This is a genomic window from Streptomyces tyrfis, from assembly GCF_037034285.1.
GTDB lineage: Bacteria > Actinomycetota > Actinomycetes > Streptomycetales > Streptomycetaceae > Streptomyces.
In genome coordinates, this window is the sequence record NZ_JBAGJZ010000032.1 from 1 (window position 1) to 56,570 (window position 56,570).

Consider the following 56,570-nt stretch of genomic DNA (forward strand, 5'->3'; position numbering starts at 1 on the left):
AACTCGGCCCCCGCCGCGAGCCGGTGCAACGCCTCGCTCTGACGCGCGTCGTCCACAGCCCACGCACGCAACTCGGCCGGCGCGTCGAGAACGGACAACGGCACACGCTGTAATCCATACGGAGGAATCCACGGCACCCCCGGATCAGGATCCAACCCGTTCGCCAACCGCTCCGCCTGACCCCGAAGCCACCGCAACGCCAACCGAGGAGACCCCACCGGCACCCCACCAAGACACAGAGCCGACCGACCATCACCCGCATACGCCTCCACCAGGATCAACCCCGTCACAGCAGCTCACCCCGACTACGACGATTGGCACGGCCCAACTCGGCACGCAGACGCTCTATCGGACCGGCGAGCCGGACACAGGACGGGTCCGCCTCCCACTCGGCCCCACCACCGACCGGCCGCAACGACCAGTACGGACCGGCCACCCCACGGAACTCCCCCACGCGGTCGCCCTGCGAGATGTCCACCATGAGCGTGCCCGGCTCCGGGCTCACTGTGCACCCCCGCGCCTGGAATCACGCTGCTTCGGCTCCCCTGCGGGGCGGCGCGCGGAAGTCGAGCAGGAGCACGGTGACGCGGGCCACAGACCGGCAGCGGCATCCAGGAGTGCTCGTCGGCGGGCACGATCAGCGGGGCTTCGTCGGATCATGCAGTGACGTTAGAACCGTCGCAATGACGCTGTCTGTGGTACTTCGCCCATCCGTTCTCCAGAAGTGCCCCGGTTATACAGTTAGTTGCAGCGTTCGAGCCATGCGGCGCATCTCCGGCGTCAATGTTCGGCGTCCCGATACCACCGTTCGGAGCACGTCTCGGGCGGGGCTCTGGTTCGGGAACCACTCGGGCGACTCGGCCTGCACTTCGGACAGCTTCCCGAACGCCTCTGTGAACTGGCCGAGACGGGCATACGCGCTCGCCACGTCGAGCCCATGACGAGCGCGGACGCTGGCGGAGGGAACCACAGCGGACCTCTGTGGCTTCGGCAGTGGAGCCGCCAGGCGCAACGCGCGGTCCGGCTTGTCCCGGACCAACGCGTCCTCCACGTACTTCATACGCACGGAGATGGGCCCGAACGTACGCATCTGCTCGTGCCCTGGCCGAGTCTCCCTGCCGACGGCCGTAGCTGCGCTGGCCGCCAGCTTCAGGGCATCCGAGGCCGCTCCGGGCTGGTTGTTCCTGATCGCTGCGGCGGAGACGTTCAGCAGCGACAGCCCCCAGGCCGACAGCTCGGCGGCGGTGGCCCGGCTCATGCGCGGCTCCAACTCGTCCGCCCAATGTGTGGCCGTACGCAAGGCTTCATCGAGCCGGCCCTGCCTCATGAGAAGCCAGCACAACGTGTTGACGGTTGCCGCGGACTCCATACGGTCCGCGGCGTCGTCGAGTGCTCGGCGAACAACCAGTTCGGCGATGTCGAACTGCCGAGTATGAGTCAGGGCCCCGGCCGCCAGTTGCAGCACGCGGACGCGGACGCCTCTTCCGTCGGTGTCGAGCGTGTCCGCGTCGCGGAGCAGAGGGGGAAGAACTGTCGCCAGTTCGGCGAAGCGGTGGGCCCGGTAGAGCGGGACGGCGTCAGCGAGCACCGACGCGACTCCGTGCGGGGTCGCCGGTTCGCGCGCTTCCAGCGCTGGGGGCCGCATCAGTTCGGCCCGGACCGGTGCCCATAGTTCAGGCGTCCCGGACACGGGGCCTTGCTCTCGGGGTTCGACAACCAGAGCCATGGTCGGCAGCCGAAGGGCGCGCGCCAATGCGTGGAGAGTCTCCATGCGCGCCCCGTCGCGCTCCCCCTGTTCGAGCTTCCGAATCGTAGAGACCGAAACCCCGGAATATTCGGCCAACTCCCTTTGGGTAAGCCCGCTTAGCTTGCGGGCTTGCTTGACTTTCTTCCCCGCATCAGTCATGCGACCAGAGTACGGCCGGCGGCAGCTGTCCGTCATAGAGAGCGAACACGGCGAAAGCCTCGCCACGCCCCGGTCCGGGAGCCACGACGGGACGGACCAAGATGGCGGAGGCGGGACCCACCAGGGCGGCAGGGGCGAGGGCCGACGGGCCGAGGGCCGAGGGCCGGCGGGACTCCGATGGGGTGAAAGGAACCGCAACCGCCCCGGTACGCCCGCCCCGGCGGGGGCGGGGCTGCTTGGATGCCCGGGTCCCGCCTCGCGCACTCCCCCGACACGGAAAAGGACACCGCCATGCCCGAGCACGCCCGTCCCGCAAGGGTCCTCGCCGCCGCCGTCCTGGCCATGGGCGGCCTCGCCGCAGCCGGTCAGGCACCGGTCTCCGCCGCGCCCACCCCCAACCAGGACCTGATCAACAAGATGGACGGCAGCCGCCTGGCGCTGCTCAACGACAGCACCGCCGACGGCGCCACCGCCATCACCCTGCGCGACCCCGCGTGGAAGTACAGCACCGAGCGGTGGGAGGTGGACCTCTCCGCCTGGCAGGCGGACGCCCCCCACACCTACACCGCGACGCTGCGGAACGAGGCGGCGGACAAGTGCCTCCAGCCGAGCGCCGCGACGCCGCAGCGGGGCACCACGGTCGTCGTCCGGACCTGCGACGGCTCGCGGCTCCAGAAGTGGAGCCTGTACGCGGAGCGGGTCGGCGACAGCTACACGGGCTGGTGGATGTACCGCCCGATGGTGGACAAGAACCTCGCGCTCAGCCTGAACAGGTACAACGACGGCAGCTGGGACAGCCTCTACCTGAACATCGCCCAGCCCAGCTCCGACCGGCTGTGGCGCAGGGCCGCCGACGACACCCCGCTGGCCAACGGCTGATCGTCCGCACGTCCCCTCCGTGGGTCCACGGCGCTCCGGCCGACGCCCGCGCCGACGCCCGACGCCCGGCGCGCGAGCCACCGCGTTCGTGCCGTCCCGGCTCCTATACTCCGCGCCATGTCGAAGACCAGCTGGGCCGAACTCCCTGACGACGTACGCGCGATGGTCCGGGAACGGGTCGGCCGCGTCGACCGGGTCGAGCCGGTCGGGCAGGGCTTCAGCAGTCCGTTCGCGGCCGTGCTGGACACCGCCCGAGGCCGGTTCTTCGTCAAGGGGGTGCGCCGGGATCATCCGTTGGCGTGGACACAGGCGCGGGAGGCGGCGGTGAACCCGTACGTCGTCCCGGTCGGGCCGAGGCTGCGGTGGCGCGTCACCGCCGACGGGTGGGACCTGCTCGGCTTCGCGTATGTCGCCGGGCGCGGGGCGGACTATGCCCCGGGCTCCGCCGACCTCCCGCTCGTCGTCGACGCCATGACCGCTCTGGGCCGGATCACCTGCCCCGGCGTCGAACTGGAGGCGGCCGAGGAGCGGTTCGGTTCCCGGCTCGACGACCCCGCGGACGCGGCGCTGCTCGCCGGCACGGCGTTGCTGCACACGGACTGGTTCCACACCAATGTGCACATCGACGACGGGGACGGCGGCCGGGACGGAGGCGACGGGGAGGGCGGCCGGGGCGACGGACGCGGGGCGCGGGTCCATGTCGTCGACTGGGCGTGGGCCACCCGGGGCGCCGCCTGGGTCGACCCGGCGTGCTGGGTGGTCTGGCTCGGCTTCGCGGGGCATGGCCCGTACGAGGCCGAGCAGTGGGCCGCCAAGGTCCCGGCCTGGTCCGCCGCGTCCGCCCACGAGCTGGATGTCGCCGCCGTCGCCCTCCGGCGCTACTGGCGCTCCACCGAGGAGGAGCACCCCAACGACTGGACGCGTCGTCTGCGGGGCGCGGCGGACCGCTGGGCGGCGGACCGGCTGGACGGCCGCCGACCCCCGCCCGCGAAACGCCGCGCGGCAGCCCTCAGTCCCCCGAAATGGCTCGCGTGAAGCCGTAGTTGGAGGCGGTGAGCCCGCCGTCCACCCGGAGGGTGGTGCCCGTGATCCAGGCCGCGTCGCGGGAGGCGAGAAAGGCGACGGCGGACGCGATGTCCTCCGGCTCGCCGACCCGGCCGAGCGGGTAGAGGCCGCTCACCCGGGCCAGTTCGGCGTCCTGGCCCGCCCAGGCGTCCGTGCGCACCGTGCCGGGGGCGACCAGGTTGACGCGCACGCCGCGCGGTCCCGCGTGGCCCGCGAGGGTGCGGGTCAGGCTGGCCAGGCCCGCCTTGGCGGCGCTGTAGCCGTGGCCGCCGAAGTCCTGTTCGCCGTTCACCGAGCCGATGTTGACGATCGCGCCCCGCCCGGAGGCCACCAGGTGCGGGAGGGCGGCGCGGGCGCAGCGGTACGGGCCGGTGAGCGTGATGTCCAGGTCGCGCTGCCAGGACTCGTCCGGCTGGTCCTCGAAGAGCGGGGCGTCCTCCGCGCACGCGTACGCGTTGTTCACCAGCACGTCCAGGGAGCCGAACGCGGCGACCGCGTGCGCCACGGCGGCCTCGACCGCCGCCCGGTCGGCCACGTCGCAGGGCAGCGCCTCGGCCGTCGCGCCCGTGGCCCGTATCGCGGCGGCGGTGTGCTCGGCGCGGTCGCCGTCCAGGTCGGTGACCAGCACCCGGGCTCCCTCCGAGGCCAGTCGGCGGGCCGTGGCGGCGCCGATGCCCTGGCCGGCCCCGGTGATGAGCGCGCCGTATCCCTCGAACCGTGAACTGCATCCGGACGTACGGGAGTCAGGGGAGGCGGGGGTCCCGGTGACGGCGGGGGAAGCCGGGGATGCAGAGGACGCGGGGGAAGCGGGGGAAGCCGGGGAAGCCGGGGATGCGGAAGTCATGGCGCCGACCGTACTGCCCGTACCAGGGCCTGGGCACGGGGATCGGCGGTGACTCCCTTCTGCAGACCGTTCGTCACATAGCCCAGGGCGATGCCGGATTCGGGGTCGGCGAAGCCGAGCGAGCCGCCGCGGCCGGGGTGGCCGAAGGAGCCGGGCGCGAGGAGCGGGGCGGCCGGGCCGTGGAGCATGTAGCCGAGTCCGAAACGGGTGTTGACGACCAGGACCCGGTCCGGCCCGGCCGACTCCTCGGTGCGGGCGAGGGTGAGCGTGGCGGGCGCGAACAGCCGGTGGCCGTCGACCGGGCCGATCATCGCGGCGTAGCAGCGGGCGAGGGCGCGGGCGGTGGCGATGCCGTTGGAGGCGGGGAGTTCGGCCGCCCGGTATGCGGGGTCGTTCTCGTCGGGCAGCGGGTCGATGGCCCCGAAGGCGCGGCGGGTGAGGGAGAGCGGGTCGCGGTACGCCTCGGCCACGGACCGCTTGGGGCGCAGCCGCAGGCCGCCGCCCGGACCGGCCGGGGTCTCGACGGGGCCGATCCGGCCCACCCGGTGCGCCTCGTCGGCCGGGAGGCCGAACCAGAAGTCCAGGCCGAGCGGGCGGGCGATCTCCTCGGCGATCCAGCGGCCGACGGTGCGCCCGGTGACCCGGCGCACGAGTTCGCCGATGAGGAAGCTGTACGTCTGGGCGTGGTAGCCGTGGTCGGCGCCGGGCTCCCACTGGGGGCACTGGGCGGCGACGGCCCGCGCCCCGGAGACCCCGTCGGTCGCCTCGGAGGGGGTCAGCGGGCAGTCGAGGGCGGGGATGCCGGCCCGGTGGGCGAGGAGGTGGCGGACCAGGACGCGTTCCTTGCCGCCCGCCTTGAACTCCGGCCAGTAGGTGCCGACCGGGGCGTCGAGGTCGAGCTGTCCGCGCTGGTGCAGCATCAGCGGGACGGCGGAGGCGATGCCCTTGCCCGCCGAGCGGACGATCTGGACGGTGTCCACGGCCCACGGTTCGGCGCCGTCGACGTCCCGGGTGCCGGCCCACAGGTCGACGACCTTGCGGCCGTCCCGGTAGACGGTGACCGCCGCCCCGCGCTCACCGCGCTGCTCGAAGTTGCGGACGAAGGCGTCCCGGACCGCTTCGAATCCGGCCGCCACCGTGCCGCGTACGTCCACGCCTGCTGCTGCGTTCCCGCTCATCCCTCCATGGTGCCTCCCCCGGCGGGGTGAAAGGGTGGCGGGTCACCGGATGTTCACGGCCCGCCGCGACGGCGCTCAGCGTGCCGTGGCGTCCACGGTGACGGAGCGCGGGTCGAAGCCGAAGGGCAGCTCCAGGCGGTGGGCGCGCATCAGCTCCTCGTCGCAGAGCAGGTCCTGGGTGCGGTCGTCGGCGGCGATGACGCCCTCGCTGAGGATCACCGCGCGGGGGCAGAGCTCCAGGGCGTACGGCAGGTCGTGCGTGACCATGAGCACGGTGACGTCCAGGGACCGCAGGATGTCGGCGAGTTCGCGCCGCGAGGCCGGGTCCAGGTTGGACGACGGCTCGTCCAGGACGAGGATCTCCGGCCGCATGGCGAGGACGGTGGCGACGGCGACGCGGCGGCGCTGGCCGAAGGAGAGGTGGTGCGGCGGCCGGTCCGCGTACGCCTCCATGCCGACCCGTTTCAGGGCCTCGACGACGCGTTCCTCCAGTTCGGCGCCGCGCAGCCCGGAGGCGGCGGGCCCGAACGCCACGTCCTCGCGGACGGTGGGCATGAAGAGCTGGTCGTCGGGGTCCTGGAAGACGATGCCGACGCGGCGGCGGATCTCGGCCAGGTTGCGCTTCTCCACCGGGAGTCCGGCGACGCGGACGGCGCCCGCCCCGGCGTCGAGGATGCCGTTGAGGTGGAGGACCAGGGTGGTCTTGCCGGCTCCGTTCGGGCCCAGCAGCGCGACGCGCTCGCCCCGGCCGACGGTGAGATTCACCCCGAAGAGTGCCTGGTGGCCGTCGGGATAGGCGTACGCGAGGCCGCTGACCTCCAGCGAGGGCGCGGGAGCGGCGGACGTGGACGTGGGTGTGCTCATACGGTCCATCCCAGCAGGCAGACGACAAGGGCGAGGACGGGGAGGGCGGCGGCGTACGCCCACTGCGCGCGCGAGGCCGTCGCCTCGTCGATGACCGGCATGGAACCGGCGTAGCCACGGCTGACCATGGCGAGGTGGACGCGCTCGCCGCGCTCGTACGAGCGGATGAAGAGCGCGCCGGCCGTCTTGGCGAGGACCCCCCAGTGGCGTATCCCGCGCGCCTCGAAGCCGCGCGAGCGGCGGGCGATCGACATCCGGCGCATCTCGTCGGTGATCACATCGCCGTAGCGGATCATGAAGGAGGCGATCTGGACGAGCAGCGACGGCAGTCTGAGCCGCTGGAGCCCGAGCAGCAGCGCGCGCAGTTCGGTGGTGGAGGCCAGCAGCACGGAGGCGGCGACGCCGAGAGTGCCCTTGGCGAGGACGTTCCAGGCGCCCCAGAGGCCGGGGACGCTGACGGCGAGACCGAGCACCCGGGTCTGCTCGCCGGGCACCACGAACGGCATCAGCAGCGCGAACGCGACGAACGGCACCTCGATGAGCAGCCGCTTGAGCAGGAACCCGGCGGGGATGCGGGCCACCGCCGCGACGCCGCCGAGCAGCACGGCGTACAGGGCGAACGCCCACACCGCCTCGCGGGGCGTGGAGACGACGACCACGACGAAGCTGAGGGCGGCGGCGAGCTTGCAGTGCGGCGGCAGCGCGTGGACCGGCGAGCGGCCGTCGCGGTAGAGCCGGTGGGCGTGGCCCGCGCCCATGTCAGACGGTCTCCCCGGCGCGCGCGGCGCCGGCGGACGCGTCCGGGGTACGGCGGCGGCGGATCACGTAGAACACCCCGCTGCCCACCACGACCGTGGCGCCGACGCCGATCACCCCGGCGAGGCCGCCGGAGAGCCGGGCGTCGGAGACGTCCTTGACGCCGTAGTCGGCGAGCGGGGAGTCCTTGGCCGCGTGCTCCTCGGTCTTCTTGTCGATGCCCTGGTCGGCGGCGACCTTCTCCAGTCCGTCGGGGGAAGAGGAGGCGTAGTAGGAGACGAAGCCCGCCAGGACCAGGGCGGTGACCAGGCCGGCGGCCCAGAAGCCGCGCGTGGAGCGGGCGGCGACCGGGGCGACGGGCTGCCGGGCCGGGGCGTCGACGAGTGCGCCGTCGACCCGGAGCTTGAGCGGCGCGGTCAGGCCGCGGGCCCCGTGGACCAGGTCCGGGCGGACCGCGAGGACGGCCCCGACGGTCAGCGCGGTGATCACGGCCTCGCCGATGCCGATCAGGACGTGGACGCCGACCATGGCGGTGAGGACCTTGCCGATCGGGATGTCCGTGGTGCCGCCGATCCAGTAGATCAGCGTGAAGACGCAGGCCGCGGCGGGGACGGAGAGCAGCGCGGCGACGAAGGACGCGGCGGTGGTGGAGCGGCGGGACTTCGGCAGCACCCCGGTCAGCCCGCGGAAGACGGCGTACGCGACGGCGGTGGTGGTGATGCCCATGTCGAGCACGTTCACGCCCAGCGCGGTGAGGCCGCCGTCCGCGAACAGGACGCCCTGCATGAGCAGGACGACGGAGACGCAGAGCACCCCCGTGTACGGCCCGACGAGTATCGCGGCGAGCGCCCCGCCCAGCAGATGGCCGCTGGTCCCGGCCGCGACCGGGAAGTTCAGCATCTGCACCGCGAAGATGAACGCGGCGACGAGACCGGCCAGCGGCGCGGTGCGCTCATCCAGTTCCCGCCGTGTGCCCCGCAGGCTGACGGCGATCGCGCCCGCGGCGACGACTCCGGCCACGGCGGAGACGGGCGGGTCGATGAATCCGTCGGGTACGTGCATGGGGGCTCGCTTCCTGCGCGCCCGCGTCGTCTCTCGGGCCGGGTGGCCGCGGGCGCGGGTGTCACGGACGGGGGTGTCGTGAACCGCTCAATGATAGGACCTTGTTGCAAACGCTTCGCAAGAGCGGATACGTCACATGTTCCGGCGACGCGGAACGCGGCAGGGCGGGGGCGCGGCCGGCCGCACCGGTTCGCCGTACCGCGGGACACACCCGGTCCGGCGAACCGACCGGACCCCCGGACCAGGAAATATGCGACATTTGATGTCAGGGAGAGAACAGGGGAGAGAGACACACGCGAGGAGTCCCACCATGCCCCCCGTGATCCAAGAACAGGCCGAGGCCTGGCTGGTCAATGACACCCCGGACCTCCCGGCGGTACCGGTCGACCTGGTGTACGACGCCGACGCCGACCCCCGTAACGTCCATCTCGCCTTCCCGGGCGGGATCGACTGGGCGTTCGGCCGCGATCTGCTGGAGCGCGGACTGACCCGTCCCGCCGAACGCGGCGGCATCCGGGTGTGGCCGTGCGGACGGACGCAGCTGGTCGTGGAACGCCACACGGCGGAGGGCGTGGAGGTCGTGCAGTTCGACAACGCGCCGCTGATCCGTTTTCTGCACCGCACGGAGGACGAGAACACCGACGACGAGGGCGTCGGCACCCACGCACCCGCCTGACACGCGCCCGGTGGACGCCCGACGCCGCCTGACGCGCGCCTGACACGCCTGACACGCCTGACACGCCTGCCACCCGGCGACGGGCAGGCGCCGTCCCTATGTACGCACGACGTGTGCGCACGACATGTACGCACGACGTGTGCGCACGACGAAGCCCCCGCGCCGCTCGCACGGGGGCTTCGTCCTCGCCCCGGCACCCCGTCCCCACGGGTGACCGGTGCGTTCCGGGGCCACGCGCCGCTCAGGCGTGGCCCCGGGGTCTCGGCAGCCCGGCGGCCCGGCGGCACGGCCGGGCCCGGTGCGTGCCAGGTCCGATGGGTGCCGGGCCGGGCCCGATGGTTGCCGGGCCGACGGGTGCCGGGCCTGGTGCCGACCGGGCCCGGCACGGACCTCAGACGCGGCTCAGCTCGCGCTCTCCCTCGGCGTCGCCGCGACCGGGCGTACCGGAACCGGCGGAACCGGCCCCCGCTCCGGGCGTCTCGCCGAGCTGCTCCCGCAGCCCCTCGCCCTCGACGTCCACGTTCGGCAGCAGACGGTCCAGCCAGCGCGGCAGCCACCAGGCGCGGTGGCCGAGCAGGGCCAGGACCGCGGGCACGATCGCCATCCGGACCACGAACGCGTCGAAGAGGACGGCGACGGCGAGCGAGAAGCCGATCATCTTGACCATCTGCTCGCTGGAGCCGATGAAGCCCGCGAAGACGGCCATCATGATCACGGCCGCGGCCGTGACGACCCTGGCCCCGTGCCGGAAACCGGTGACGATCGCCTGGCCCGGCTTCTCGCCGTGCACGTAGGCCTCCCGCATCCGGGTGACGAGGAAGACCTCGTAGTCCATCGCGAGACCGAAGACCACGCCCACCATGAAGATCGGCATCATCGACATGACCGGGCCGGTCTGCTCCACGCCGAAGAGCGAGCCGAGCCAGCCCCACTGGAAGACCGCGACGACCGCGCCCAGGGCGGCGACCACCGAGAGCAGGAAGCCGAGCGCCGCCTTCAGCGGCACCAGCACCGAGCGGAACACCACCATCAGCAGCAGGAAGGCCAGACCGACCACCAGCGCCAGGTACGGCAGCAGCGCGTCGTTCATCTTCTGCGAGAAGTCGATGTTCATCGCCGTGGAGCCGGTGACCAGGACCTTGGCGCCCGTGCCGGCCTGGATCTCCTTGCCTGCGTCGCGGATCGCGTGGACCACGTCCTCCGTGGCCGTGGAGCTGGGCCGGTCCTTCGGGATGACCGTGATCATCGCGGTGTCGCCGGCCTTGTTGAACTGGGCCGGGGTCACGGCGGCGACGCCCCGCACACCGGAGATCTCATCGGTGACCTGCTTGACCGCGGTCTTGCCGTCGGAGCTGCGCGCGGTGTCGACGACGACCACCAGCGGCCCGTTGAAGCCGGGGCCGAAGCCGTCGGAGAGCAGGTCGTAGGCGCGCCGCTGGGTAGTGCTGGTCGGCTGGGAGCCGTCGTCGGGCAGGCCCATCTCCAGGGACGCGGCCGGCACGGCGACGGCGCCGAGGCCGATGACCCCGGCCAGCAGCACCCACACCGGCTTGCGCAGCACGAACCGCGCCCAGCGGGTGCCCATGTTCGGCCGGTCCTCGGACCCGTTCGGCGCGGCGGACCCGTTCGGCGCGGCGGACTCGCCCGCCTTGCGGGTCCGGCGGCCCAGGACCCGCTTGCCCGCGAAGCCCATCACCGCGGGGACCAGAGTGAGGGCCACCAGGACCGCGATCGCGACCGTGCCGGCCGCGGCGATGCCCATCTTCGTCAGGATCGGGATGTTCACGACGGCGAGGCCGACCAGCGCGATGACCACGGTGAGCCCCGCGAAGACCACCGCCGAGCCGGCCGTGCCGACGGCCCGGCCCGCCGCCTCCTCGCGCTCCCGGCCCTCGGCCAGCTCGACGCGGTAGCGGGAGACGATGAACAGCGCGTAGTCGATGCCGACGGCGAGGCCGATCATCATCGCCAGGGTGGAGGTGGTGGAGCCGAGGTCGAGCGTGTTCGCCAGCGCCGTGATCGTGGAGACACCGATGCCGACCCCGATCAGGGCGGTGAGCAGCGGCAGCCCGGCCGCGACCAGCGAGCCGAAGGTGATCACCAGCACCACCGCGGCGATCGCCACGCCGATGATCTCGGTGGCCCCCGTCTCAGGCATCGCCATGAGCGCGTCACCGCCGATCTCCACGGTCAGCCCGCTCTTCTGCGCCGCGTGGCCCGCGTCCTTCAGGGCGTCCCGGGTCGCGTCGGTCAGCTCCATGCCGCTGACCTTGTACGACACCGCGATGTACGCCGTGGAGCCGTTCTCGCTGACGGCGCCGACGGTGTAGGGGTCGGCGACCGAGGCGACCTGGTCCGAGCCGGACTTCAGGCTGCCGACGGCCTTCTCGACCTGGGCCTTGTTCGCCGGGTCGGTCATCTTCCCGCCGTCGGGGGCCTTGAAGACCACCCGGGCGGTCGCGCCGTTGGCGTTGGTTCCGGGGAAGCGCTGTTCCAGCAGGTCGAAGGCGCGCTGCGCCTCCGTGCCGGGGATGGAGAAGGAACTGGAGGCGGCGGTGGACGCGGAGGCCGCGCCGAACCCGGCGAGCGCCAGCAGCGCCACCCACACCAGGGCGACATAGCGGCGGCGCCGGAAGGCGAACCGTCCGAGCTTGTAGAGGAATGTGGCCACGGGGGCGTACTCCCGGTCAGGTCGTGTGGTGGAAAAGGGCGTGGGGAACCAGCCCGACGACGAGAGCGGCGCGTGTCAGGTGGGGCTTGGGTGCTACGGGGAGGACGGGGCCGTACGAGGGGGACGCGACCGTGCGGATGCGGGGCGGGTGACGGACGGAACGGGTGGAACAGGCGGAACGGGCCGGTCAGACTCCGAGAGCGGGGAGGATCACGGAGTCGACGTAGTCGTCGACGTAGGCGGGGTCGACGGGGCGGTCCTCGACCAGCCACCGGGTCGTGTACGCGCCGATGAGCATGTGCGGCACGTATTTCAGCGCCGGGTGGTCCGGTGCCACCTCGCCCCGGTCCACGGCTCTGCGCAGCATCGTCTCCAGGCCGGTCATCTCCGGCTCGATCAGCAGCTCGCGCAGGGCCTGGAGCAGATCGGGGCTGCCGTGGGCGGCATGGGCCAGACCCCGCATCAGCGCGGAGTCCTTCTCCATCTGACAGGTGTCGACGAGGTTCAGCGCGGCGTGGAAGTCGCCGCGCAGCGACCCGGTGTCGACCTCGGCGAGGGCCACCGGCTTGCCGTGCCGCAGGGCCCTGACGACCAGCTCGGGCTTGCTCCCCCACTGGCGGTAGAGGGTGGCCTTGCTGGAACGCGTACGGGCGGCGACGGCGTCCATGGTCAGGGCGTCGTAACCGACCTCGCGGAGCAGGTCGAGCACGGCGGCGTACAGCTCGCCCTCACGCTCGGGCGTGAGCCGGGTGCGTGCCATGTGCCGACCCCTTACAACAATCGAACGAAACTGTTTCGTACACATACACGCTAACGCACCCGGTGAACGAAACCGTGTCGTTTCGCTTGTGTTCCGCACCACAGCGCGCGGCCCGCACCACAGCGCGCGCCCCGCGCCGCAAAGGTCGGTCCGCGCCGCAGCGAACGCCCCGCACCGCCGGAGGACAGCGCGCCGCACGGCAGCGGACGGCCCCCGTACGACAGCGAACGCCCCGCCCCGCGCGCCCGCCCCCCGCGCGCCCCTCGACGCGCCCGTCCGCCGTCACGAGTTGCCGCCGCCCGCCCCCGCGGAAAGCATGGAGAGGTGAGTGACGACGTCGCGTATCTCCGTTTCCCCCACCTCCACGACGATCTGATCTGCTTCGCGGCCGAGGACGACCTCTGGGTCGCACCCCTCGCCGCCGAGGGGCAGCGGCCCGGCCGGGCGTGGCGGCTGACCGTCGACCGCACCCGGGTCGGCCATCCGCGCTTCTCCCCCGACGGGACCCGCATCGCGTACACGAGCTGGCGCAGCCTCGACCCCGAGATCCACCTCGTCCCGGTGGAGGGCGGACCGGCCCGCCGGCTCACCTACTGGGGCTCGACGGACGCCCGGGTCTGCGGGTGGACCCCCGATCCGGGCGACGACGCGCACATCCTCGCGGTCTCCTCGCACAACCAGCCCCTGTCGCACCTGTCCTGGGCCTACGCCCTCCCCACGGACGGCAGCCCGGGCGGCAAGCTGCCCTGGGGCCCGGTCTCCGACATCGCGGTCGCCGAGACCGACGGCGAGCGCCGCACCCTCCTGCTCACCGGCACGCCCCCGCACGAGCCGGCCTCCTGGAAGCGGTACCGGGGCGGCGCCACGGGCCGGCTGTGGCTGCACGGCAAGCGGCTGCTCGCGGACATCGGCGGCCATCTCGACTCGCCCATGTTCGTCGCCGGGCGGATCGCGTTCCTCTCCGACCACGAGGGCGTCGGCAATCTGTACTCCTGCCGCCCCGACGGCACCGATCTGCGCCGCCACACCGACCACGACGCCTTCTACGCCCGGCACGCCTCCAGCGACGGGCGCCGGGTGGTGTACCAGTGCGCGGGCGACGTGTGGCTGGTGGACGACCTGTCGCCGCACGCCGTCCCCCGCAGGCTGGAGGTGCGCCTCGGCGGCCCACGCGCCGGGCGCCGCACGTACCAGGTGCCGACCGCCAGCAACATCGACTCGCTGTCCGTGGACGAGACCGGCCGGGCCAGCGCCGTCGCGGTACGCGGCAGCCTGTACTGGCTCACCCACCGCGACGGCCCCGCCCGCACCATCGCGGACACCCCCGGCGTCCGGGTCCGGCTGCCCGAGATGCTCGGCAGCGGCGGCCAGGTCGCCTACGTCACGGACGCGGAGGGCGAGGACGCGATCGAGATCGCCTACCTGCCGCGCGCCAGCGGCGACCACCCGCCGCGCCGGCTGGCCTCCGGACGGATCGGCCGGGTCCACGAGCTCGTCGCGGACCCGGACGGCGAACGCCTGGCGATCGCGACGCACGACGGGCGGCTGCTGCTCCTGGACACCGACGAGGAGACCGCCACCGGCGAACCGACCGAGCTGATCCGCTCCATCAACGGCCCCGTCCGCGACCTGGCGTTCTCCCCGGACGGCGCCTGGCTGACCTGGTCGCACCCCGGGATCGGGCGCTCGCTGCGCCAGATCAAGCTGGCCCGCATCCTGGGCGCCGGCGCCCCGGTGATCGTGGACGTCACCAACGGCCGCTTCGAGGACGAGAATCCCGTCTTCACCGGCGACGGCCGCTATCTCGCGTTCCTCTCCTGGCGCGGCTTCGACCCGGTGTACGACGTGCACACCGGCGACCTGTCGTTCCCGCTGGGCTGCCGCCCGTACCTGGTGCCGCTGTCCTCCGCCACGCCCTCCCCCTTCGCCCTCTCCCCCGAGGGCCGCCCGGCGGCGGGCGGGCTCGACCCGGTCGACGACGTCCAGGTGGCGGTGACGGGCGAGGGGCCGTCGACGGTCAGCGTCGAGTTCGAGGGGCTGGAGAGCCGGGTGACGCCGTTCCCGGTCTCCGCGTCGAAGTACTCGGGGCTGCGCCCGGTGAGCGGCGGCGGGCTGGTCTGGCTGCGCTGGCCGATCTCGGGCGCGCTCGGCGAGACCTTCGCCAACCCGGCCGACATGTCGGGCCGCCCCACCCTGGAGCACTTCAACATCTCCAAGGCCCGCAGGACCGAACTCGTCGGCCATCTCGACTGGTTCCAGGTCAGCGGCGACGCCACCCGGCTGGTCGTGATGGACGAGGGCGAGCTGCGCGCCGTGCCCGCCACCGAGATCGCGGACAGCGACACCACCGTCTACCTCGACCTGCGCCGCATCCTGCACGAGGCCGACCCGGCGGCCGAGTGGCGGCAGGCGTACGCGGAGGCCGGGCGCATCGTCCGCGCGTACTTCTGGGACCCGGGCATGTCCGGGATCGACTGGGACGGCGTCCTCGACCAGTACCGGCCGCTGATCGAACGGGTCGCCTCCCCCGACGAGTTCGCGGATCTGCTGCGGGAGGTCCTGGGCGAGCTGGGCACCTCGCACGCGTATGTGTCACCGGCCCGCCGCAACGAGGGCCCCCCGCACTACCAGCGGGCCATCGGTCTGCTCGGCGCCAACCTGGTGTGCCGGGACGGCGACTGGACGATCCGGCGCATCCTGCCCGGCGACTCCTCCGACTCCAAGGCCCGTTCCCCGCTGGCCGGCACGGGCATCCGGGCGGGCGCGGTCCTCACCCATGTCGACGGTCGCGCGGTCGACCCGGTCGCGGGCCCGTACCCGCTGCTGGCGGCGGCGGGCGGCACCACCGTCGAGCTCACCTTCCGCCCGCCCGTCCCCCACCACCGCCCTTCCGACGAAGGCCCTTCGGGCTCCTCGGTCCCGAAGGGCGGCGGGGGCCGCCCCCGCCGCGTCGCGGTCGTCCCGCTGGTCGACGAACGCCCCCTGCGCTACCAGGACTGGGTCGCCAAACGCCGTGAAGTCGTAAGGGAGTTGAGCGGCGGCAAGTGCGGCTACCTGCACATCCCGGACATGGGCGGCTCCGGCTGGGCCCAGTTCAACCGGGATCTGCGCATGGAGATGTCCCGCCCGGCGCTGATCGTGGACGTACGCGGCAACGCGGGCGGCAACATCAGCGAGCTGGTGGTGGAGAAGCTGACCCGGACCATCCTCGGCTGGGACCTCACCCGCGACGCCCAGCCCATCAGTTACGCCTCCAACGCCCCGCGCGGCCCGGTGGTGGCCCTGGCCGACGAGGCGACGTCCTCCGACGGCGACATGATCACCGCCGCGTTCCGGCTGCTGAAGCTGGGTCCGGTGGTGGGCCAGCGGACCTGGGGCGGGGTGGTCGGCATGACCGGCCGCCACCGGCTGGGCGACGGCACGGTGATCACGGTCCCGATGAACGCCGCCTGGTTCGACACCTACGGCTGGTCGATCGAGAACTACGGCGTCGAACCGGACGTGGAGGCCCTGCGCACCCCGCTGGACTGGGCCGAGGGACGGTACGCGGTGCTCGACGACGCCGTACGGGTGGCCCTGGAGCTGCTGGCCGCCCACCCGGCGGCGACCCCGCCGACGTACGACACGGTCCCGGACCGCCGCCGCCCGCCGCTGCCCCCACGATGATCCCCGGGCCCGGGCCCCGGGCCGTTCGAAGGAAGCAGGCCCGGCCCTGCGGCCGGACGACCGGACGGTCCTACGGCCGGGCGACCGGGCAGCCGGGCAACCGGGCAACCGGGCAGCCGGGCAGCCGAACGGCCGGAGGTCCCTACAGGCCCGACGGCCCTGCGCCCCTGCGGCCGGACGTCCCTGCGTACCTGCGTCCCGACGGCCCTGCGTCCCGACGTCCCTGCGGCCGGACGTCCCTACGGCCGCCCCGTCGCCCGTCCCCGGTCCGGCGGGCAGGCGCCGCGGCGGCGCAGGGTGAGCCAGGTGCGCCCCGCCGACTTGGCGGGCTCCTCGGTGGCGCGCAGCTCGACCAGGCCGGGGAACCGCTCGCGCAGCGCCGCCTCCAGCCGCGAATGGAGGGTGAACCCGGCGGCCGGGCAGTGCGTGCAGGCGCCCGCCATCCGCACCTCCACGCGCCGGTCGTGGGCGGACACGATGGTCACCTCGCCGCCGTGGGAGCGGATGTAGTCGCCGATGGCCCCGTCCAGGACGTCCCGCAGCGCGGCGCGCAGCACGTCGTCCTCGCTGACCTCGGCGGCCGGCCGCCACCGCCGGGGCTGCCGCAGGGCGGCGCCGAGCGCGTCCCGCACTCGGGCCCCGGACCCGGACCAGCTTCGGCCGTCGGCCAGCCGGATCACCACGGCCCGCGTCTCCGCCTCGATGGCGGCGACGTCCCCGGAGCGGAGCATCTCCCCCAGCTCGTCCGGGGCCTCGGCGATCCGTCCGACGACCGGCAGGGTGCCGGCGGGGACGACCCAGCGGACGGTCTGCGGGTCGTCCGTGGCCTCGGGGTGCATGGGAACGGTCTCGGGGTGCTCGGGAACGGCCCCGCGGTGCCCGGGGACGGCCTCGGGACGCACGGCGCTCACGCCAGCCGCTCCACGAGGACATGCGTGAGGAACGCCATCGTCCAGGCCAGCACGAACATGTAGCCGAAGGCGATCGCGGGCCATCGCCACGAGCCGGTCTCCCGGCGCATGACCCCGATGGTCGACATGCACTGGAGCGCGTAGAGGAAGAAGACCAGCAGGGCGGCCGTCGTGGCCGGGGTGAAGAGCTTCTGCCCCTGGCGCGGCCCGTCGGTGTAGGTCATCTGCGTCAGGGCCTCGGCCGGCTGGTCGGGGTTCTGGGCGGCGGCGACCTGGCCGAGGGTGGCGACGAACACCTCGCGGGCGGACAGCGATCCCAGCACGCCGATGTTGATCCGCCAGTCGAAGCCGAGGGGCTCGAAGACGGGCTCGATGGCCTGCCCGATCCGGGCGGCGTAGCTGTGGTCGACCTCGTAGGCCGAGACCGCGGTCCGGTCGGCCGGGTCGACCCCGGCGGAGCGCAGCTGGGCGTCGCTGTGCATGGGCAGGCTGAGCAGCAGCCACAGCACGACGGTGACGAGCAGGATGACCCGGCCGACCTTGTGCAGGAAGCCCTTGCACGCGCTCCAGACGGAGTCGGCGACCGCCCGCGGGCGCGGCAGCCGGTAGGAGGGCATCTCCATGTAGAACGGCAGCGCCGGCCCGCCCCGGCTGCTGAACCGTTTGAAGACCCAGGCGGTCGCCATGGCGGAGAGCGCGCCGACGAGGTACAGGGCGAACATGACGACGCCCTGGGCGCCGAAGGGGCCGACCCGGGCGTCGGGGCTCACCAGCAGGCCGGTCAGCAGCACGTACACCGTCAGGCGCGCCGAGCAGGTCATCAGCGGCGCGCCCATCATGGTCGCGAAGCGGTCCCGGGCCGACGGGAGGGAGCGGGTGGCCATGATGCCCGGGACGGCGCAGGCGAGGGAGGAGAGCAGCGCGACGAACGCCCGGCCCTCCAGCCCGGCCTTGGCCATGAGCCGGTCCATCAGGAACGCCGCGCGGGAGAGGTAGCCGCTGCCCTCCAGCAACGAGATCATGAGGAACAGCAGGGCGATCTGCGGCAGGAAGACCAGGACGCTGCCCACGCCGCCGATCAGGGCGTTGCCGAGGAAGCCGGAGAGCAACTGGTTCGAGACGTGCTCGGCGACCAGCGTGCCGAGCCGGTCGAAGAGGCTCTGCACCGCGTCCTGCAACGGTGTCGCGGCGGTGAAGATGACCTGGAAGAACGCGAACATGGTCGCGAAGAAGACGAGCGTGCCCCACAGCGGGTGCAGCAGCACGGCGTCGATGCGCCGCGTGCGGTGATCGACCTCGGGCACCTCGTAGCCCGCGCTGCGCAGCAGCGACTCCACCCAGGCCCGTCGCTGCGAGGGGTCGGTGGGCGGCGGGACGACCGGCCGCTCCCACGCGGCCCGGTCGAGCAGCGTGGCCCGCAGCTGCTCCAGGTCGTTGCGCGACCCGCTCGTCACCGCGACGACCGGCACGCCCAGCGCGCGCCGGAGGGCGGGGACGTCGAGGGTGCCGCCGCGCCGGGTCAGCTCGTCGCGGAAGGTGAGCACCACGCAGATCGGCAGGCCGGTCCGCATGACCTGGGCCAGCAGCCCGAGGGAGCGGCGCAGCGTCGTCGCGTCGATCGTGACGAGGATGCCGTCGGGCGTGCCGATGTCCGGGTGGTCCGGGTCGAGGGCGTCCGCGACGACCTGTTCGTCCGGGCTGATCGGGTCGAGGCTGTAGGTGCCGGGCAGGTCCTCGATGACCACCTCGTCCTCGCCGACCCGCGCCACCCCCTCGTAGCGGGCGACGGTCACGCCGGGGTAGTTGCCGGTCTTGGTCCGCAGGCCGGTGAGGGCGTTGAAGAGCGTGCTCTTGCCCGAGTTCGGGCTGCCGACCAGGGCCAGGCGGGCCCCGCCGGCGACCGTCCGGGTCTCCTCCGGACCGCAGTGCGCGCTCACGCGGTGCGCCGCACGCGGATGCCCGCGGTCTGCGCCTTGCGCAGCGCCACCTCGTACTCCGCGACCCGCAGGACGACGGGGTCGCCCAGCGGCGCCTTCCGCAGCACGGCGACCTCGGCGCCGGGGGCGAACCCCAGGTCGAACAGCCGTCGCGCGGTGCTCGGCTCGACCGACTCGTCGATGCCGGTCACCTCGCCGCTCATCCCCGGGCGCAGCTCGGCCAGGCACGTGTCCCGCCCGGACTCCGCCGTCGGGGACGGGTCGTCCTTCCGGCGCGCGCCCGACCGCGCCGAGACCATCGACGCCATCGACATCCTCACCACCGCGACCACCTGAGCACCTGAGCGCCTCTTAGGAAAGGCAAACCTCTTTATCCGGATAACAGGAATATAGACCTCGCCCCTGTGCCCCCCGCCCCGCCCCCACCCCGCCCCTCGATGTCCCTCGACGTCCCTCGGCGCCCCCGCCCGAGCGGGCTCCCGGGGGACTCCCAGGCGAGCTCCCGGTGTCCCCCGCATCTCCACGCCCTCGCGAGTGACCTGCCTCACGTGCTGTCACAGCGAACCGCGCCGCGGTGTCTTGATGCCGAAAACCCGGCAACGAAGGAGACACCGTGACCGAGAACACCGAGGTGGTCGTGATCGGCGGAGGGTACGCCGGCCTCACCGCGGCCAACCGCCTGGCCCGCCACGACCACGTGACCGTGACCCTGATCAACCCCCGCCCCGTCTTCGTCGAGCGCATCCGTCTGCACCAGCTGGTGGGCGGGACCCATGACGCGGTCGTCGACTACGGGAAGGTCCTGGCCGGGAACGTCCGGCTGGTGGTCGGCGACGTGGCCCGGATCGACGCGGCGGGGCGCGGCGTCGCCCTGACGACCGGCGACACGGTCGGCTACGACTACCTGGTCTACGCGGTGGGCAGCGGCAGCGCCGAACCGGACGTGCCCGGCGCGGCGGAGTTCGCCCACCCGATCGCCGGCCTGGAGGAGGCGCGGCGGCTGCGGCCGGTCGTCGAGGCCGCGTCGGCCGCGGCCCCGGTGACGGTGGTCGGGGCCGGGCCGACCGGCATCGAGACCGCCGCCGAACTGGCGGAGGGCGGCCGTGCCGTGACCCTGGTCTGCGGCGAGGTGCTCGGCCCGTATCTGCACCCCCGGGGCCGTCGCTCGGTCGCCGGGACCCTCGCCGGACTCGGCGTGACCGTGCTCGAAGGGCCCGGCGCGCGGGTGGCGGCCGTGACCCGTGACACCGTACGGCTCGACGACGGCCGCGAACTCCCGAGCGCGGTGACCGTCTGGGCCACCGGGTTCGGCGTGCCGGACCTGGCCGCCCGCAGCGGCCTGAGCACCGACGCGGTGGGCCGCCTGCGCACGGACCGGACGCTGACCAGTGTGGACGACCCGCGCATCGTCGCGGCCGGGGACGCGGCGGCGCCGGAGGGCCTGCCGTTCCGGATGAGCTGCCAGGCCGCGGGCCAGCTGGGCTCGCGCGCCGCCCGCACGGTGCTCAGCCGGATCGCCGGCGAGCGGCCGGCCCCGCTCGACCTGCGGTTCGTCGGTCAGTGCATCAGCCTGGGCCGCCGCGCGGGAATCTTCCAGTTCGCCTCCAAGGACGACACCGCGAAAGGCTTCCACGTCGGCGGACGCCCCGGCGCGATGCTCAAGGAGCTGGTCTGCGTGTCCACCGTGAAACAACTGGCGTACGAGGCCCGCAGGGCCGGTACGCGCCCCCGGCCGGCCCGCCCCGAGCGCGACGAGAACCCGGCCCGCGCCGAACACCCGGCCTGACCCGGCCGCCGAAGACGTGACACCGCGCGCCGCACGCTGAACGCCACGCGCCGCACACCACGCACCACGCGCTGAACACCACACACTGAACGCCACACGCTGAACGCCACACGCCGAACGCCAGACGCCGAACGCCAGACGCCGAACGTCCAACGCCGAACGTCCAACGCCGAACGCCAGGCGCCGAACGTCCAACGCCGAACGCCGAACGCCGGGAAGAGAGAAGTCCCTTGACCCACGACGACCACCACGCCGCAGACCCGGCGACCGAGGCCTTCGTCGCCCACCGCAACCTGCTCTTCACCGTCGCCTACGAGATGCTCGGCTCGGCGGCCGACGCGGAGGACGTCCTCCAGGAGACCTGGCTGAGGTGGGCGGAGGTGGACCCGGGACACGTGCTCGACCAGCGCGCCTACCTGGTCCGGATCACCACCCGGCAGTCGCTCAACCGGCTGCGCACGCTGACCCGCCGCAAGGAGGCGTACGTCGGCCCCTGGCTGCCCGAACCGGTTCTCACCGCGCCGGACGTGGCCGAGGACGTGGAGCTCGCCGAGAGCGTGTCGATGGCGCTGATGCTCGTCCTCGAAACGCTGTCGCCGACGGAACGCGCCGTCTTCGTCCTGCGCGAGGTCTTCGCCGTCGACTACGACGAGATCGCGGCGGCCGTAGACAAGACCTCTGCGGCGGTCCGCCAGATCGCGCACCGCGCCCGTCGGCACGTCGACGCCCGCCGCCCCCGCGCGGCGGTCTCGGCGAGCCAGACCCGGGCGGCGCTGGAATCGTTCCGGCGCGCGCTCGAAACCGGGGACCTCCAGGGCCTCCTCGACGTGCTCGCCCCCGACGTCGTCCTCCTCAGCGACGGCGGCGGCGTCAAGCAGGCCGCGCGGCGGCCGGTCACCGGCGCGGACAAGGTGGCCCGCTTCGTCATCGGCGGCTCCGGCAAGGCCACCGGCGCGATCACCGGTGACCCCACCCTGGTCAACGGCAGCCCGGCGCTGCTCCTGCGCGTGGGCGGCGAGATCGACGGCGTCCTGGCGCTGCGGGTCGAGGACGCCCGCATCACCGGCCTCTATTACGTCCGCAACCCGGAGAAACTGACCCGCGTCGAGTCCGAGACCCCTCTCACCCTGCGCTGACCACCCCCGACGGCACACTCCCCGTTCCCACCGACCCCTCCGGCTCCACCGACCCCGCCGACCCCGCTGTTCCCGCCGAACCCACCGAACTCGCCGAACTTGCCGTTCCCGCCGGCCCCGCCGTTCCCAGCGGATCGACGGGTTCCGGCAGTTCACCCGCCGGTCTCCCCCACCCGGCGGGCACGGGCAGTTCACACCAGACCGTCTTGCCGCGCCTCCCCTGGTCCACGCCCCACCGCGACGCCAGTGCCCCGATGAGCGCCAGTCCCCGGCCCGCCTCGTCGTCGTCCGACGCGGCCCGGGGCGCGGGCCACATCCCCGGTTCGGGATCGCTCAGCTCGACGCGGACCCGGCCGGGGTCCGCACCGCTGACGCACAGCGTGACCGGCGTGCCCTCCCCGAGGTGCACGATCACATTGGACAGCAACTCGCTGACGCAGAGCAGCAGATCGAGCGCGTCCGCCTGGCCGCACCAGTCGCGCAGTATCTGCCGCACCTGCGGCACGGCCTTCGGCACGGCGATCAGTTCCACCGTGAACGGCACCGCGCTCACGCCTCGGCCGCCCTGCGCAGGACGTCGGCCAGCCGACGCGCGGTCGCCGCATTGCAGTTGCCGAGCACGACCAACTGCGGCCGCCCCGCGCCCCCGGCGAGGGTCACCGGGTCGACGCCGAGCGACGGCAACGTGATCCCGTGCGTCGCGAGCGCCTCCCGGAGCGCCTCGACGTCCGCGCCGACGTCGGGGCCGCTCGCCTCGCCCGGAGGCGTGCCATGCGTGTTGTCCATGAGGAGCCGTACACCTTTCGTTGCGTTGCGTGACGAACCTCTCACACGCTGCCGCACCGGCCCCCGCCGTGGAAGGGTTTCCCGCTCCACAACCGCGGTGTGTAATGCGACCCACCGGTGCAGCTCGGGCCCACTTCACCGAAAGGCACCTCGACGCGGCCCCGCGCGATCCGTCGCACACGCGTCAGCGGCGCATCCCCAGCGCGGCGCGGACCAGCGCGCGCCCCCGGGCAGCCGTACAAGCACCGCGTGCGCTGTCATCGTCGTACCGGGAGCCGCCGGGCCCGGAGTCGTCGGCCCCGGAATCGCCGGGCCCCGAGTCGTCCGACCGGGCGTCGTCGGGGCGTGGACCGCCGACCCCTGGACCGGCGTGCCTGTCGGCCTCGATCTCGCAGGCGCGGCAGACGCCCTCGCTCGGCACCGGGCGGCCGCATTCGCCGCACTCCGCCCAGTGGGCCACGGCCGGGCCGGACCGCCCGGAACGCGGTGGTTCAAGGGCCGGGGGCAGCTTGCGGGTCAGGCGGTCGCCCAGCAACGCCGAGACGGAGTGGATACGGGCGGGCAGCCCGCCCAACAGGGCCCCGGCGAGATCGCGTTCGCCATAGCCGCGCTCCAGCCAGGCGGACACCAACGGCGCGAGCGCCAACGCCTCCACCACACCCAGCCGCAGCCGCGGTTCCGCACCGACCACCCGTAACAGCACGGCCACCGCCGCGCCGTGAGCCCCGCCGGCCGACGCATCGGCACCGGCGTCGGCCAGACGTGCGTCCACTGCGTCGGCCGCACTCGACTGCTGACGCCGACGCCGACGCCGACGCCGGAGGGGACCGGGGAGGGAGGGTTTTTCCCTTCGGTCCTTTACGGGGTTGGAGCCCGAGGCACCGGAGCCCGGTTCGCCGGGAGCCGGTACCGCCGGACGGTTCAGCTCCGGACCAGCGGCAGGGCAGGCGGGGGCCGCACTCATGTCGGGCCGCTGAGGGGTGTCGTAGACGTGGGCCTCGCTGAAGAAAGTCCCGTCGTCGCGACGGACCTTGAGGACCCGGTAGTACCCGAAGGCGGTCAGCTCCCGCAGCGCCTTCGCGACCGCGGTACGGCCCTGCGGGCTGGTGTCGGCCATCCGCCGCCCGTCCTCCGACCAGCCGTCCGGGCGGGACAACAGATCGGCCAACAGCCCGCGCGCGGTGTACGACAACCGCCGGTCCTGCAACAGGACATTGGGCAGAACAGTGAAACCGCACGCATGGCGGCTACGATGAATCTGCATGAGGAGTTCGGTTCCTTGTGCCGGACCCCGGAGCGTTGCCGCGCTGCCGGGGTCACATATTGAGTTCAGGGTGACAGAACGTACCACGCCCCGCACGCTCGGTCGCCCGCCCGAACAAAACGCCAGGCCACACCTCAAGTTGAGAAACGGGCCGCGACCCGTACACCTTTCGCTGCGTTCTGTGACGAATGCCTCACGCACCGCCGCCCCGGCCTCTACCGTGAAGGCTCTTCCCGCTCCACACCGCACAGCGTGAGAGGTGGTCAACGGTGGCCGCGCGCAAGGAAATCGACGGATCGGCAAGCGTCCCAGAGTTCTACGGCAAGGAACTCCGCTTCAAACGGGAGCACGCGGGTCTCACCCTCGCCCAGCTGGTCAAGAGGAGTTACTACGGCGTCACCTACCTCAGTGAGATCGAACGTGGCCAGCGACGCATGCCCGAAAACCTGGCCCAGCACGTGGACAGGGTGCTGAAGACGGACGGCTTCTTCGAACGGCGCTGCGAAGACGTACGGAAGGCCCGCCTCAAGGGCCACGCGGAGTACTTCGAACGTGTACTGGACGCGGAAAAGCGCGCCGAGGTCATCGAGGAGTGGTCTCCGACCGGCGTGCCCGGCTTGCTCCAGACGGAGTCGTACACACGAGCCCTGATCCGCGCCGAGTGGCCGACGGAGCCCTCTGAAGAGACCGATGAAAAGGTCAACGCACGGTTGGAGCGAGCACAACTCTTCGACGCAAGCCGCCGGAGCCCGCAGTACTGGACCATCCTGCACGAGTCCCTGCTGCGTCTTCCGATCCTGCCGCCGGAGCTGATGGCCGAGCAGCTCGAACACATCGCCGCTCTCATCAAGCGCGGTCGGATCTTTACTCAAGTTCTGCCGTGGAGCGCGGGAGCACACCCCCTCATGCTGGGCAATGCCATGATCCTGGATTTCGCGGACGCACCGCCGCTGTTCTACACGGAGAGCCAGCACCACGGTCACACCGTCGACGATCCGGGCCTCGTGAAGCAATATCGGAGGTCGTACGATCGGCTGAGGGCCGCCGCCTTGCCGCCGGGGGCGTCCCTCGCCATGATCGAGCAAGCGGCAGAGGACTACCGAAATGGCGTGCAGCCGATTCGACTTGAGCGTCGCGACCTGGCGTAAGAGCAGCTACAGCAACCCCTCCGGAGGTAACTGCCTCGAAGTCGCCCAGGAGTACGCGCGCTGGCGCAAGAGCAGCCACAGCAACCCCTCGGGCGGCGACTGCCTCGAAGTCGCGGACGGCAACCCCGGCGTCGTCCCCGTCCGCGACTCCAAGCGCCCCGAGGGCCCGGTCCTCGTACTCCCCGCCTCCGCCTGGACCCCGTTCATCGAGTCCGTCAAGGCAGCCTGAGCCGCCGTCCGGGCCAGGAAGCCCCGGGGGCCGTCGAAATCGCTTTGACGGCCCCGGGGCGCGGTTCCGGGTGATCAGCCGGTACCGGGGGCGGCCGGTTGTTAATCTCTCCGCTCATGCGAGCCCTCTTCCCAGGATCCTTCGACCCGGTCACTCAAGGGCACCAGGACATACTCCGGCGCGCTGCCCTCCTGTTCGACGAGGTCGTCGTGTGCGTGATGTCCAACTCGAACAAAGCCGGCCGCCTCCCCATCACGGAACGGCTGGACCGGCTCCGCGCGGCAGCGACCGACTTGAACAACGTCACGGTCGACTCCCACACCGGCGGCCTGCTGGTCGACTACTGCCGCCGAGGCGGAATCGATGTCGTCATCCGGGGAGTCCGCGGCGTTCCCGACCTGGACTACGAAATGCCGATGGCCCGCATGAACCACGAACTGGCCGGAATTGAAACCTTCTTCATCGCTGCGGACCCCGCCCTGGCCCACATCTCCTCCACCCTCGTCACCACGATGAGCCGACAGGATCGCGTCCCCCAACGCTGACTTGAGCGAGCTTCACCACGTGCCGACGGCGACGCAGCCACCAGGCACGATCACAAGCCGGCCGTCACCAGAGACAAGCGTGCTGAGCACTTCAGCCAGCTACTCCGGGCATGGACGTCGGTGGCCCCGAGCAGAAGGCTGAGGGGCTTCATCGGTCGTTGGGTGTAGGTCCTGCGCCTCAGGTGCGCTGCGCGCCCGCTGGCTAGGGTCGGCCCTTATGGAGACCACGGGAATCGTTCGTCGCCAGACGGCCGCGCGTGTGCGCGACGCCTTGGAGCGGCTCGCTACCGAGCGGGATGTCTGGGTGTCGACGGCTCACCCTGATCACGGACCGCACCAGGTGCCGCTGTGGTTCTTGTGGGATGGGCGAGCGGTGTGGATGTGTACCGAGGCCACCTCCGTGACCGCGCGGAACGTCCGCCAGGAGCCGCGCGTGCGCCTGGCGCTGCCGGACACCTTCGACGTCGTGCTTCTCCAGGGTGAGGCGGAGTGCTTCTCGGACCAGGAGGTGCCCGGAGGCGCAGCGGAGGCGTTCGCCGAGAAGTTCGGGTGGGATCCGCGTGTGGAAGAGGGTTCCTTTCTGTATGTACGCGTCGTCCCGAGGACTGTGCGCGCTTGGCGGGGCGAGCCGGAACTACGCGGGAGAGTCATCATGCGCGACGGGATGTGGCTGGAATAACGGCCGCCCCTCGCCGCCGCACCTCTCTCGGAGCACGGTCTACATCTGGGGTACTAGAAACGCCGTGATCGCATATCTCACACGGGCGAGCCCCCGCGTACCGGGTTCTCAAGCCGCCCCGAGTGCCGCGGCCACGGCCTCTCGTACCGCTCCTTCGGTGGGGACGGGTTCGCCCGCGGCGGCGGCCATTTCCGCGAGGGAGGTCATGGCCACTTCGGGCAGCCCGCAGGCGGTGAACGCCGAGAACGCCGTCAGGTCCGGTGCGATGTTCAGGGCGAACCCGTGGCTTGTCACGCCGCTGCGAATCCTCATGCCGATCGACGCGACCTTCTTGTGCTCCGGCGTCCAGACCCCGACCAGGCTCTGGGCCTTGGGCGGGGTGTCACGACGCACGGCCCGCAGGCCCAGCGAGCCCAAGGCGCTGATCAGGCCCTCCTCCAGCCAGCGCACGATGTCCCCGGGGCCGCGCTCGCGGAGATTGACCACCAGGTAGCCGATCAGCTGCCCCGGTCCGTGGTAGGTCGCCTGACCGCCTCTGTCCACCTCGACCAGGGGAATCCCGGTCCGCGCGGGCAGTTCGTGGCGCGGCGTCCGGGCACTGTAGGTGATCACCGGTGGATGAGTGAGCAGTGCCAGCCGGTCCGCGATCAGCCCTTCTTGCCGTTGGCGGACCCAGGCGCCCATCTGCTCGACCGCTTCGAGGTAGGGAATCTCACCCAGATCAATCCGTTCCAGCCCGCGCTCGCCCACGCCCGCCCCTCCCCGCACCACGCCTGATCGGTGGACAGGCAGAGCGTACGCCGGTCGAAGACGCGGTCGGTCCAGGGCGGGCGTCACCCGACGCGACGCCACGGGCTGTCCCGCCGTACGGCCGGATCCGCGATGGCCTCGTCCCCCCTGGGCGAGGACCGCGACCCCATCGGTCCCGCAGCAGCCCTTGCCGCGGGTTCGCCCGCAACGGCCAGGGCGACGCCTGCCATGATCGTCGTCATGGGGACACACATCGCACCGGCCGAGGTGGCCGACTTCCACCAGGTCCTGACCGATCACCACCGCTACTGGGGCGAACGCGACCTCCGCTCGCTGCACCTCCTGGCCATGGTGCGGGAATTCGGCCCGACCTGCTTGGTCGCCCGGGCCGAGGACGGAATCCGCGGGTACGTCTTCGGGTTCGTGACCCCGGACGGCACGGGGTACGCGCATCTGATCGCCACGCGGGACGACGCCCGTGGCACCGGCCTCGGGCGTCGCCTGTACGCGGCGTTCGCCGAGGCGGCGGAACGTCAGGGCGCACGGCGGTTGAAGGCGATCACCTCGGTCGGGAACACCGGCTCGATCGCCTTCCATCGCAGCCTCGGCTTCGACGCGGAGATCGTCGACGACTACGACGGGCCCGGCCGGGCCATGGTCGTCTTCCGCCGGGATCTGCCGTTCGACGTCTCGTGGTCCTGATCTCACCCGGCCACCACCGGCACTCGCTCCCCTGGCCGTAGGGTCCGTCCCGGTTGCCCCGTCGGGCGACCTCGCGTCACGCACGCGTCGTTCTCGCGCACGACGGTTCAGGCCACGAGCGGACGGAGGCCGAGCTCTGCCGCGCCGATGGCGACGATGTGGTGCATCGGCGCGTTCCGGATCTGCTGCTTGCCCGACGGGGGCGCCCAGCGGGTCGACTTCACGGCCGGGTGCGTCGCTCGGCGGCGTCGAGCGCGGGGACGAGCGGGGCCAGCGCCGCGCGGAGCTGATCGGGCAACGAGCCGGAAGGCACGACCACCACTCCGACGCCGAGGCTCCCGGCGGCTCCTGCGGTCCCGGCCGACCCGGCAGCCCCTTCAGCCCTTGCGGTCCCTGTGGTCCCTGTAGTCCCGACCGGCCCGGTGAGGAAGGCCCTCGAATACTGGCTGGGCACACCGCTCATGGCGGGTTAACCTCGCTGATCATGACTGACTGGTACAAGGTTTACTCGGACGAATGCGCCCTGCCTCCGGGAAGCGACCTGGACGAACTCACCGCAGAATTGGCGGAATGCCTGCGCGATCCGGACCCGGAGGTGCGCGACGGATATCCGTACGGGGTATTGCGGGCCTGGATCGAACGCGACGTCATCGACGGCGACCGCCGGATACGACTGGGCGATGAAATGGCGGCCCGCTTCACCGATTCACAGATTCAGGCCCGTACATTCGCGCCGCTGGTCCTTGAAATGATCGTCAGCCGGGGGGACTTCCGCCGGGAATGGCTGGACGCGTTCGCCCGCTGGTACCTCGCCGAGAGCGACCTGCGCGGACACGATGAGCGCCTGGGATGGCTGCACGCCGTGGCGCACGGCGCCGACCTGCTCGGCGCCTTCGGCTGCCACCGCGATGTCGAGCCGGTCGAGATGCTGGACCTCGCGACCGCGCGGCTCGTCGCGCCCACCGATTACCTGTACGCCGAGCGGGAGGACGACCGGCTCGCCCATGCCATCGCGTCGACTCTCACCAACCCGAAGCTCACCGCCGGCCAATCCGTCGCCTGGCTCGACGAAATCGGCGCCGAATTGCGGGCCGTGGCCCGGGGCACCACTCCGACATACGTTTCCAACACACTGCGCACCCTGCGCATGCTCTACGTTCTCGCCGACCTCGGCGTCTCGCCGCGGCAGGGGCAGCCGCGTCGCCAGATTCCGCATCGCGACCTGGTCAAGCAGCGGATCGTCGAAGCGCTGACGAACGACGCGAAGTCCATCGGCTGACCATTCCACGGCGCCTGCCTGACGCGGATCACCCCGTCCACCGCCTGGCTGCGCGCAGAAGCATGAACACCCCGACGGCATCTCAGCCGGTCCGGCTTCGACGGCGGGCGGCCCCGACTCGCCGCCACGCCGATGCACCATGGCGGGAGAGTCCTCAGCCGGCAGAAAGGGCCATCATGGCTTCGCGACCGCAGCTTCCCGACGCGTACCGCACCGCCGTCGACCGCTTGGCGAGCCGGGATGCCGGCGCCCGCCACTCCGCGCTGCTCGAACTGGACGCGCTGGCCGGGGAGGGCTCCCCGTGGCGCCAGAGCGTGGTGGACGCGATCTGCGACTATCTGCGCGCGCCCGAGGCAGAGGGGTGTCCGGACCATGAGGTGCGGCGGGAAGCGCTCCGGATTCTGGCCTCCCAGCTGCGCGCGTCGCCGGAGGGCTCGGGAGAGCCCCCTGCCGACTGGACGCTTCCGGAGGGCTTGCGGGTGGATCTCTCCGGCGCCGAGCTCGGGGACGTCGACTTCAGCGGGTGCCGGTTCGGTGCGGCGTCCTTCGCGGAGACGTTGTTCAGCGGTCGGTGCGTCTTCGACGGTGCGCGGTTCACCGGGGAGGCGCAGTTCCAGTGCGCGCTCTTCGCGTCCGACGCCGGCTTCTCCGGAGCGCGGTTCGGCGGGTGGGCCGTCTTCGGGCGCACCCGATTCCGCGGCCGTGCGGATTTCGACGGGGCCCGCTTTCAGGAGATCGCCTGGTTCGGGCACGGCGAGGAATCGATCGACGAGGAGGACGAAGCGGCCTGGGAGGCCGTGGAGAAGAGGAGAGCGGTTCCCTGGGGAGAGCTGAACGAGGACGATCCGCTGTGGCCTCGCGACGTTCTCATGGGCGAATACCAGTCCTGGGAGGAGGGCGGTGATGGGGCACGCTTCAACGGCAGGGTGTCCTTTCGGGACGCCCGCTTCGAGGACGGCGCCTGGTTCTGGAAGGCGCGGTTCGGTGGCGAATCGCTGTTCCGGAGTGCGACGTTCTCCGGCCGAGTACATCTCGACCACCCCTCCGTCGACCTCACCGATGCCCGGGTGGCCGACGGCGACGGGGACGATGAGCAGCACTGGCCTTTCGCCTGGACGGTGATTTCCGGGCGCGGCGGCGAGGGCGAAGGAGAAGGCGGGGGTGGATATTCGGGACGCCTGGTACCCGATCACGTCGCCCACGCGTACTGCCGTCAGCTCGCCGATCCGGACCCCGCGGTGCGGCTCTCCGGCCTGCGCGCCCTCGAAGGGCTCGGCGACGCCGAACCCGGGCTCAGGCAACGCGTGGCCGACACCATGGGCGAGTATCTGCGGACGCCCCTGGCGTTCGACGTGACCGCCGGGCCGGCGGCCCTCACCGCCGACCAGGCCCAGGAGTTGCGCGTACGGCGTTCCGCACAACGAATACTCGCCGACCGCACGCGCCCCTCGGCGGGCGCGCACTGGGAAGGCATCTCCCTGAGGCTCTCCGGTGCGACGCTGATCGACTTCGACCTCAGTGAATGCAGCCTGGAATACGGGGACTTCTCCGGAGCCCAGTTCCACGGGACGACCACATTCGAAGAAGCGTCGTTCGCCATGGGCGCCGATTTCTGCATCCGAGGCGCCTACTCGGGGCGCGCCTCCTTCCACGGCGACGCCACCTTCACCGGGGCCCGGTTCGGCACTGACCGGTGGAGCATGCGGGACTCGATGGAACGGGGCCTGAAGGAGTGCGTATTCCACTCCCGGGTCACCGACCTCCCCTGAGCGACGTGTCGGGCGTCCGTGCCGCCCGCGGAGGCATCGAAATCCGGCGAACGGCCCGGACGCCGTCTCAGTGCGTCAGCTCGGTGACGAGGGCGACGACCATCCCGAGGCCCAGGACGACCAGGAAGCCGCCGGCGGCCCTCGTCAGCCACGGGAGGATCCGGGAGAGCTTCGCGAGTGCGCGCCGGGAGCCCAGTGCGACGGCGACGAAGAGATCCCAGGCGAGCACGATCGTGACCATCCACGCCCCGTAGAGCACCAGCGATGCCGGGCTCGCGTCGGTGAGGGCCGCGGCGAGGCTGACGTAGAACAGGGCGTTCTTCGGGTTGAGCAGGCCCGACGCGAGCCCGAGGCCCAGGTTCCTCGCCCAGGTGGTGCGTCCCGCTCGCGGCTGTCCGGCGAACTCGATGGCCGCGGCCTACGCGGCCCGACTGGTCGCCCCCGAGCGGATCGGGCGGGCGGTGGCGATCGTATGCGCGGGCCAGGCCGTCGCGCTGACGGCCTGCCCGCCGCTCAGTTCGAAGACAGGTCCTAGACCTTCGCGTCCCGCTGCCAGTCCTGGACGAGGAGTCCGAGCAGCACCTCGTCCAGGAACTCGCCCATCACCCAGGCCGAGGAGCGCAGCACGCCTTCGCGGACGAAGCCGTTGCGCTCGGCGGAACGCAGCATCGCGGCGTTGTCCGACAGCGTCTCGATCTGCAGCCGCCGCAGGCCGCGCACGACGAAACCGTAGTGGCAGAGGACCGCGACCACGTCGGTGCCGTAGCCCTTGCCGCGGGCGGACGGCAGCAGCCCCAGCCCGATGTGCGCGGACCGGTTGTGGTTGTCGATGCCCCACAGCGTCGCCGTGCCGATCAACGTGCCGCCGTCCAGCTCCACCACGGAGAACGGGACGTGCGCCTGCTCCTCGTCGTCCACCACGAGCCGCCGGTCCTTCGAGCCGGGCGTGATCGGCCGCCACGGCCGGCTCTCGGCCCGCGAGGCGTTGACCACGTCGTCGTAGAGCTCGGCCCGCAGGATCGGGATGTCGTCCTCGTGCCGGGCCCTGAGCCCGACCTTGCCGCCTTGAAGCATGCACGCTTCCTATCCGGCCGGACCGGCCGACGGCAAACGGATAAGCGGCGGGCCCGGTCGGCGGAAGGGCACGCCGCATCCGATGAGCAGCGCATCGGCGAGGACGTGAGCGGCGCATCGGTGAGGACGAGCCGAGGCCCGGGGGGCGCTGAGCGGCTCAGTCGTGGAGGGTGACGCCGGGCAGCGGGTGGCCTGCGGCGTCGAACAACGCGGTTCCGCACTCGCAGCGCTCGTCGGCCAGGGTCTGGGTGCCGGACAGCTCCCAGACCAGCATCTGCGAGCAGCTCGGGCAGTTCAGGCTGACCAGGGTCTCCTCGGGTTCCGAGCCCCAGGCCCGCACCGGGAGGCCCTCGTGCGTCAGCCCGGGCAGCTCACGCCCGCCGGTCAGCGCGACCAGTATCTCGTAGGCGTCGGTGCCGCTGTCCCACACCGCGAGCGTGCAGCCGAGATCTGCCAGCACCCCGGACAGGTGGTCGAGCTGGCGCACCGGGAAATCGCCGCGGCGCAGAGTCGGGTCGCCCTCGGCCGCCTTGTAGACGACATCGGTGTCGACTCCTGTCGGCTCCGCCCCGAAGGCCCGCACCCGACCGGCCACGAACGCCGCCAGCTGGCCCGGGTACTCCTCGCCCGTCCAGTCCAGACCGAACATCACGCTGTCGACGCGGACCCCCCGGGCTCGCTCGTCGGGGGTCAGGACCAGTTCTGCCAGCTCCACCATGACGATCACGCTATCAACTGCCGAGCGGCTGAGCCGGGGAGCCGGGCAGGGTTCCCGGCAGGTCGGCCGCGACCAGTTCGACAGCGCGCGCGGGGTTGCCGTCGGCGCGTGCGAGCAGTGCTTCCATGGCGTAGCCCGACGACCCGAAGGCGGCGTCGGCGCCGAGGGTGCCGAGCGGCAGCGCCGCCGCCCCGTCGGCGGCCGCCTGCCACAACAGCGGTACGCACTCGTGCCGGCCGTCCGGGTCGTCCGCGTCGATGGCGGCGCGCGATGCCGCCAGTGCCCGCGTGACCGGTCCACCACGGTGTCCGTTTCCATGCGGGCATTCTGCTGCGCGGACAGCGGCTGCTGCTGATCCTGGACGGCCTGGACGAGATGCCCGAGGCGTCGCGCCGCAGCGCCGTGCGCGTGATCGCCTCTGTCGGTCCCGGGCGGCGCCGCCTTTCCCCCAGGGGGCGGCCCAGGGGCGCGGTCAGGGGGATCACTGATGAGCAACGACCTCTGGGCGCAGCAGGGTTGACGTCGTCAGCAAGTCCCGTCGGAGCCTGGCAGCTCCCGTCGAGTCCCGTCAGGTCCCACCAGGCCCGTTCCGGAGGAACTCCAGTGCGTACCCGCCTCGCCGCCACCGCCACCGCCCTCGCCCTGGCCACCGCTCTCACCGTCGGTGCGGCTCTGCCCACGGCCGCCGCCACCGCGCCCGCTTCCGGCACCCCGGCGTCCGCGGCCCCGGGCGTCCAGGACATCCTCGACCGCCTTCCCGACGACGCCGTCGCGGGCGCGCTGATCAGACGGGACGGCGTGGGGGCCGCCGCCGGGCCGGTCACCGCCGACGCGCGGTTCCGGATCGGCAGCGTCACCAAACTCTTCACCAACACGGTGGTTCTCCAACTCGTCGCCGAGCACCGGATCGGCCTGGACACACCTGCGCGGCGGTACGTCCCCGACGTGCTGCCCGAGGCGTACGGCGGCGTCACCGTGCGACAGCTCCTCGACCACACGAGCGGTCTTCCCAAGCCCGCACCGACCCCCGGACCGGCCGACGGGCCCGGATGGCAGCTCACGTCCGTGGCGCCCGAGGACCTTCTGCGCGACTCGTTCGCCGCGGCCACCGGCGTGCCGTCCCCCACCCCCGCCGACCAGCAGTACAACGGGCTCAACTCCCTGGTCCTCGGCCTGATCGTCGAGAAGGTCGCCCATCGCTCCTTCGCCGACGAACTGCGGCGCCGCATCATCGTGCCACTGGGCCTGCGCCACACCAGCCTGCCCGCCGCCGAAGACCCGACGATCCCCTCGCCCCACGCACGGGTCTACGTCGACGGGCAGGACGTGACCGAGCAGAGCCCGTACCCGTGGACCGAGGGAGGCATGATCTCCACCGCCGCCGACCTGGACCGCTTCGTCAGCGCGCTGTTCCGGGGCCGCCTGCTGCCGCCCGCCCAGCAGAAGCTGGTCTTCGAAGTCCCCAACGTGTCGAACGGCCCCGACAACACGAACTGCGGTGGCCCGGACGCGTGTTACAGCATCGGCGGTCTCCTGCGCCACCAGCTCCCGAACGGCGAGTACGCCTGGGGCAAGACCGGTTCCCGCCCCGGCTGGGACAACGGGGTCTTCGCCACCCGCGACCTCCGGCACCGCATGGTGTACTCCCTGAATCCGACGGGCGTCGGCGACGTGCTCCCGTACGTCAAGGCGCTCGTCAACGCCGGGCTCGCCGACTGACAGCCGCCCCGTTCACACGGGCGGGCAGCACACGGCGGCCGGAGACCCGCGCCTCCGGGCGCGGCGTACTGCCCGGACGGCCCGGCCTCCGGCCGACGCGCGTCGCGGCGCCGGGCCGTACGACGGAGGCGGATCAGGCCGTGATGGCGAGTTCGACGAGGTGCCGGGCCGTGCCGACGGGGTCGACGATCTGGTGGAGGTGCGCGCCGGGCAGCTGGGCCACCCGCCAGCCGCGTTCGCGTGCCTCGGCGGCGAGGTCGTCGTACGGAGGACCGAACAGCAGGTAGGAGCAGGGGTGGTCGTCCCAGCCGTCGGGGACCGGGATGTGCTGTTCGTAGTAGGACAGCGGCAGCGTGGGCTGTTCCTCGACGACGGTCCGCCGCGTCTCCGGATCGGAGAACATGGGGGCGACGTCTTCCTCGTCCCACCAGTCGGTCCAGCGCGGCAACCTGCCGTTCACCGCCATGGGGCGGAGGAATTCGAGCAACTCGGCGGTGGCGACGGGGGTCGGCCCGACCCGGGCGGGCAGTGCGGCGTCGACGAAGACCGAGCCGGTCACCGGGTGGTCGAGGCCCGAGCGGATCGTGGGGAGGAACAGGCCCGCGTTGCTGTGTGCCACCAACGTGACGGGCCGGTCGGCCGGGACGTGCCGGAGGTCGTCGCGGACGGCCTCGGCGACGCGGGGCCAGAAGGGCGGATCGCCTGCGGCCACGTGCAGCAGGGACGGCACGCGGACCTGGTGTCCCGCCGCCGCCAGGTGTGCCGCGACAGGTTGCCAGGTGGCGGGGCCCACGGACGGGCTGTGCACGAGTACGAAGATCGGCTGCATGGGACGATCCTGTCGCCCGCGCCGTCGGAACCACGATGGTTCGGCCGACAGCGGAACGGCGCCCCGCAAGGGCGTACGCGGGCCGGCCCACGCCACTACGGTTGCGGCCATGAACAGCAACGGATTCTGGACCTCCCCGCCCGACCGGACGGTCCGCGGCTCCATGGGGCACTGCGATCTCACCGTCCTGCCGCCCCCGTTCGACGTGGACGTCCGCGACCTGGCCGCCAACGACCCCGCACAAGCCGCCGAGTTCGCCGCCTCCTTCGGCACGGTCGACGCGGTCGTCGAAGACCTCGGCCCCCGGTCGGTCCTCGACGTTCCCTACCCCGGTCAGCGGACCGATCTGGACGTCGTCCGGGCCGGCGCGTGGGGCCGCGTCCGGGGGATCTGCGATCCGGCGCTCGCCGACAACGGCGACGACACACCGCTGCTGTACGAGGCCCGGTCCCTGCGGGAGCGGTTCCCCGACGCCCGTATCGTCGGCCGCGTCCACTTCCACGCGGGCGCCGACCACACCGAGGACCTCGTGTGGCTGCCGGACGGGGCCATGTTCCACGCCTCCGGATGGCCCGGCGACGAGCCGTTCGTCGTCGGAGGCGACCCCGATGCCGTGATCGCCTCGCTGGGACTGAGCGCCGGGACGCTGGAGGACGCCGGCCTCGATCTGGACGAGGACGAGCCCGCCGAGACCGAGTGGTCCGCGCTCGCCACCCTCGCCCTGGGCCGGGCCGACCCCTGGAACCGCCCCGGCGTACAGACCACGGCGTTCCGCGTGCTGCACACCGAGCCCGCCGTCCGGGCGATGGAACGCCTCTACTTCATCTGAGGAACGCTCCTGCCGCTTCATCCGAGGAACACCCCCCTGCCCCGTCCGACCGCACCCACCCCGTCCGACCGCGCCCGCCCCGTCGGCCGACCCGCGACGGCCCCGCACCTGGTCACACCAACTCCCCATTTTCTGATGGTCGTTGACACAACGTGGACAACGCCGCAATACGGTTGCCGCAGCCTCGGATGCCCCTAGTGTGGGAGGGCGGCGCGTACACGTCACGGGGGCCTCACGCGCCGCCGTACCTCCCCCGGCCCCCAACCGAGGGGAAGAACAAGCACCTTGAACCGAAAGTTACGCGTACCCACACGGTGGCGGCTGACCGTGCGCTGGGCGGCGGCGGGCGCACTGGCCGCCGCCGTCTCGCTGACCGGCCTGCCGGCCGTCGAGACCGCCCACGCGGCGGGCCCGCCCGTACTGGCGAAGCCCAAGCCCGGCACCGGCAAGCGCTGCGACACCCGCAACGGCCTCCCGGCCGCCAGGACCACCCCGCCGGACTCCGGGTTTCCCGACGACCCGTCCGGCCTGCTCCACAAGTCCGACGAACTCCCGAAGAACTACGAATTCGACCTCCCGGGCAAGGCGTACGACGGGTTGCAGGCCCCCACGGCGGCCGAGAAGCAGAAGGCCCTGTCCAAGGTGCCCGGCGACCCGAAGAAGAACGTCGAGGCCTGGACCAAGCAGGCCGACACCTCCGGCAAGCCCGCCGACCGGGCCATGGAGATCTACGCCCGCTACCTCGCCAACAACGAGGGCCTGACGTTCGACCACTGGTTCGACAAGCGCTACATCCGCAACCAGACCAACAACCACAAGGGCTCCGGCTTCGAGCGCCAACTCGTCAGGGACTACAAGCTCGTCGGGCCGGACTGGCTGTGCGAGTACTACGTCGAACTCTTCGACGAGGACGGCAACAAGGTCGGCGAGCGCCGCTACGACGCCTACAACAAGCGCACCAAGGAGTTCCACGAGTTCAAGTCGAACTCGCGCCTGGACCCCAAGCAGCTCGCCAAGGACCGTGTCGTCGCCCGGTCGATGCCGGACCACACCTTCCGCTTCACCGGCGCGAAGAAGTTCACCCGCGGACAGCAGCGGCACATCACCGACCTCAACCGCGACATCGTCGAGGAACGCCCCGGCAAGACCAACCAGGTCCGGGGCAACCAGCGCCTCTACAACCCCGTCGGCAAGACCACCCCGATCCCCGGCTACAGCAGGCGCGACACCTGGTTCGCCCCCGGCTGCCAGACCGGCGGCACCGCGCGCACCCGCCTCGCCGCCGCGGCGGCCTCGCCGTGCGGCACGCGCGGCCCGCTGAACGACCGGGTCAACGGCTCCGGCCGCACCCCGGAGGAGGCCAAGCGCTTCCAGGCCGACGCCCGACGCCTCGACACCCGGGGCACCCTGCCCCGCGGCGGCCCCGGCGGCGTGGACTTCACCACCCTGGAGCTGCGTTACGTCGGCGGCCTCGGCAAGGGCAAGGGCATGCAGTACTCCATGAAGGCCGACATGATGCCGGACCCGGACGAGAACCCGGGCTACGGCGGCCGGGCCACGATGCAGCTGGCCTCGGACTCCCTGTTCACCTGGCTGGCGCTGACGCCGGAGAAGTTCTGGGTCAACCTCAACCCGGACCAGCCCGACAAGATCATGGACTCGAAGTTCGCGTCCACCGACGCCGGCCGGGTGCTTCTTGAGGCGGACCTGGCCATGAAGTTCGACTTCGCCGAGGCCGTCAACCCCGAGAAGCACGCGGGCGCACGCCGCTTCTGGGGCACCCAGCCCCGCGAGGACGGCATCCCGTGCTTTCCCGAGGTCCGGCTGTGGATCGAGCCGGAGGTGGCCCAGGTCCGCGAACAGGACGGCGGGATCTACATCCTGGACGCCCCGCTGAAGGTGTCCACCGAGTGGATGGACATGGACTGGTCCGCCCCCGGCGCCCACGACTGCACCTTCACCGACGCCCAGAAGCGCTTCAGCGAGACCAACCTGCGGACGAACGTGATGCCCGAGGTGTCCAAGCGGGTCAACACCGACCCGAAGTACGCGGACCTGCGCCGCGTCTACACCTCCCGCGTCGCGGCCGAGTACATCCGCCGGCAGGACGCCGAGTCCCCCACGGACTTCCGTCCGTTCATCGACTCCGACGACGTCTCCGCCTGGCCGCTGCGCGCACCGAACGAGAAGTGGACCAAGCAGGACACCTACGACCGGTACATGAAGTCCCTCCGCGAGGGCGTCGAGTGGTTCAAGCTGGAGTACGGCGGCAAGACCTTCACCCAGGGGGTCGGCGGCGTCGACTTCTCCAAGTCACCGAAGCAGAACATCACGAAGGTCCGCTTCGAGACGGAGAACCGGGACCTGGACCACACCACCCGTAACTCCCTCCAGTCCGACGACGCCTCCTACCGGGACACCGACACCCTCTACCTGGGCGGCGACACCCGGGCCGGGGACGACGACGGCACGCCCAGCCCGACGCCCACGCCGACCCCGACGCCCACTCCGACGCACAAGCCCACCGACCGGCCGAGCGCCCCGGCCCCGACGGCCCCGCCCGCCGGCGGCGACGCCGGCGGCCAGGACTCGCCGAAGGATCCGGGCGGAAACCTCGCCCACACCGGCTCCGACACCCCCGTCGGCCTGATCGCCGGAATCGCCGCGGCCCTGGCCGCGCTCGGCGGCGCGCTCGTGTGGTGGAAGCGACGCCGGACGACCGAACAGCGGTAGCCGGACGCGCTTCGGCCGACAGCGGGCTCCGGCCCCGCACCCTGCCCACCGGGCGGGGCTGCGGGGCCGGAGCCCCTTCTTCGCTCCGGCTCCGCCGACGTCGTTCCCGCGTCCCGCTTGAAGGCCCGGAATTGAACGTGTTCAATAATGACGGGGCGCACCGGTCCCCTCCTCCACAGGGGCACGGCGCCGCCGCCCGCCCGAGCCCGGAGCCGGGCAACGCCCCCTGCCAGGAAGGCGGATGTCCCCATGACGCCGACGGATGCTCCACACCGCAGGATCAGACACCTCGTTCCGGCCGCCTGGTACGTCGGCCTCGTCTCCGCGTGCTCCATCGCGTACGACGCCATGGGCTGGCCGGACATCCTGGCGTACGTCCTGCTGCTGACGACCTTCCCGGGGGCGCAGCTGGCCTTCCTGCTCCTGCTGCTCCTGTCGCTCGCGTTCCCCGACGAATCGGTGGACACCGCGGCCGCGGACGCCGCTCCGGGCCCGTTCGACTCACTGCCGCTGTACGCGGCGGGAGCGGTCGCGAACGTCCTTCTCGTATGGGGCTTCACCGCTTTCGTACGGCTCCTGGCACGCGAGGCACGCCGCTCCCGCGCCCAGTGACCAGGACCGGGGGCGGGGGCGGGGGCGGGGGCGGGGGCGGGGGCGGGGGCGGGGGCGGGAGAGCGTCCGCCCCGACGGCGTCGCGGATCACCACGCGAAGGGTCCGGGGCGCACGCCGCGCCCCATGGCACATCACGCGGGCGGGAGGCGTCGCTCTCCCCGTCGCAGTTCGCCCGCGTCTTCCGCGCCGACACGGGCGCCTCGCCCATGGCCTACCTCCAGCGGATCCGAGCGGAGCGACTGGCGTACCTGCTGCGCACCACCGACACCAGCGTCACGGCCGCCGCCCACGCCGTCGGCTGGCACGACCCCGGCTACGCCGCCCGCCGCTTCCGCGCCCACTGGAACACCACGCCTCGCGCGTACCGCGGCCGCATCCGGTGAACGGGACGGCGGCGGAGCCGTACGCCGAACAGCGACCCGGCACACCCGACCCGGCACACGCGCGCTTCGGCGGCCTGTTTTACTGGGCGATTCCGGTCCGTTCCGAGCGTCCGGCCCGACGGGCCCGGACCGTTCCGAGCCTCCGGCCCGGACGGATCCGACCGTTTCGAATTTCCGAACCCGTCCGCCGACCGGCTCGTCCGCCCGGCCGGTGGCCGTCTCCCGGCAGGAGCGAAGAAGTGCAGCAGCTCGCGTACGACGACATCAAGGCCGCCACCGACCGGATCACCGGGCACGTCCGCCCGGTCGCCGTCGCCCCCGTGGACCCGGGCGCGGTCCGTACGGCGTACCCCGACTCCCCCGACGGCCGGTCCAAAACGCCCGGCGAGGTCTGGTTCGCGCTGGAGTTCCTGCAGCACACCGGCTCCTTCAAGGCGCGCGGCGCGCAGAACTTCATCCAGGCCCACCGCGAGGCCGGCACCCTGCCCGACGCGGGGGTCACCATCGCCTCCGGCGGCAACGCCGGGCTGGCCTGCGCATGGGCCGCGCGGCAACAGGGCGTGCGGGCCACGGTGTTCCTGCCGACCGTCGCCCCGGCGGTGAAGGTCGCCAAGCTCCGCGAACTCGGCGCGGACGTACGGATCGTGGGCGCGGAGTACGCCGAAGCGCTGGAGGCGTGCGCGGAGTTCGCCGTCACGACCGGCGCGCTCGCCTCGCACGCGTACGACCACCCGCTGATCGCCGCGGGGGCCGGGACCCTGCTGGAGGAGATCCACGCCCGCGTCCCGGGACTGGACACGGTGGTGGTCTCGGTCGGCGGCGGCGGGCTGTTCGCGGGGGTCGCCACCGCCGCCCGGCACCACGGCATCCGCACGGTCGCCGTCGAACCGGAGAACTGCCGGGCGCTGACCGCCGCCGTCGAGGCCGGCCGGCCGGTCGACGTCCCCGTCGACTCGGTCGCCATCGACTCCCTCGGCGCCCGCCGCGCCACCGCGCTCGCCCTGCACGCCGCCCGCCGGGAGGACGTGCGCTGCGTGCTCGTGCCGGACGACGAGATCGTCCGCGCCCGCCAGACGCTCTGGGACCGCCACCGCGTCGCGGTCGAGCACGCCGCCTCCACCGCCCTGGCCGCGCTCACCGCCCCGGCCCCGTACGGCTACCGGCCGGGCGAGGGCGAGAAGATCGCCGTCGTACTGTGCGGAGCGAACACCGACCCGGGCGATCTGACGCGTCCGGCGGCGGCCGGGAACTGACCCCGGCCGCGTCCGGCCCGCCTTGCCGCCTCCGGCCCCCGCCATGCCGCGTCCGAGCCTCCGGCCGGCCGGCCCCGGCCCCCGGGTCCGACCCGGCCCCGGCCCCGGGGCCGTCCCGGCCGGTGCTCAGCGGGGCGGCGTCAGCAGGCGGTCGAGGGCGCGGCGGGTGCGTTCGGGGGCCTGGGAGTCCCGCTCCAGCTGGATCGCGTGGTTGAGGCCCATGTAGAGGCCGATCAGCTCGAAGGCGATCTGGCGCGGGTCGGTGCCCGCCGGCAGCTCGCCCGCGCGCACCGCCAGGCGCAGGTCCACCACGAGCCGCCGCCGCCAGATGCGGAAGAGCCGTTCCACGACGTCCCGTACCGGCCCGTCGGCGCGGCCGTCGAACTCGACCACCGCCGTGGTGAACAGACAGCCGCCGGGGAACGTCTCGCGCTCGCGCTCCAGATAGCCGATCCACCGCTCGCAGACCGCCCGCAGCCGGGTCAGCCCCGGCCGGGCGTCGGCGACCGGCTCCCACACCGACGCCAGGAAGATCACCGACGCCCGTTCCAGAGCGGCCAGTTGGAGCACTTCCTTGGTGCCGAAATGGCCGAGCAGTCCGGACTTGCTCATCCCGAGGTCTGCGGCGAGACGCCCGATGGTGAGCCCCTCCAGGCCCTCGACCGAGGCGACCGCGACGCTGCGGTCGATGATCCGGTCCCGCGTCCTGCGGGCCTCGGCGACGGAATTGCGCGGGCTCATGCGTTCCAGCGTATCCCGGCGCCCCACCCGCCCACGTTTTAACTTCCGACCGGTCGTTCGCTATATTCGCGGCATCCTGATGCCCTATGTGAGGAGCTGCCATGCCGGGAGCCCGCATCGCCGCGCTCGGCCACCATCAGCCGGACCGGGTGCTGACCAACGACGACCTCGCCACGATGGTGGAGACCAGCGACGAGTGGATCCGGCAGCGCACCGGGATCGCCACCCGCCGCATCGCGGACGAGGAGTCCGTGGCGGACCTGGCCGCCGCCGCGGCGGGCAGGGCGCTGGCCGCGGCCGGGCTGGCCCCCGAGGAGATCGGCCTGGTCACCGTCGCGACCTGCTCGGCGATCGACCGCTGCCCCAGCATCGCCGCCCAGGTCGCCGGGCGGCTCGGCATCCCGGCCGCCGTCGCCTACGACCTCAACAACGGCTGCGCCGGCTTCTGCACCGCCCTGGCCACCGCCGACCACGCGGTACGCGCCGGGGCCGCCCGGCACGCCCTGGTCGTCGGCGCCGAGAAGATGTCCGACGTGACCGACTGGACCGACCGGGGCACCTGCGTGCTGCTCGGCGACGGCGCCGGGGCGGCGGTGGTGAGCGCGACCGACGAGGAGGCCATCGGGCCGGTCGTCTGGGGCTCCGACCCCTCCCGGCGCGACGCGGTCCGGCTCGTCGACGCCTGGCACCCGCGGTTCGCCCAGGAGGGTCAGACGGTCTTCCGCTGGGCCACCACCGAGCTCCCCGCCCTCGCCGCCGAGGCGTGCCGCCGGGCCGGGGTGGCCCCCGGCGACCTCGGCGCGATCGTCACCCACCAGGCGAACCTGCGCATCATCGACTCCGTCGTGCGCCAACTCGCCCTGCCCGAACGGGTCGTGGTCGCCCGCGACGTGGTCGACTCCGGCAACACCTCCGCCGCGTCCATCCCCCTCGCCCTGTCCAAACTCGTCGAACGCGGCGAGGTCCCGGCGGGCTCCCCCGCCCTGCTGTTCAGCTTCGGCGGCGGCCTGTCCTGGGCGGGGCAGGTCGTCCGCTGCCCGTGACCGTCGGGCGTCCGCACCGCCCGCCGGTGCGCCGGCGTCCCGGGCCGCGCACCGCGCGCCCGCGCCACGCGATGAGGGGCGCACCCGGTCACCCGGGTACGCCCCTCACGGACAACGCGCAGTGTCACACGCGGCCGTAGACGGAGACGGAGAAGGACACGTCCACGCGCGCCGCGTCAGCGGTCGCGGCGGCGCTCGCGGAGGTCGTCCTCGGCATCCTGAAGCCGGTCACGGCCCTGCGGCGACGTCTTCGAGCCGCGCTCGGAGTCGTCCCGCATCCGGTCCCGGCCCTCGTTCATCCGGTCGCGGCCTTCGTTCATCCGGTCGCGACCCTCGCTGATCCGGTCACGTCCGGCGCCGCGGCCGGTGTCCCGGCCCGTGTCGCGGTTCTCGTTCGGCTTCTTCTTCGCCTGGTCGGCGAGCTGCTGCGCCTTGTCCTTGAACTGGTCTGCGATGCCCATGCGGTTCACTCCTCGTGGTGCGTGGGGAACGGTCCGTGAGGACCTCGACCACGGTCGCACGCCCCGCCGGCCACCGCATGTCGATCAGTCACGCTCCGTGCGCACCGCTCGGGCGTCCTGGTCCGCGGCGCCCCCGGCGCCCACCAGCCCCGTCCGCAGGCCCGCCAGGCGCGGCCCGAACCGCCGCATCTCCCGCTGGCCGACGACGCCGATGACCGAGGGCAGACAGCCCCGCACCGACTGCATCCCGCGCAGCCACCACTGCGCGTACACATGCGCGGAGCGCCGTTCGACGCCGGCCACGATCCGGTCGACGGCCGGGCCCAGCGGGTACGTGCGGTTCGCCGGCCAGGGCAGCCGTTGGCGCATCTCGCGCATCACGTCGTCCTGGTCCGCGCCGCGCACCATGTCCGTGTCGGTCCAGGACAGATACCCGACCCCGACCTTCACCCCCCGGTGGGCGACCTCCGCGCGCAGGCTGTGCGCGAACGCCTCCACACCCGACTTCGAGGCGCAGTACGCGGACATCATCGGCGCCGGCGTCATCGCGGCGAGCGAGGCGATCTGGAGGAAGTAGCCGCGGCTCTCCATGAGGACGGGCAGGAACGCCCGCCCGGTGACCGCGCCGCCGATCAGGTTGACCTCGATGACCCGCCGCCAAGCCTCCGGGTCCGAGTCGACGAACGGACCGCCCGCCGCGACACCGGCGTTGGCGACGACCACGTCGACCTTCCCGAACCGCTCCTTGACCTCCCGGGCCACCCGGGTCATCGCCTCGTGGTCGGTGACGTCCGCGAACCAGTGTCCGCTCTCGCCGTGCAGCCGCTCCGCGACCCTCTTCAACTCGTCCGGCTCCAGGCCGACCAGGGCGAGTTTCGCGCCGCGCGCCGAGAGCTTGCGCGCCAACAGCTCGCCCACGCCCCGCGCCGCGCCCGTGACGACGACGACCTGTCCTTCGAGACCCCGCGCGCCGCTCATGCCGCGTCCTCCTTCTCGGCCGTGCCCTCCGCCGCTCCGGTACGTATCTCGCCGCCCGCCGGGACGTACGCGGTGACCAGCTCCCGAATCCTCGTGCCGACCGCCTCCGGCGCCTCCACCGGGGTCATGTGCCCCATCCCCGTCAGCACCGTGAGCCCCAGGCACTCGGGCAGCGCCGCCGCCAGGGCGCGGGCGTGCACGGGCGGCGTCAGCCGGTCCTCCGTGCCCGCGATCACCGCCGTCGGCACCCTCAGCTCCCTCACCTCGGCGTCGAGATCGAGATCCGCGAGGACGTGCCCCCAGGCGACCCTGGCCGCGCGCGGGCAGGCGTGCACGATCCGGGCGCAGGTCTCGACCCGTTCCGGAGCCGAACCCGGGCCCATCGTCCCGTACTTCAGCATCCGCCGTGACAACGGCGTGACCGGCCCCAGCGGTGCGGGTGAGCGCAGGATCGCCCGGTTCATCCGGTCGCGCAGGGCCCCGGGACGCAGCGGCACCACGCGCGACTCGGCGACCAGGCGCGAGCTGCCGGTGCTGCACAGCAGCACGGCGGCGGCGTGCGCGCGCAGTCCGGGCCGGCGGGCGGCGGCCATCACCGACATGCCGCCCATCGAGTGCCCGGCGATCACCGCCTTCTCCCCCGGCTCCAGCGTGGCGGCCAGCACCGCCTCCAGGTCGTCGGCGAGGGCGTCCGTGCCGTACCCCTCGGGGCCGGCCGCGGGCGAACGGCCGTGCCCGCGCTGGTCGTACGCGATGACGCGGTGGTCCGCCGCCAGGTCCCTGATCTGCGCGTCCCAGAAGCGGGTGCTGCACGTCCAGCCGTGCGCCAGGACCACCGCCGGCGCGCCGTCGGGGCCGTGCACCTCGGCGTGGACACGGGCCCCGTCGGCGGAGCGCACGGTCAGCCGGCGTATCGGAACGGGCGAGGCGCCCTCGCGCCCGGACGGCCGGCTCATCGCGCGACCTCCTCGGCGACGGACCCCGCCAGGGCGGACCCGCCGGACGCCACGGACCCGCCGGACGCCACGGACGCGGCGGACCGCTCGCGGGCGCGTACGACCTCGTACTCCCCGAGGTCCACCGCCCGGGTCGCCTTCCGGAACTCGGTGGTGGTGCCCGGCCAGACCGTGGTGTTGCGGCCGTTGGCGTCCAGGTACCAGCTGTTGCAGCCGCCGGTGTTCCACACGGTGCGCTTCATCCGCTGCTGGACGCGGCGGTTCCAGACGTCCACCGCGGAGGGGCGCGCGTCGAGCGCAGCCCGGCCGCCGAGCGCGTTCAATTGCCGCAGGTAGTCGGCCATGTAGTTCAGCTGCGACTCGATCATCAGGATCATCGAGGAGTTCCCGAGGCCCGTGTTGGGGCCGATGATCGTCATCCAGTTCGGAAAGCCGTCCGCGGTCGCGCCGCGCAGCGCCCGCATGCCGTCCCGCCACGCCTCGGCGAGCGTGACGCCGTCCGCGCCCACCACCCGTTCGGCGATCGGCATGTCCGTCACATGGAAGCCGGTGCCGAAGACGATGGCGTCGACCTCGGCCTCGGTGCCGTCGGAGGCGACGACCGTGGAGCCGCGCACCTCGGCCAGGCCGGAGGCCACCACGTCCACGTTGGGCTGCGCGAGAGCGGGGTAGTAGGTGCTGGAGAGCAGGATGCGCTTGCAGCCGATCCGGTAGGAGGGGGTCAGCTTGGCCCGCAGGGCGGGGTCCTTGATGGCCCGTGCCATGTTGGACTTGGCGATCTTCTCGACCAGGCCCAGTTCGTCGGGGTGCTTGGTGAAGGCGCTGACCTGCAACTCCCGGATGCCCCAGAGCAGTCCGCGGCGCGCGGTGCCGGTGACCGGGAGCGTGCGGTGCAGCCACCGCTCGGCGCCGCTGATCCGCCGGTCCATGCGCGGCATGACCCACGGCGGGGTGCGCTGGAACAGCGTCAGCCGGCCGACCTTCGGCTGGATCGAGGGCACGATCTGGATGGCGGAGGCGCCCGTGCCGACCATCGCGACGCGCTTGCCCGTCAGGTCGTAGTCGTGGTCCCAGCGCGCCGAGTGGAAGACCTTGCCGGGGAATCCGTCGAGGCCGGGGATGTCCGGCGTCTTCGGGTCGGAGAGCGGGCCGGTCGCGGAGATCACGACATCGGCCGTGAACACGGCCCCGTTGGCCGTCTCTATCCGCCAGTACAGCTCCTCGCGGTCCCAGCGCATCAGCCGGACCTCGTGGTTGAGCCGTATGTGCGAACGCAGCCCGAAGGTGTCCGTCACGTGTTCCAGGTAGGCGCGGATGTGCTCCTGCCCGGAAAAGGTGCGCGGCCACTCGGGGTTGGGCGCGAACGAGAACGAGTAGAGGTGCGAGGGCACGTCACAGGCGCAGCCCGGATAGCTGTTGTCGCGCCAGGTGCCGCCCACGGAGCCGGCCCGCTCCAGGACGACGAAGTCCGTGATGCCTTCGCGGCGCAGCCGGACCGCGGCCCCGAGGCCGCCGAATCCGGATCCGATCACCGCCACTCTTACGTGCTGCTCGTGCTGGGTCATGCTGCCGCCTCCCGCGATACGTCACACGACTCTGCCAGCAATCACTGGCACAATGGGAGCGTAGAACAGCTCCGTACTGATGGGTAGAGGTATGGAGAAGGGAAGTTACCGCCGGTACGACGTAGGGTTCGGATGTGGTCGAAGGACGCGAGCATCGTGAGTACCGGCTGGAGGAGCTGGCCGAGGCGGCCGGCATCCCCGCGCGGACCGTGCGCTTCTACCGGGAGCGCGGGCTGATCTCGCCGCCTCGCCGTGAGGGCCGCATCGCCTGGTACGACGACCATCATCTGGCCCGGCTGCGCACCATCATCGGACTGCTGGAACGCGGCCACACCCTCTCCGGCATCGCGGACCTGGCCCGCGCCTTCGAGAGCGGGCGCGACGTCGCCGAGGTGCTGGGACTGGGCGAACCGACCGAGGAGACCCCGGTCCACCTCGCCCCCGAACAGCTCGCGGACTACTTCGCGGGCGAGACCAGCGCGGAGAACCTGGCCACCGCGCTGGAACTGGGCTACCTGGCCGTCGACGGCGACCGGATAGTCCACATCAGCCGCCGGCTGCTGGAGGCGTCGGCCGAACTGGTGCGCGAAGGGGTGCCGCTCGCGACGGTGCTCGCGGCCGGCCGCCGCGTCCGCGAGCACGCCGACGCGCTGGCGGAGCTCTTCGTCGGCGTGCTCGAATCGCACCCCGGCACACCCGAGCCGCCCCAACTCCGGCCGCTGGCCCGCGCGGTGATGGAGGCCGAGCTCTCCATGGCCCTCGACCGGCGGCTGCGCCGCGAACCCCCCGACCGCCCGGGGGACCGGGAGCCGACGCCCTCGTAACACGCCCCCGCTCGCCCCCGCCGCCGCCCGGAACGGCGCGGGCGAGCGGGAACGAAGGCGTACTGATGGGAACGGTGGGGCGGGATGGACAAGTGGGAAAGGATGCACGGAAACGGACGACGCAGAACAGGAGCCTTCGGTTCCGGAGAAACGGTCCCGAATCCGTGACAGGGCGAGCGCGACGGCGACGCGCCCGGATCGTCACCCGAATCCCCGCCGCCGCCCGGCCTGGCGGCCGTTCGGGCACTGTTCGGGCGGCCGTTCGGGCGGCCGGGCGGGCGGCCGGCGCGCTCCCGCGAACGCCCCACCGACCCTCGCGCACCATCCGCCGACCCTCGCGCACCATCCGCCGACCCTCGCGCACAGTCCACCGACTCCCGCGCTCCGTACGCCGACTCCCCGCACCGCCCCGTCACGCCGAGGTCGCGCCGCGCCGCGCGCCGTTCACCGCTCCCCGGCCGGAGACATACCGAGCCCACGGAAGGCCGGACGCGCCGCGCCCCGGCGGAACCCGGCGCCCCCGACGGGCGGTCACGGCAGGTCGTAGGCCACCGTCACCGGCGCGTGGTCGCTCCACCGCTCCGCGTGCGTCGCCGCCCGCTCGACCCAGCCCTTCACCGCGCGGGCGGCCAGCCCCGGCGTCGCCACCTGGTAGTCGATCCGCCAGCCCGAGTCGTTGTCGAAGGCCCGGCCGCGGTACGACCACCACGAGTACGGCCCCTCCTGCTCCGGGTGCAGCGCCCGCACGACGTCGACGTACCCGGCCTCGTCGAAGACCCGGCCCAGCCACGCGCGCTCCTCCGGCAGGAACCCGGAGTTCTTCTTGTTGGCCCGCCAGTTCTTCAGGTCGGCCTCCTGGTGGGCGATGTTCCAGTCGCCGCACACCACGACCTCGCGCCCGCCGGCCGCGGCCCGTTCCCTCAACCCCGTCAGATACAGGAGGAACGCGGCCATGAATCGTTCCTTCTCCTCCTGCCGCTCCGTGCCGACCTCGCCGGACGGCAGATACAGGCTGGCGACCGTGACGCCGGGAAGGTCCACCTCGACATAACGTCCGCTGGTGTCGAACTCCTCGCTCCCGGCGTGACCGAACCCGCCGAACCCGATCTGCACGCGCTCCGGCGCGCGCCGGGTGTAGAGGGAGACCCCCGCCCGCCCCTTGGCGGCCGCCGGCGCGTGCACGGCGTGCCAGCCCTCGGGGTCACGCACCTCGGCGGGCAGCTGCTCCGGCTCGGCGCGGACCTCCTGGAGGCAGACCACATCGGCCTCGGTCCCGGCCAGCCACTCCGTGAACCCCTTCTTGGCCGCGGCACGGAGCCCGTTTACATTGACGGTGGTCACTGTGTACAAAACGTGCTCCTACTTACCGCGGTTCTGGTACGGCCGCCCGGCCCACGACCCGGGCGCCGGGCCACCGGCGAGGCGGCCGTCGCCGCCGGTCACGGCGAGCATTACGGCACGATACCGACATCAAGGAACGCATACCTGTACCATACATCGCATGCTTATCCACCCTCGACCCTTCGATCACCCCGACGCCGTCCGGCTCAACGACCGGGTGCAGCGTGAATACGGCGAACGGTACGGCGACGGTGAGGGCGATCTCACACCGCTCGACCCGTCGATGTTCGAGCCGCCGCGCGGCCTGTATCTGCTCGCCTACGACGAGCAGGGCCGCCCCGTCGCCACCGGCGGCTGGCGCTCCCAGGAACGGAACGACGAGGGCTACGCCGACGGCGACGCGGAGCTCAAGCGGATGTACGTGATCCCCGAGGGCCGCGGCCAGGGACTGGCCCGCCGCATCCTGGCCACCCTGGAGGCCGACGCCCGCGCGGCGGGCCGGACCCGCATGGTGCTGGAGACCGGGGACAAGCAGCCCGAGGCCATAGCGCTGTACACGTCCAGCGGCTACGCCCCGTGCGAGAAGTTCGGCTACTACCGCACCTACGACAGCAGCCTCTGCATGGCCAAGCCACTGCGCTAGGGGGTGTCTTCGGCCGAGCCCGCCGCGCCGGGCCGGCCGCACAGCGAGCGAGGGCCGGAGCAAGGAGCCGAGCGGCCCCGCACGCGACGACGGGCGGCCCCCGCAACGGCGAACGAGCCGGGCCGCTCGCCGACCGCCACCCGTCCGGGCTTCGGCCACCGACCGCCATCCCTCCGCCCCTCAGCCACCGGCCACCGGCCACCGGCCACCGGCCACCGGCCACCGGCCAGTCAATCGTCCGGCGACTCGCCCCCACGCCAGCCGTCCGGCAGCTCGGGCCCGCGCCCGTCGTCCGGCAGCACCACCAGGCGGACGGCCATCTGACGTGACCCCGGCGGGCGTTCGCCCGGCTCGGACACGTACTTGCGCAGCAGCGCCTGGTACTCCTCGGTGAACGAGAGAACCTGTTCCTTCGTCATCCGCAGCCCGGCCCGGTAGATCTGGTTCCAGCCGGCCGCGGCGTCGTATCCGGCGTACGCGCGCACGACCAGGTTCAGGTCGTGCGTCATCTTCAGCGCGCCGATCTTCGTCGCGGCCTCGCGCTCGTCCTCCGTCATCTCCAGGCCGGGCGGCGTGAAGATGTTCGTCATGAGCGACCTCCACCAGCGCTCCCGGCCGGTGGAACGCTCCTCGACCTCCGCGATCAGATTGAGTTCGGCCAGCTTGCGCAGGTGATAGCTGGTGGTGCCGGTGGACTCGCCGAGGGCCTTGGCGACGCTGGTGGAGTTCGCCTCGCCGTGATCGCCGAGGTAGCTCAGGATGTCGCGGCGCACCGGATTGGACAGCGCCTTGTAGAAGGCCTTCAGGTCCGGGCCGGTGAGCACTCTCGTCTCGGGACGCTCGGCCATGCCCGCCAGCATAGTGCAGAGGTTCTCTGCAAAGCTTGCAGAGAATGTTTGCAGAACTTCTCTGCAATCACTACGGTGAGAACGGAAGGCGCCGCCGGGCGCCGGAGAAGAGGGGGAAACGGGATGCAGGGGGAACCGGCCGGAGGGGCGACGTCGCCATCGCAGACGCCCGTGGGCACGAGCCCGGACCCGCACCGCGAACCCGACCCGCAGGCCCCCGGGCGGCATCCCGGACCCGACCCGCTGGGCCCGCGACTCCGGGACGAGATCGACGACCAGGTCGCGGAGGCCTTCGACGCGTACATGGCCGACCGCCTGGCCGAGCCGGGGCCGCTGCGCACCGCCCTGCTCTCGGGTCGCGGCGCCCGCGTCGTACCGGCCACGATCGCGCTCGGCGCCCTCGCCACCGCCCTCGCACCGCACACCGCCGCGGCCGTCGGCTGGATCTGGGGCGCGATAGCACTGGTCGACATCGCCTGGCTGCGCCTCGGCCACCGCACCTGACACCCCATGAGCCCAACCCGGGGCACGGCGCCGCCTGCCCCCACGGCCATTCCCGCGCCCGCCCCGACGACCATTCCCGCAACACAAACACACAGAACTCACCGCACAACGCACCACGTTCGCTCACCTGCCCCTGGCGCACACGTTCACATCCGCTCACTCTTGTCCCATGAAGAGACAGATCACGTCCCTGTTGGCAGGACTGACGCTGGCGGTCGGCGCGGCGCTCGGCGCGGGCCCGACGGCCGCCGCCGCGTCGGCCCCCGCGGAGTTCGGCGTCGACTGGCACGATCCGCTGACCGCGGCGCCGCCCGTGGACCGGCCCGCCACCCGCTCGTGCCGGGTGACCCTCGTGGAGACCGAGTTCCGCGACTTCACGCCGTACACCGGCCGTTACACGCCCCCGAAGGGCTGCGGCGACCGCTGGAGCAAGGTGGTGCTCCGCCTCGACGGAAAGGTGAAGGGGCGTCAGTACGACCGCCTCGGCCACCTGGAGATCGGCGGCGTCGAGGTACTGCGCACCTCCACGCCCGAACCCTCGCCCGAGGGCATCCAGTGGTCCGTCGAGAAGGACGTGACCCGCTACAGCGACACCCTCCGCCGCGACCGGCCCGTCGAGATGCTCATCGGCAATGTCGTCGACGACACGTACACCGGCGTCATCGGCGTCAAGGTCACCCTGACCTTCTACGCCTCCCAGGGCCGCACGAAGCCGGCCGACGCCCCCGACACGGTGCTGCCGCTGAAGGACGCCCGACTCACCGCTCCGCGCAACTCCGAGAAGATCATCGCCGAGGTGTACGCCACCGGATCCGGCGGCGGCTGCGAGGAGTTCTGGTACCTGACCGTGCCGGACTCCGAGCCCTACTCCTGCAAGGCGGACCGGGGCCCCTACCGCGAGGTGCAGGTGAAGGTCGACGGCCGGCTCGCCGGAATCGCCGCGCCGTTCCCCAACGTATGGACCGGCGGCTGGTCCAACCCCTTCCTCTGGTACGTCGTCCCCGCGCCGCGCGCCTTCGACGTGAAGCCCCTGGAGTACGACCTGACGCCGTTCGCCGGCATCCTCAACGACGGGCGTGAGCACCGCGTCGAGGTGTCGGTGACCGGCGTCCCCCGGGGACAGGCCGGCTGGAGCACGCCCGCCAACGTACTCGTCTGGCAGGACGAGCACAGCAGGACCGTCACCGGGGAGCTCACCCGCCACGAGGAGAGCGAACCGGCCAACTCGACCACCCACACCCCCGGTTCGCTCCACCGCCAGGACACCGAGGGCGGCCACCGCCTCACCGTCTCCGGCTACCTGAACACCTCGCACGGCCGCGTCACCACCACCGTCGACCGCGCCGTCGCCAACACCTCCGCCCACCGCTGGACCGAGGACGAGAACACCGACGGCCTGAAAGCCCGTTGGAACGACGACGAGACGGTGACCGTGCGCGGCCGCGGCCCGGCGCGCGTCACGCGCACGGAGCGCGTCTACACCATGGACGGCGAGATCACGATCGACGCGGCCGACCGCCTGCGCACCGTCATCACGCTCGGCGACCACGCGAAGACCTCGGTCGTCCGCGCCGGCAAGCGCCTCTCCTGGTCGCGGCTCGACGACACCTACACCGGCGACGCGGCCTGGACGATGAACGTCCCGCGCGAACAGCGCCAGGCCGTCGGCACGTCCGGTGAGCACTACCGGCTCGAAGGCTCCGAAGGCTGCTACGACCGGACCCTCCGCACCGCCCAGGGCACGCTGACACTGGACCGCCGGGCCTGCTGACCCCGAAGGCGTCCGGCACCCGGCACCGCACCCCCACCCGCCCCACCCCGCCACTGCCGGACGCCCGCCCCGGCACTCCACCAACGACACGGCCGTACCACTGGAACGGGTCCCGAAGAACCTCACCCAACGACAAAGTGGAGAGCCTGCGCGACCCGGAATTCGACGCCGTAGTCAGGGCGATGAAGCGCCGCGTCTTCGTGACCCGATCCGATCAGGCGTACGAGCGCGCCGACGAGGAGGGCCCTCAGCGCTCCCGAGCAGCGAACGCCGTTGGCAACTTCCTTTCGATCAACGCCCTTGATCGTGGAAGCGCCGCGAGGCGGCTGAGGCAGAGTATTCCTCCCGGATGGGTTCCCGACACGACGGCGATCGTAGGCCGATCTTCACTCTGCGGAAGGGCAGTCAGGAGACAAGGCCATTTTGTTCGTTGCTTCTGGGAAGCACGCCGTGACAGCATTCGGCATGTGTTCGATAACGGGGATGACGTGACAGGCTCGTCGGCTCGACGTTCGAAGATCGCCGACTTGGCCGACTGGCCTGCGTCCGAAGCGCGGCAGGACCCACGTGAGGCACCGAGACCGATCCCTGCCATGCCCCCGGAAGATGATCCGACGACGACGGCCCAGCAGGAGTTTGCTGCGTTGCTGGGCGAATTCCGTCGTACAGCGGTGCTGGTGCCGCTGGACGGAGCGGGAGATCTGTGGTCGGCGGAGCAGAACGGGGTGCGCTGGATCTGTGCGTTCTCGAACAAGGAGGCACTGGCCCGGTTCGCACGAGCCCGGGGGGATACCGAGCGTGAGTGGACGTATCAGGCGGTATTGGGTGCACGGTTGCTGGATGTGATGGTGCCGTTGCTACCAGGGCCTGCGGGGGTGGCGCTGGATGCGGGCAGTGCGGACGGCACGTTGTTTCCGCCGGTGGTAGGCATCGTGCCGGACGCGGTCGCAGTAGATCTCGGGGAGATGCAATGAGCGGGGAGGGTCCTGATCTCCAGGTGCCACCGGAGGCTTTGGCGGCGATCGTGAAGGGGATCGATCTGGCGCACGGGGAGTTGAAGAATCTCGGCCTGATCGGGGAGGCGTCGATGGGGCGAGGGCTCTCGGATCTCGCGTTGTCGGGACTGGAGTTGGGGCACGGCGGGCTGACGTCGGAGTTCGAGACGTTCTGCAACCGGTGGGAGTGGGGTGTGCGAGCACTGACGCAGAAGGGCAACAACTTCGCCCTGGGGGTCGGGTTGTCGGCGGGTTCCTTCGCGGAGCAGGAACAGTACGTCAAGAACTCGTTCAAGATCGGCGTGAACTCCCTGAACGGGAACCCGCACCTGTCCGAGGACGAGGTGAAGACCACGAGCTGGGACGTGATCAGCAGGCAATCCGCATACGACGAGCCGGACTTCAGCGCGGCGTCGATGCTAAGGGCGAATGAAGAGGTGGAACAGACCTGGAAGGACACCTCATACGACGTGGTGGACTCCGGGCTCGACGCGATGGAACGGTCCGGGCTGGTGGATCCGACGGTGCGGGCCGCGGCGGATGAGCGGTTGAAGGAGCAGCTTGATCCGTCGCAGGAGACGATTCGTCAGGCCAAGCAGCAGCGGTGGGGAGAGGGGCGCTGATGGTGGACTGGGGGAAGCTCGGCGGGGATCTTTACGACGGTGCCGGCAAGCTGGTCGACAAGGGCAAGGAGATCGTCGGCGAGGGGATCGACAAGGGAACCGATTTCATCGGCGCCGGTCTGAAAAAGGTCGGCGCCGATGAGTGGGCGGACGCGGTCGAGGACTGGGGGGACGAGACCGCTTCCTCCCTCGGTGCGGAGGTCGGTGAGAAGCAGCTCGGACAGAGCGAGGATGCCGACGAGCTGATCCACGGCAGGCCGGAGAAGATCGCCGCGACCGTGAAGAACCTCCGGGACTTCCAACGAGCCTTCGACCTAGTCGGCGGCGGGATGAAGAAGCTCGACTCCGGTCACTGGAAGGGTGAGGCCGCCGACGCCTTCCGGGCGAAGTTCGAGCCCCTGCCCACCGACTGGCTGCGCGCGGCGGACGCGTTCGAGGACGCGGCCAAGGCGCTGGAGACATACGCCGGGACGGTCACCAGCGCGCAGGCCAAAGCCCGTGAGGCGATCGCTCTCTACAAGGAAGGCAAGCAGGACTACGAGACGGCCGCTGCCGCGTTCCGGGAGAAGGCGGCAGCGTACAACGCGGTCCGCAACACCGATCACCCGCTCCCTCACCCGGGTAAGTTCTCCGATCCGGGGGCGGCGAAGCGGCAGCACGCGCAGGAGATCCTGCAACATGCGCGGCAGGCACGCAACGAAGCAGCCGAAGCGGCCAAGGGCGCGATCAGCGCGGCGATGGCCCACGCACCGAAGGAACCGACCGGTCTGGACCGTGCCAAGCAGGAGTTCATCGACTACCAGGCCGGCCAGGGCATCGAGTTGGCCCACTTCGGCGGTGGTGTCATCAAAGGAACCGCCGGACTGGTGAACTTCGTCCGCTCGGTCAACCCCACCGACCCCTACAACCTGACGCACCCGGCCGAGTACTACAAGGGCGTCAACACGACGCTCTCCGGCCTCGTCTCCACCGCTGCCAACCCCGACCGCGCGCTCAAGAACGCCTGGGACGCCGCAAAAGGCGACCCGTCCGAATTCATCGGCCGACTCGTCCCGGAGGCCGTGGGGACGAAGGGAGCGGGCGTCGCGCGGGGTGTAACGAGTGCGGGACTGCGCAATGCCGCCAAGCACACCATCACGGAGGGCGCGGAGTCGGCAGCGCAGAAGGCGGCCCGCAACGATCCGCCCAAGACTTCCCGTCCCCAGGACGCCGTTGAGAGCAAGGGCACAGACCCGATCGACCTCGCTACCGGCGTGATGTACCTGCCACAGACGGACATTGCCCTGCCGGGTGCTCTCCCACTCGTCTTCCAGCGCCGCGTCGCCTCCGACTACCGCGCGGGGCGGTGGTTCGGGCCCTCGTCGTCCTCCACGGCCGACCAGCGGCTGGAGATCGACTCCCAGGGCATCGTCTTCGTGTGTGAGGACGGTCTGCTGCTGTCCTATCCGCACCCCGCGCCGCATGTACCCGTCATGCCGAGTCACGGCCCACGCTGGCCCCTCGACATGGACACCGCCGGGGACTACACGATCACTGATCCGGATAGCGGCCAGATACGGCACTTCAGCCCACTCGCTGCGGACATCGCACTGCTGACACAGATAGGCGACCGCAACGGCAATTTGCTCCAGTTCGAGTACGACGAGACCGGAGCACCGACCGGAATCGTCCACGGTGCCGGGTATCACCTGAAGCTCACCACGAGCGAGGGACGGATCACCGCGCTCCACCTCGCAGGGGCCGCCTCGGACGGTACCGACCAGGAAATCCTCCGCTACCGCTACACCGACGGTCACCTCACCGAAGTCATCAACTCATCAGGAGTTCCCTTCCGGTTCGCGTACGACGATCGTGGCCGGGTCACTTCCTGGACCGACA

At 72.1% G+C, this 56,570-nt stretch carries 54 protein-coding genes and 1 pseudogene (1 of these 55 running past the window's edge); 27 read left to right on the forward strand and 28 right to left on the reverse strand.

Translation table 11 applies throughout. The features are described from left to right. Positions 1-286: 286 nt before the first annotated feature. Together WA762_RS23210 and WA762_RS23215 are read right to left on the reverse strand one after the other, a co-directional pair. On the reverse strand, positions 287-505 hold the full coding sequence (locus WA762_RS23210) for a hypothetical protein (protein WP_335938032.1): 219 nt from the start codon (positions 503-505) through the stop codon (positions 287-289). A gap of 228 nt (positions 506-733) precedes the next feature. Then, positions 734-1,906, reverse strand: a complete 1,173-nt coding sequence (locus tag WA762_RS23215; RefSeq protein ID WP_335938033.1) for a helix-turn-helix domain-containing protein — start codon at positions 1,904-1,906, stop codon at positions 734-736. Positions 1,907-2,197: 291 nt separating this feature from the next. On the opposite strand from WA762_RS23215, the gene WA762_RS23220 reads away from it, so the two are divergent. Together WA762_RS23220 and WA762_RS23225 are read left to right on the forward strand one after the other, a co-directional pair. After that, positions 2,198-2,785 carry an RICIN domain-containing protein gene (locus WA762_RS23220; protein ID WP_443080655.1) on the forward strand — a complete coding sequence of 196 codons (588 nt, stop codon included), beginning with the start codon at positions 2,198-2,200 and terminating at the stop codon, positions 2,783-2,785. 117 nt (positions 2,786-2,902) lie between these two features. Continuing rightward, positions 2,903-3,820, forward strand: a complete 918-nt coding sequence (locus WA762_RS23225; RefSeq protein WP_335938034.1) for an aminoglycoside phosphotransferase — start codon at positions 2,903-2,905, stop codon at positions 3,818-3,820. Here WA762_RS23225 and WA762_RS23230 read toward each other — a convergent pair. The 5 genes from WA762_RS23230 to WA762_RS23250 all read right to left on the reverse strand — a co-directional run bounded on the left by WA762_RS23230 (position 3,795) and on the right by WA762_RS23250 (position 8,554). After that, positions 3,795-4,694, reverse strand: a complete 900-nt coding sequence (locus WA762_RS23230) for an SDR family NAD(P)-dependent oxidoreductase (protein WP_335938037.1) — start codon at positions 4,692-4,694, stop codon at positions 3,795-3,797. The two genes, WA762_RS23225 and WA762_RS23230, sit on opposite strands and share 26 nt — an antisense overlap. Beyond that, positions 4,691-5,848 carry a serine hydrolase domain-containing protein gene (locus tag WA762_RS23235; protein ID WP_335938149.1) on the reverse strand — a complete coding sequence of 386 codons (1,158 nt, stop codon included), beginning with the start codon at positions 5,846-5,848 and terminating at the stop codon, positions 4,691-4,693. Before WA762_RS23235 ends, WA762_RS23230 begins: the two co-directional genes overlap by 4 nt. Positions 5,849-5,947: 99 nt before the next feature. Beyond that, positions 5,948-6,736, reverse strand: coding sequence for an energy-coupling factor ABC transporter ATP-binding protein (locus WA762_RS23240; protein ID WP_335938039.1), 789 nt, complete (start codon positions 6,734-6,736; stop codon positions 5,948-5,950). Then, the gene (cbiQ, locus tag WA762_RS23245; RefSeq protein WP_335938041.1) at positions 6,733-7,494 is read right to left on the reverse strand and encodes a cobalt ECF transporter T component CbiQ; all 762 of its coding nucleotides are present in this window, start codon (positions 7,492-7,494) and stop codon (positions 6,733-6,735) included. Before cbiQ ends, WA762_RS23240 begins: the two co-directional genes overlap by 4 nt. A gap of 1 nt (position 7,495) precedes the next feature. After that, entirely contained in the window at positions 7,496-8,554 is a 1,059-nt protein-coding gene (locus WA762_RS23250) for an energy-coupling factor ABC transporter permease (protein WP_335938042.1), read from the reverse strand. Between the two features lie 310 nt (positions 8,555-8,864). Here WA762_RS23250 and WA762_RS23255 point away from each other — a divergent pair, with 310 nt between their 5' ends. After that, a complete protein-coding gene (locus tag WA762_RS23255; RefSeq protein WP_335938043.1) occupies positions 8,865-9,230 on the forward strand; it encodes an SsgA family sporulation/cell division regulator in 366 nt (121 codons plus the stop codon). Between the two features lie 391 nt (positions 9,231-9,621). Here WA762_RS23255 and WA762_RS23260 read toward each other — a convergent pair whose 3' ends face one another. Further along, a complete protein-coding gene (locus WA762_RS23260; protein WP_335938045.1) occupies positions 9,622-11,901 on the reverse strand; it encodes an MMPL family transporter in 2,280 nt (759 codons plus the stop codon). A gap of 187 nt (positions 11,902-12,088) precedes the next feature. Beyond that, on the reverse strand, positions 12,089-12,661 hold the full coding sequence (locus WA762_RS23265) for a TetR/AcrR family transcriptional regulator (RefSeq protein ID WP_335938046.1): 573 nt from the start codon (positions 12,659-12,661) through the stop codon (positions 12,089-12,091). 324 nt (positions 12,662-12,985) lie between these two features. On the opposite strand from WA762_RS23265, the gene WA762_RS23270 reads away from it, so the two are divergent. After that, entirely contained in the window at positions 12,986-16,327 is a 3,342-nt protein-coding gene (locus WA762_RS23270; RefSeq protein WP_335938047.1) for a S41 family peptidase, read from the forward strand. 239 nt (positions 16,328-16,566) lie between these two features. On the opposite strand, the gene WA762_RS23275 is transcribed toward WA762_RS23270, so the two are convergent. From WA762_RS23275 to WA762_RS23285, 3 genes are read right to left on the reverse strand one after another with little or no spacing between them, the layout of a single operon-like run. Further along, positions 16,567-17,238, reverse strand: a complete 672-nt coding sequence (locus WA762_RS23275) for a NifU family protein (RefSeq protein WP_335938049.1) — start codon at positions 17,236-17,238, stop codon at positions 16,567-16,569. Continuing rightward, positions 17,235-19,175, reverse strand: a complete 1,941-nt coding sequence (gene feoB, locus WA762_RS23280) for a ferrous iron transporter B (RefSeq protein ID WP_335938051.1) — start codon at positions 19,173-19,175, stop codon at positions 17,235-17,237. Before feoB ends, WA762_RS23275 begins: the two co-directional genes overlap by 4 nt. After that, the gene (locus WA762_RS23285) at positions 19,172-19,507 is read right to left on the reverse strand and encodes a FeoA family protein (protein WP_335938053.1); all 336 of its coding nucleotides are present in this window, start codon (positions 19,505-19,507) and stop codon (positions 19,172-19,174) included. Before WA762_RS23285 ends, feoB begins: the two co-directional genes overlap by 4 nt. Positions 19,508-19,788: 281 nt before the next feature. Between WA762_RS23285 and WA762_RS23290 the strand changes: the two genes are divergently transcribed. Together WA762_RS23290 and WA762_RS23295 are read left to right on the forward strand one after the other, a co-directional pair. Then, positions 19,789-20,961 (forward strand): NAD(P)/FAD-dependent oxidoreductase, encoded by a 1,173-nt coding sequence (locus WA762_RS23290; protein WP_335938054.1) that lies wholly within the window; start codon positions 19,789-19,791, stop codon positions 20,959-20,961. 230 nt (positions 20,962-21,191) lie between these two features. Next, entirely contained in the window at positions 21,192-22,097 is a 906-nt protein-coding gene (locus tag WA762_RS23295) for an RNA polymerase sigma-70 factor (protein ID WP_335938055.1), read from the forward strand. Here WA762_RS23295 and WA762_RS23300 read toward each other — a convergent pair. The 3 genes from WA762_RS23300 to WA762_RS23310 all read right to left on the reverse strand — a co-directional run bounded on the left by WA762_RS23300 (position 22,084) and on the right by WA762_RS23310 (position 24,147). Continuing rightward, positions 22,084-22,650, reverse strand: a complete 567-nt coding sequence (locus WA762_RS23300) for an ATP-binding protein (protein ID WP_335938056.1) — start codon at positions 22,648-22,650, stop codon at positions 22,084-22,086. The genes WA762_RS23295 and WA762_RS23300 overlap by 14 nt on opposite strands. Continuing rightward, positions 22,647-22,883, reverse strand: a complete 237-nt coding sequence (locus WA762_RS23305) for a hypothetical protein (RefSeq protein ID WP_335938058.1) — start codon at positions 22,881-22,883, stop codon at positions 22,647-22,649. Before WA762_RS23305 ends, WA762_RS23300 begins: the two co-directional genes overlap by 4 nt. Positions 22,884-23,067: 184 nt before the next feature. Next, a complete protein-coding gene (locus WA762_RS23310) occupies positions 23,068-24,147 on the reverse strand; it encodes a hypothetical protein (RefSeq protein WP_335938059.1) in 1,080 nt (359 codons plus the stop codon). 269 nt (positions 24,148-24,416) lie between these two features. Here WA762_RS23310 and WA762_RS23315 point away from each other — a divergent pair, with 269 nt between their 5' ends. The 4 genes from WA762_RS23315 (at position 24,417) to WA762_RS23330 (ending at position 26,748) form a co-directional block, all read left to right on the forward strand. Next, complete coding sequence (locus WA762_RS23315; protein WP_335938061.1) at positions 24,417-25,295, forward strand: helix-turn-helix domain-containing protein; 879 nt, start codon at positions 24,417-24,419, stop codon at positions 25,293-25,295. Continuing rightward, positions 25,252-25,524 carry a DUF397 domain-containing protein gene (locus tag WA762_RS23320; protein WP_335938062.1) on the forward strand — a complete coding sequence of 91 codons (273 nt, stop codon included), beginning with the start codon at positions 25,252-25,254 and terminating at the stop codon, positions 25,522-25,524. The genes WA762_RS23315 and WA762_RS23320 overlap by 44 nt, the downstream gene beginning before the upstream one ends. A 116-nt stretch (positions 25,525-25,640) precedes the next feature. Then, on the forward strand, positions 25,641-26,069 hold the full coding sequence (coaD, locus tag WA762_RS23325) for a pantetheine-phosphate adenylyltransferase (protein ID WP_335938063.1): 429 nt from the start codon (positions 25,641-25,643) through the stop codon (positions 26,067-26,069). Between the two features lie 217 nt (positions 26,070-26,286). Further along, positions 26,287-26,748 (forward strand): pyridoxamine 5'-phosphate oxidase family protein, encoded by a 462-nt coding sequence (locus tag WA762_RS23330; protein ID WP_335938064.1) that lies wholly within the window; start codon positions 26,287-26,289, stop codon positions 26,746-26,748. Between the two features lie 108 nt (positions 26,749-26,856). On the opposite strand, the gene lipB is transcribed toward WA762_RS23330, so the two are convergent. Next, the gene (lipB, locus tag WA762_RS23335; protein WP_335938066.1) at positions 26,857-27,498 is read right to left on the reverse strand and encodes a lipoyl(octanoyl) transferase LipB; all 642 of its coding nucleotides are present in this window, start codon (positions 27,496-27,498) and stop codon (positions 26,857-26,859) included. Between the two features lie 228 nt (positions 27,499-27,726). Here lipB and WA762_RS23340 point away from each other — a divergent pair, with 228 nt between their 5' ends. The 3 genes from WA762_RS23340 to WA762_RS23350 all read left to right on the forward strand — a co-directional run bounded on the left by WA762_RS23340 (position 27,727) and on the right by WA762_RS23350 (position 31,248). Next, positions 27,727-28,200 (forward strand): GNAT family N-acetyltransferase, encoded by a 474-nt coding sequence (locus WA762_RS23340; protein WP_335938150.1) that lies wholly within the window; start codon positions 27,727-27,729, stop codon positions 28,198-28,200. Positions 28,201-28,684: 484 nt separating this feature from the next. Then, positions 28,685-29,479 carry a DUF2785 domain-containing protein gene (locus tag WA762_RS23345; protein WP_335938068.1) on the forward strand — a complete coding sequence of 265 codons (795 nt, stop codon included), beginning with the start codon at positions 28,685-28,687 and terminating at the stop codon, positions 29,477-29,479. Between the two features lie 176 nt (positions 29,480-29,655). Further along, positions 29,656-31,248 carry a pentapeptide repeat-containing protein gene (locus WA762_RS23350; protein WP_335938070.1) on the forward strand — a complete coding sequence of 531 codons (1,593 nt, stop codon included), beginning with the start codon at positions 29,656-29,658 and terminating at the stop codon, positions 31,246-31,248. A gap of 67 nt (positions 31,249-31,315) precedes the next feature. On the opposite strand, the gene WA762_RS23355 is transcribed toward WA762_RS23350, so the two are convergent. The 4 genes from WA762_RS23355 to WA762_RS23370 all read right to left on the reverse strand — a co-directional run bounded on the left by WA762_RS23355 (position 31,316) and on the right by WA762_RS23370 (position 33,254). Then, positions 31,316-31,657, reverse strand: a complete 342-nt coding sequence (locus tag WA762_RS23355) for a LysE family transporter (protein WP_335938151.1) — start codon at positions 31,655-31,657, stop codon at positions 31,316-31,318. A gap of 122 nt (positions 31,658-31,779) precedes the next feature. Further along, positions 31,780-32,322 carry a GNAT family N-acetyltransferase gene (locus tag WA762_RS23360; RefSeq protein ID WP_335938071.1) on the reverse strand — a complete coding sequence of 181 codons (543 nt, stop codon included), beginning with the start codon at positions 32,320-32,322 and terminating at the stop codon, positions 31,780-31,782. Positions 32,323-32,479: 157 nt separating this feature from the next. Beyond that, positions 32,480-33,040 carry a hypothetical protein gene (locus tag WA762_RS23365; protein WP_335938072.1) on the reverse strand — a complete coding sequence of 187 codons (561 nt, stop codon included), beginning with the start codon at positions 33,038-33,040 and terminating at the stop codon, positions 32,480-32,482. A gap of 13 nt (positions 33,041-33,053) precedes the next feature. Then, a complete protein-coding gene (locus WA762_RS23370; RefSeq protein WP_335938074.1) occupies positions 33,054-33,254 on the reverse strand; it encodes a hypothetical protein in 201 nt (66 codons plus the stop codon). Positions 33,255-33,643: 389 nt separating this feature from the next. Here WA762_RS23370 and WA762_RS23375 point away from each other — a divergent pair, with 389 nt between their 5' ends. Then, a complete protein-coding gene (locus tag WA762_RS23375) occupies positions 33,644-34,759 on the forward strand; it encodes a serine hydrolase domain-containing protein (protein ID WP_335938075.1) in 1,116 nt (371 codons plus the stop codon). A 133-nt stretch (positions 34,760-34,892) separates the two neighbouring features. On the opposite strand, the gene WA762_RS23380 is transcribed toward WA762_RS23375, so the two are convergent. Then, positions 34,893-35,588, reverse strand: a complete 696-nt coding sequence (locus tag WA762_RS23380; protein WP_335938077.1) for an alpha/beta fold hydrolase — start codon at positions 35,586-35,588, stop codon at positions 34,893-34,895. Positions 35,589-35,697: 109 nt separating this feature from the next. Between WA762_RS23380 and WA762_RS23385 the strand changes: the two genes are divergently transcribed. The 5 genes and pseudogenes from WA762_RS23385 to WA762_RS23405 all read left to right on the forward strand — a co-directional run bounded on the left by WA762_RS23385 (position 35,698) and on the right by WA762_RS23405 (position 41,399). Beyond that, the gene (locus WA762_RS23385; RefSeq protein ID WP_335938079.1) at positions 35,698-36,417 is read left to right on the forward strand and encodes a DUF6333 family protein; all 720 of its coding nucleotides are present in this window, start codon (positions 35,698-35,700) and stop codon (positions 36,415-36,417) included. A 285-nt stretch (positions 36,418-36,702) separates the two neighbouring features. After that, positions 36,703-39,150 carry an LPXTG cell wall anchor domain-containing protein gene (locus WA762_RS23390; RefSeq protein ID WP_335938081.1) on the forward strand — a complete coding sequence of 816 codons (2,448 nt, stop codon included), beginning with the start codon at positions 36,703-36,705 and terminating at the stop codon, positions 39,148-39,150. Between the two features lie 249 nt (positions 39,151-39,399). After that, positions 39,400-39,762 (forward strand): hypothetical protein, encoded by a 363-nt coding sequence (locus WA762_RS23395; protein WP_335938083.1) that lies wholly within the window; start codon positions 39,400-39,402, stop codon positions 39,760-39,762. Positions 39,763-39,915: 153 nt separating this feature from the next. After that, a pseudogene (locus tag WA762_RS23400) lies at positions 39,916-40,146 on the forward strand (helix-turn-helix transcriptional regulator); the annotation flags it as partial. Positions 40,147-40,385: 239 nt separating this feature from the next. Further along, positions 40,386-41,399, forward strand: a complete 1,014-nt coding sequence (locus tag WA762_RS23405; protein WP_335938086.1) for a threonine/serine dehydratase — start codon at positions 40,386-40,388, stop codon at positions 41,397-41,399. A gap of 126 nt (positions 41,400-41,525) precedes the next feature. Here WA762_RS23405 and WA762_RS23410 read toward each other — a convergent pair whose 3' ends face one another. Continuing rightward, complete coding sequence (locus WA762_RS23410) at positions 41,526-42,140, reverse strand: TetR/AcrR family transcriptional regulator (protein WP_335938088.1); 615 nt, start codon at positions 42,138-42,140, stop codon at positions 41,526-41,528. Positions 42,141-42,241: 101 nt separating this feature from the next. On the opposite strand from WA762_RS23410, the gene WA762_RS23415 reads away from it, so the two are divergent. After that, positions 42,242-43,183, forward strand: coding sequence for a beta-ketoacyl-ACP synthase III (locus WA762_RS23415; RefSeq protein ID WP_335938090.1), 942 nt, complete (start codon positions 42,242-42,244; stop codon positions 43,181-43,183). Positions 43,184-43,359: 176 nt separating this feature from the next. Here the strand turns inward: WA762_RS23415 and WA762_RS23420 are convergent, their stop codons facing one another. The 4 genes from WA762_RS23420 to WA762_RS23435 all read right to left on the reverse strand — a co-directional run bounded on the left by WA762_RS23420 (position 43,360) and on the right by WA762_RS23435 (position 47,143). After that, positions 43,360-43,644: a hypothetical protein gene (locus tag WA762_RS23420; protein WP_335938091.1), complete on the reverse strand. Its 285-nt coding sequence runs from the start codon at positions 43,642-43,644 to the stop codon at positions 43,360-43,362. 84 nt (positions 43,645-43,728) lie between these two features. Beyond that, positions 43,729-44,622 carry an SDR family oxidoreductase gene (locus WA762_RS23425; RefSeq protein WP_335938093.1) on the reverse strand — a complete coding sequence of 298 codons (894 nt, stop codon included), beginning with the start codon at positions 44,620-44,622 and terminating at the stop codon, positions 43,729-43,731. Continuing rightward, positions 44,619-45,578: an alpha/beta fold hydrolase gene (locus tag WA762_RS23430; protein WP_335938095.1), complete on the reverse strand. Its 960-nt coding sequence runs from the start codon at positions 45,576-45,578 to the stop codon at positions 44,619-44,621. The genes WA762_RS23425 and WA762_RS23430 overlap by 4 nt, the downstream gene beginning before the upstream one ends. After that, positions 45,575-47,143: a flavin-containing monooxygenase gene (locus WA762_RS23435; RefSeq protein ID WP_335938096.1), complete on the reverse strand. Its 1,569-nt coding sequence runs from the start codon at positions 47,141-47,143 to the stop codon at positions 45,575-45,577. Before WA762_RS23435 ends, WA762_RS23430 begins: the two co-directional genes overlap by 4 nt. 167 nt (positions 47,144-47,310) lie before the next feature. On the opposite strand from WA762_RS23435, the gene WA762_RS23440 reads away from it, so the two are divergent. After that, complete coding sequence (locus WA762_RS23440) at positions 47,311-47,967, forward strand: MerR family transcriptional regulator (RefSeq protein ID WP_335938153.1); 657 nt, start codon at positions 47,311-47,313, stop codon at positions 47,965-47,967. A gap of 531 nt (positions 47,968-48,498) precedes the next feature. Here the strand turns inward: WA762_RS23440 and WA762_RS23445 are convergent. Further along, the gene (locus WA762_RS23445; protein WP_335938097.1) at positions 48,499-49,317 is read right to left on the reverse strand and encodes an exodeoxyribonuclease III; all 819 of its coding nucleotides are present in this window, start codon (positions 49,315-49,317) and stop codon (positions 48,499-48,501) included. A 151-nt stretch (positions 49,318-49,468) separates the two neighbouring features. Between WA762_RS23445 and WA762_RS23450 the strand changes: the two genes are divergently transcribed. Further along, on the forward strand, positions 49,469-49,951 hold the full coding sequence (locus tag WA762_RS23450; protein ID WP_335938098.1) for a GNAT family N-acetyltransferase: 483 nt from the start codon (positions 49,469-49,471) through the stop codon (positions 49,949-49,951). A 230-nt stretch (positions 49,952-50,181) separates the two neighbouring features. Here WA762_RS23450 and WA762_RS23455 read toward each other — a convergent pair whose 3' ends face one another. Next, complete coding sequence (locus tag WA762_RS23455) at positions 50,182-50,799, reverse strand: ArsR/SmtB family transcription factor (protein WP_335938099.1); 618 nt, start codon at positions 50,797-50,799, stop codon at positions 50,182-50,184. 171 nt (positions 50,800-50,970) lie between these two features. Here WA762_RS23455 and WA762_RS23460 point away from each other — a divergent pair, with 171 nt between their 5' ends. From WA762_RS23460 to WA762_RS23480, 5 genes are all read left to right on the forward strand, one after another. Then, entirely contained in the window at positions 50,971-51,303 is a 333-nt protein-coding gene (locus WA762_RS23460) for a hypothetical protein (protein WP_335938100.1), read from the forward strand. Between the two features lie 169 nt (positions 51,304-51,472). Then, on the forward strand, positions 51,473-53,074 hold the full coding sequence (locus tag WA762_RS23465; RefSeq protein WP_335938101.1) for a peptide-N4-asparagine amidase: 1,602 nt from the start codon (positions 51,473-51,475) through the stop codon (positions 53,072-53,074). A gap of 593 nt (positions 53,075-53,667) precedes the next feature. Then, positions 53,668-54,048 carry an SseB family protein gene (locus WA762_RS23470; protein ID WP_335938154.1) on the forward strand — a complete coding sequence of 127 codons (381 nt, stop codon included), beginning with the start codon at positions 53,668-53,670 and terminating at the stop codon, positions 54,046-54,048. Then, positions 54,045-54,692: a hypothetical protein gene (locus tag WA762_RS23475; RefSeq protein WP_335938102.1), complete on the forward strand. Its 648-nt coding sequence runs from the start codon at positions 54,045-54,047 to the stop codon at positions 54,690-54,692. The genes WA762_RS23470 and WA762_RS23475 overlap by 4 nt, the downstream gene beginning before the upstream one ends. After that, positions 54,692-56,570: the 5' end (the start) of a putative T7SS-secreted protein gene (locus WA762_RS23480; protein WP_335938103.1), read on the forward strand. The gene runs 2,798 nt beyond the window's last position; the window shows 1,879 of its 4,677 coding nt (coding positions 1-1,879); its start codon is at positions 54,692-54,694; its stop codon lies beyond the right edge, outside the window. The genes WA762_RS23475 and WA762_RS23480 overlap by 1 nt, the downstream gene beginning before the upstream one ends.

Excerpts from the sequence above, each read along its gene's own strand:
- WA762_RS23345 (WP_335938068.1), top strand. The coding sequence starts at position 28,685 with ATGACTGACTGGTACAAGGTTTACTCGGACGAATGCGCCCTGCCTCCG.
- WA762_RS23350 (WP_335938070.1), top strand. The coding sequence starts at position 29,656 with ATGGCTTCGCGACCGCAGCTTCCCGACGCGTACCGCACCGCCGTCGAC.
- WA762_RS23250 (WP_335938042.1), bottom strand. The coding sequence starts at position 8,554 with ATGCACGTACCCGACGGATTCATCGACCCGCCCGTCTCCGCCGTGGCC.
- WA762_RS23455 (WP_335938099.1), bottom strand. The coding sequence starts at position 50,799 with ATGGCCGAGCGTCCCGAGACGAGAGTGCTCACCGGCCCGGACCTGAAG.
- WA762_RS23470 (WP_335938154.1), top strand. The coding sequence starts at position 53,668 with ATGCCCCCGGAAGATGATCCGACGACGACGGCCCAGCAGGAGTTTGCT.
- WA762_RS23365 (WP_335938072.1), bottom strand. The coding sequence starts at position 33,040 with ATGGTGGAGCTGGCAGAACTGGTCCTGACCCCCGACGAGCGAGCCCGG.
- WA762_RS23435 (WP_335938096.1), bottom strand. The coding sequence starts at position 47,143 with ATGACCCAGCACGAGCAGCACGTAAGAGTGGCGGTGATCGGATCCGGA.
- WA762_RS23340 (WP_335938150.1), top strand. The coding sequence starts at position 27,727 with ATGATCGTCGTCATGGGGACACACATCGCACCGGCCGAGGTGGCCGAC.
- WA762_RS23395 (WP_335938083.1), top strand. The coding sequence starts at position 39,400 with ATGACGCCGACGGATGCTCCACACCGCAGGATCAGACACCTCGTTCCG.
- WA762_RS23425 (WP_335938093.1), bottom strand. The coding sequence starts at position 44,622 with ATGAGCGGCGCGCGGGGTCTCGAAGGACAGGTCGTCGTCGTCACGGGC.
- WA762_RS23215 (WP_335938033.1), bottom strand. The coding sequence starts at position 1,906 with ATGACTGATGCGGGGAAGAAAGTCAAGCAAGCCCGCAAGCTAAGCGGG.
- WA762_RS23240 (WP_335938039.1), bottom strand. The coding sequence starts at position 6,736 with ATGAGCACACCCACGTCCACGTCCGCCGCTCCCGCGCCCTCGCTGGAG.
- WA762_RS23220 (WP_443080655.1), top strand. The coding sequence starts at position 2,198 with ATGCCCGAGCACGCCCGTCCCGCAAGGGTCCTCGCCGCCGCCGTCCTG.
- WA762_RS23330 (WP_335938064.1), top strand. The coding sequence starts at position 26,287 with ATGGAGACCACGGGAATCGTTCGTCGCCAGACGGCCGCGCGTGTGCGC.
- WA762_RS23415 (WP_335938090.1), top strand. The coding sequence starts at position 42,242 with ATGCCGGGAGCCCGCATCGCCGCGCTCGGCCACCATCAGCCGGACCGG.
- WA762_RS23265 (WP_335938046.1), bottom strand. The coding sequence starts at position 12,661 with ATGGCACGCACCCGGCTCACGCCCGAGCGTGAGGGCGAGCTGTACGCC.
- WA762_RS23305 (WP_335938058.1), bottom strand. The coding sequence starts at position 22,883 with ATGGACAACACGCATGGCACGCCTCCGGGCGAGGCGAGCGGCCCCGAC.
- WA762_RS23380 (WP_335938077.1), bottom strand. The coding sequence starts at position 35,588 with ATGCAGCCGATCTTCGTACTCGTGCACAGCCCGTCCGTGGGCCCCGCC.
- coaD (WP_335938063.1), top strand. The coding sequence starts at position 25,641 with ATGCGAGCCCTCTTCCCAGGATCCTTCGACCCGGTCACTCAAGGGCAC.
- WA762_RS23360 (WP_335938071.1), bottom strand. The coding sequence starts at position 32,322 with ATGCTTCAAGGCGGCAAGGTCGGGCTCAGGGCCCGGCACGAGGACGAC.
- WA762_RS23475 (WP_335938102.1), top strand. The coding sequence starts at position 54,045 with ATGAGCGGGGAGGGTCCTGATCTCCAGGTGCCACCGGAGGCTTTGGCG.
- WA762_RS23465 (WP_335938101.1), top strand. The coding sequence starts at position 51,473 with ATGAAGAGACAGATCACGTCCCTGTTGGCAGGACTGACGCTGGCGGTC.
- WA762_RS23310 (WP_335938059.1), bottom strand. The coding sequence starts at position 24,147 with ATGCAGATTCATCGTAGCCGCCATGCGTGCGGTTTCACTGTTCTGCCC.
- WA762_RS23385 (WP_335938079.1), top strand. The coding sequence starts at position 35,698 with ATGAACAGCAACGGATTCTGGACCTCCCCGCCCGACCGGACGGTCCGC.
- WA762_RS23255 (WP_335938043.1), top strand. The coding sequence starts at position 8,865 with ATGCCCCCCGTGATCCAAGAACAGGCCGAGGCCTGGCTGGTCAATGAC.
- WA762_RS23420 (WP_335938091.1), bottom strand. The coding sequence starts at position 43,644 with ATGGGCATCGCAGACCAGTTCAAGGACAAGGCGCAGCAGCTCGCCGAC.
- WA762_RS23450 (WP_335938098.1), top strand. The coding sequence starts at position 49,469 with ATGCTTATCCACCCTCGACCCTTCGATCACCCCGACGCCGTCCGGCTC.
- WA762_RS23430 (WP_335938095.1), bottom strand. The coding sequence starts at position 45,578 with ATGAGCCGGCCGTCCGGGCGCGAGGGCGCCTCGCCCGTTCCGATACGC.
- WA762_RS23320 (WP_335938062.1), top strand. The coding sequence starts at position 25,252 with ATGGCGTGCAGCCGATTCGACTTGAGCGTCGCGACCTGGCGTAAGAGC.
- cbiQ (WP_335938041.1), bottom strand. The coding sequence starts at position 7,494 with ATGGGCGCGGGCCACGCCCACCGGCTCTACCGCGACGGCCGCTCGCCG.
- WA762_RS23225 (WP_335938034.1), top strand. The coding sequence starts at position 2,903 with ATGTCGAAGACCAGCTGGGCCGAACTCCCTGACGACGTACGCGCGATG.
- WA762_RS23230 (WP_335938037.1), bottom strand. The coding sequence starts at position 4,694 with ATGACTTCCGCATCCCCGGCTTCCCCGGCTTCCCCCGCTTCCCCCGCG.
- WA762_RS23410 (WP_335938088.1), bottom strand. The coding sequence starts at position 42,140 with ATGAGCCCGCGCAATTCCGTCGCCGAGGCCCGCAGGACGCGGGACCGG.